Raw genomic sequence first — 57671 nt, forward strand, 5'->3', positions numbered from 1 at the left:
CGGGCCCCCGGCCCGCGCCGCGTCCGGCTCCGGCCGCGCCCGAGTTCACCGCGCCGCCCGCCGCGGCACCGGCCCCGTCCGGGCCGAGGCCCGGCGCGCGTCCCGGCGCCCCCAAGCCCGGCGGCCGGCCGTCCGGCCAGGGCCAGGGCCAGGGTCAGCAGGGCGGCGGTCAGGGCCGTTCCGGCGGTCCGCGTCCCGGTGCCCCGGCGGCGCGTCCCGGCGCCCGTCCGTCCGGCCCGCGCCCGGGCAACAACCCCTTCACCTCCGGCGGCAACGCCGGTATGGCCCGTCCGCAGTCCCCGCGCCCGCAGGGCGGCGGCCCGCGTCCCGGTCCCGGCGGTCCCGCCGGCGGCGGTCCGCGTCCGCAGGCCCCCGGCGGCCAGGGCGGCGGTCCCCGTCCCCAGGCTCCGGGCGGCAACCGTCCGACCCCGGGCTCGATGCCCCGTCCGCAGGGCGGCGCCGCGGGTCCGCGTCCCGGCGGCGGCCCGCGTCCCAACCCCGGCATGATGCCGCAGCGTCCCGCTGCCGGCCCGCGTCCGGGCCCCGGCGGCGGCGGTCGCGGACCCGGCGGTGCCGGTCGTCCCGGCGGTGCCGGTCGTCCGGGTGGCGGCGGTTTCGCCGGCCGTCCCGGTGGCGGCGGCGGCGGTGCCGGTCGTCCCGGTGGCGGCGGCGGCTTCGCCGGCCGTCCCGGCGGTGGCGGCGGCTTCGGCGGCGGCGGTGGCCGTCCCGGCTTCGGCGGCCGTCCCGGCGGCCCCGGTGGCCGTGGTGGCACGCAGGGCGCCTTCGGCCGTCCCGGCGGTCCCGCGCGTCGCGGCCGCAAGTCGAAGCGGCAGAGGCGCCAGGAGTACGAGGCCATGCAGGCCCCGTCGGTCGGCGGCGTGATGCTGCCCCGCGGCAACGGCGAGACCATCCGCCTGTCGCGTGGTGCCTCGCTCACCGACTTCGCGGAGAAGATCAACGCCAACCCGGCGTCGCTCGTCGCGGTCATGATGAACCTCGGCGAGATGGTCACGGCCACGCAGTCCGTCTCCGACGAGACGCTCCAGCTCCTCGCCGACGAGATGAACTACACGGTTCAGATCGTCAGCCCGGAGGAGGAGGACCGCGAGCTGCTCGAGTCCTTCGACCTGGAGTTCGGCGAGGACGAGGGCTCCGAGGAGGACCTGGTCGTCCGTCCGCCGGTGGTGACCGTCATGGGTCACGTCGACCACGGCAAGACCCGACTGCTCGACGCCATCCGCAAGACGAACGTCATCGCGGGCGAGGCCGGCGGCATCACCCAGCACATCGGTGCCTACCAGGTCGCGACCGAGGTCAACGACGAAGAGCGCAAGATCACCTTCATCGACACCCCGGGTCACGAGGCGTTCACCGCCATGCGTGCCCGTGGTGCCCGGTCGACGGACATCGCGATCCTGGTCGTCGCGGCCAACGACGGCGTCATGCCGCAGACGGTCGAGGCGCTCAACCACGCCAAGGCGGCCGACGTCCCGATCGTCGTCGCGGTCAACAAGATCGACGTCGAGGGCGCCGACCCGACCAAGGTGCGCGGTCAGCTGACCGAGTACGGCCTGGTGGCCGAGGAGTACGGCGGCGACACCATGTTCGTCGACATCTCCGCCAAGCAGGGTCTGCACATCGACTCGCTCCTTGAGGCCGTGATCCTCACGGCCGACGCCTCGCTCGACCTGCGGGCCAACCCGCACCAGGACGCGCAGGGCATCTCGATCGAGTCCCGGCTCGACCGCGGCCGCGGTGCCGTGGCGACGGTCCTCGTGCAGCGAGGCACGCTGCGGGTCGGCGACACGATGGTGGTGGGCGACGCCTACGGCCGCGTCCGCGCCATGCTCGACGACAACGGCAACAACGTGCCCGAGGCGGGCCCGTCGACGCCGGTCCAGGTCCTCGGCCTGACCAACGTCCCGGGCGCCGGCGACAACTTCATCGTGGTCGAGGAGGACCGTACGGCCCGCCAGATCGCGGAGAAGCGCGCCGCCCGCGAGCGCAACGCCGCGTTCGCCAAGCGCACCCGCCGCGTCTCCCTGGAGGACCTGGACAAGGTGCTCAAGGCCGGCGAGGTCCAGCAGCTCAACCTGATCATCAAGGGTGACGCTTCCGGTTCCGTCGAGGCCCTGGAGTCCTCCCTGCTCCAGCTGGACGTCGGCGAAGAGGTCGACATCCGCGTCCTGCACCGCGGCGTCGGCGCGGTCACGGAGTCCGACATCGACCTGGCGATGGGCTCCGACGCCATCGTGATCGGCTTCAACGTGCGCGCCGCCGGGCGTGCCGCGCAGATGGCCGAGCGCGAGGGCGTGGACGTCCGGTACTACTCGGTCATCTACCAGGCGATCGAGGAGATCGAGGCGGCCCTCAAGGGCATGCTCAAGCCGGAGTACGAAGAGGTCGAGCTGGGTACGGCGGAGATCCGCGAGGTCTTCCGCTCGTCCAAGCTGGGCAACATCGCGGGTGTCCTCATCCGCTCCGGCGAGGTCAGGCGCAACACCAAGGCACGCCTCATCCGCGACGGCAAGGTCATCGCGGAGAACCTCAACATCGAGGGTCTGCGCCGCTTCAAGGACGACGTCACCGAGATCCGCGAAGGCTTCGAGGGCGGTATCAACCTCGGGAACTTCAACGACATCAAGGTCGACGACGTCATCGCGACGTACGAGATGCGCGAGAAGCCGCGGGTGTGACAGCCCCGTCTTCTCCAGACGGCGCGGTCCGGGGCCGGTCGGCGGAAGCAATATCCGTCGATCGGCCCCGGCCGTTCGTTGTACGGTTCTGATGTCCCCGCCCCACGGACGGCGGGGCCATCGATCCCGGACCGGCGGGTGAACCGGTTGCACATGTATGTGGGGACGCTGTCCTTCGACCTCCTCCTCGGCGACGTACATTCGCTGAAGGAGAAGCGGTCCGTCGTCCGCCCGATCGTCGCCGAACTCCAGCGGAAGTACGCGGTGAGCGCGGCGGAGGTGGATCACATGGACCTCCATCGCCGGGCCGTCATCGGTCTGGCCCTGGTGTCCGGCGACGCCGGGCACCTCAGTGACGTGCTCGACCGGTGCGAACGGCTGGTCGCCGGCCGCCCCGAAGTGGAGCTGCTGTCCGTCCGACGGCGCTTCCACGGCGACGACGACTGACCCCAAGAACGAGATCGACCAGGAAAGAACGGGAGACGGACCAGTGGCCGACAACGCGCGGGCCAAGAGGCTGGCGGACCTCATCCGGGAAGTGGTGGCCCAGAAGCTGCAGCGCGGGATCAAGGACCCGCGGCTCGGCTCCCACGTCACCATCACGGACACCCGGGTCACGGGTGACCTCCGGGAGGCGACCGTCTTCTACACGGTCTACGGCGACGACGAGGAGCGGCAGGCCGCCGCGGCGGGCCTGGAGAGCGCCAAGGGCATCCTGCGCTCCGAGGTCGGCAAGGCGGCCGGGGTGAAGTTCACCCCGACCCTCGCCTTCGTCATGGACGCCCTCCCGGACACCGCCCGGACCATCGAGGACCTCCTCGACAAGGCACGGCAGTCCGACGCCAAGGTGCGCGAGGCGTCCGCGGGCGCCCGCTACGCCGGCGAGGCGGACCCGTACCGCAAGCCGGGCGAGGACGACGACACGGCCGACGAGGCCGACGGGACGGACGACACCGCTAAATGACCGACAAGCACACCACGCCCGACGGCCTTGTCATCGTCGACAAGCCGTCGGGCTTCACTTCGCACGACGTCGTCGCCAAGATGCGCGGCATCGCCCGCACGCGGCGCGTCGGGCACGCCGGCACGCTCGACCCGATGGCGACGGGCGTCCTGGTCCTCGGCGTGGAGCGGGCCACCAAGCTCCTGGGGCACCTCGCCCTGACCGAGAAGGAGTACGTGGGGACCGTCCGGCTCGGCCAGACCACCCTGACCGACGACGCCGAGGGCGAGATCACGGGGTCGGCCGACGCCTCGAAGGTCACCCGCGACGCCATCGACGCGGGGATCGCCGAGCTGACCGGCGCCATCATGCAGGTGCCGTCCAAGGTCAGCGCCATCAAGATCAACGGCGTGCGCTCCTACAAGCGGGCGCGCGAGGGCGAGGAGTTCGACATCCCGGCCCGGCCGGTCACCGTCTCCTCCTTCCAGGTGTACGACGTGAGGGAGGCGGTCGCCGAGGACGGCACCCCGGTCCTGGACCTGGTGGTGTCGGTGGTCTGCTCCTCCGGTACGTACATCCGCGCGCTCGCCCGTGACCTCGGCGCCGGCCTCGGCGTCGGCGGCCACCTGACCGCGCTGCGCCGCACCCGGGTCGGGCCGTACAAGCTGGACGCCGCGCGGACGCTGGACCAGCTCCAGCAGGAGCTGCAGGTCATGCCGGTCGCCGAGGCGGCCGGGGCCGCCTTCCCGCGCTGGGACGTGGACGAGCGGCGGGCCCGCCTGCTCGCCAACGGGGTGCGGCTGGAGATGCCCGAGGTCTACGCGGGCGCCGGCGCGGTGGCCGTCTTCGGCCCCGGGGGCACTCTGCTCGCACTGGTCGAGGAGCAGCGGGGCAAGGCGAAGAGCCTGGCCGTCTTCGGCTGAGGAAGGCGCGAAGGGGACCGGGAGCGATCGTCCGTGGAGCGGCGGACACGGGGTCGTCCTCGCCGCCGCTCCACGGTCCCCCTCGGTTCCCCCACCCCTAGGGTTATCCAAAGGGGCCCCTCTGTTCACCCGTCCGGGCAGGCGCTCGGAGTGAACCGGGGGAGCACAAGGGGGCGCGTTCCCCACGCGATCTGTCCCGCTGATCATCACCCGCCTACCGTCGGACCCGGAGCACGGCGTACGGCGGGGGAGGTTCGACGATGGCGTCGCGGAACCGGAGGACAAGGGCGTCGCGGGACCTGACGGCGGTGACGTCGCGGGACCGGAACGAGGGTGGCGCGGCGTCGCCGGACGGGGCCGCGCCGGGCGGCGGGCCGCCGGCCGCCGGCGGTCCGCCCCCGGCCCCGGCCGGACCCGCCCTGGTCCAGGTCCACGACCTGGCCGGGCGCCCCCGCGGCACGGGATTCGTCGCCGACCGCCACGGCACGGTCGTCACCAGCCACGAGGCCGTCGACGGCCTGCCCCGGCTGGTCCTCCACGGCGCCCGTGACCGGCACTGCACCGTGACCGCGGACGCGGTCATCCCGCTGCCCGGCCTGGACCTCGCCCTGGTCCGCACCGAGGGCCTGGGGCTGGCCCCGCTGCCCCTCACCACGGGGGACGGCCCCACCGCCGGGAGCTACGTGCGGATCGCCGCCGGCGGCTGGCGCGAGGCACGGGTGCTCGGCACCGCCGACGTGACGTACACGTCCACCGAAGGCTTCCACTTCATCGGCGACGCGCTGGAACTGGCCGTCGGCACCCTGGGCCGGGACGCGCTGCGGCTGGGCGGCGGGGCGGCCGGGGGGCCGGTGCTCGACGCCACGACCGGGGCCGTGGTCGGCGTCCTCGGCACCGCGCTGCGGTCCGGCCACAGCGACCTCGGCTTCGCCGTGCCGCTGCGCCCCGGCCACGTCCCCGGCCCGCTCGCCGAGCTGTTCGCCGAGAACGCGGCGACGGTCCCGGCGTACGGCGCCGACCTCAACCTGGCCGGGGTGCTGGAGCTGACGGCAGCCTCGGTCCGCCCCAACCGGCCGGCGGGCGCCCGGGCGCGGGGTGCCGGCACCGTCCGTCCGGCGCCACCGGCCGAACGGGAGCTGCCGGCACGGGAGTTCGCCGCCTTCGCGGAGGGCCCGGCGTACGTCCTCGGCCTCGTCGGCGCCCCCGGCAGCGGCCGTACGACGGAGCTGGCGGCCCTCGCCGACCGCCGCGGCCGGGGCCCGCGGCCCGCCCCGACGCTGTGGCTGCGGGGAGCGGACCTGCGGGACGACGACGCGTCCGTGGCGGACGCGGCGGGGCGGGCGCTGGCCCGGGCGGCGCGGACCGTGGCCGCGGCCGGGGGACCGGGCGGGCTGAACGGGTTCGGCGGGGTGCGGGTCGCTCCTCCGGGGGCGGGGGGCGCCGACGCGGGGACGCCGGGAGAGGCGGAGGAGCCGCGGAGCGCCGGGGGAGCGGAGCGGCTCGGCTCCGGGGACCGCGTGGCGGAGACTCCCGACGGGCGGCGGGGCCTCGGAGATCCGGCGGGGCCGGCAGGTCTGACGGGGCCGGAAGTTCCCGGTGGTCGCGTAGGTTCCGTAGGGCCCGGTGGTCGCGTAGGCCCCGGCGGTCCGGTGAGTCCGGTCGGTCCCGGTGATCCCGTGGGCCCCGGAGACCGTGTAGGTCCCGGAGACCGCGTAGGCCCCGGCGATCCCGGTGATCCCGCAGGCCCCGCAGGCCCCGGTGGCCCCGCAGGCCCCGGCGGCCCCGCAGGCCCCGGCGGTCCGGTGAGTCCGGTCGGTCCCGGTGATACCGGGCTCGGGGATGTCTCCCCGGGGCGGTTGGCCCGGCTGGCCCGGGCGGCCGGCCGTCCTCTGCTCCTGGTCCTGGACGGGCCCGAGGAGATGCCGCCGGGACTGCACCGGCGGCTGGCCGAGTGGAGCGAGGGCACGGCGGCCTGGCTGCGGCGGACGGGCACCCGGCTGATCGTGGCGTGCCGCGCCGAGTACTGGGAGCGGGCGGGTACGGAGTTCCCCCGCGACCTGCTGTACCGGCCCGCGGCCTCCCCCTCCCCCTCCCCGGCCCCGCCCCGCGTCCTGCTGGGCGACCTGACCGACGACGAGGCACGGCGGGTCCGGGCACGGCTCGGCGTGCCGGACGGCGCGCTCGCGGACGCCGACGCCCGCCACCCCCTCACCCTCCGCCTGTACTCCGAGGTCCGCACGGCCCTGGGCGACCCCCCGCCCACCACCGGCGCCGAAGGCCCCGCCCCCCTGAGCCGCGACGACGTGTTCGCGGCCCACCTCGACCTGGTCTGCCTGCGGATCGCGACCCGCCTGGCCGCGGAGAACGGCCTGTCCGGCCGGGACGTGCGGCGCCTCGCGGCGAAGGTGTCCGGGCAGGTCCACGAGGCCGCCCGGCGCAGCCTCGCCCCGGGGGAGGGGGCGCTGGACCGGGAGTCGTTCGAGGCGCTGTTCCCCCGGGGGCCGGGCCCGGCCCACCTCGGCGGCACCTCGGGCTGGGCGTCCGCCGTCCTCGCCGAGGGCCTCCTGGTGCCCGCGGGCAGCGGCTACCGCTTCGGGCACGAGGAACTCGCCGACTGGCTCCAGGGCCTCCACCTCGACCTGGACGAGGCCCTGCGCGCCCTCGTCCACCAGCGCCGCCCCCGCGGCACCGAGTCCTTTGGCCCGCCCGTGCCGCACCACCGCGCCGGCCCCGTCGTCGAGGCCCTGCTCCACCTCGCCCGCCAGCACGGTGCCCCCCGGCTCGCCGCCCGGCTCGAGGAGCTGGCCCACGCCCTGGACGCCGACCCGTACTCCTGGTGGGCCGCCCGGCTGCTGGCCGGGGCGCTGGCCCGGGTACCCGACCCGGTGCCGTACGCGGAGGTGCTGCGCCGGCTCGCCGACGCGGCCGTGGCCCGGCGGGAGGAAGGGCGGCCGGTGCCGCGCGAGTTCGGGCCGGCCTTCTGGACGGCCCTGCCGCTGCCGGACGACCTCCGCCTCGACCTGCTCCGCCGGCTGGTCCGCGCCGACGGACCCCCGCACGAGCCGGGCCCCCGGCACCTCGACGCGGTCGCCGCCCTGCTCGCGGCCGGCCCCGAGACCGTACAGCCGCTCCTGATCCGCTGGTTCGACGACGAACGGCCGCTGCCCGCCGCGCCGCACGCCACCGTGGCCACGGCCGCGCAGGCGCTGCTGCACACCCACCGGCACCGGGCCCCCGACGACCTCGTCGAGGCGCTCGTGGACAGCGCGCACCCCCGGGCCGGCGAACTGCTCGCCGTCCTCGCCGAGGAGGAACCCTCCGCCCTGTGCCGCGCCGCCGACCGGTGGGCCCGCGACGAGCGCCACGCCCGGCGCGCGGCGGCCCTGACGTACGGGCTGCGCGCCGCGCCGCACGCGAGCGACGAGACCGACCGCCGACTGCTGCGCTACGCCGCCCTCGCCCTGCTGGTCCGCTCCGCCGACAGCCCGCTGCACGGCGCCGCCCTGGCCCTGCTCGTGCACGACCCCGACAGCCGCGACCGCCACCTGGAACGGGCGGTGCGCCACTTCGCGGCCGGCGACCCGTACCTGCCGCCGAGCGCGATGGCCGTCGCCCTGCCCACCCATCCGGAGCCGGTCCTGGCCGCCTTCCGGGCCCGGCTGCGCGGCCCGGACGCCGGGGAGGCGCTACGCAGACTCGCCGACGCGGCCACCCCGGGGCTGGCCGGCCGGATCGCGGAGGTGGTGGCGGAAGCCGTCGCGGAGCGCCCCGAGACCGCCGGACACGTCGCCGCGTACGTGGACCGGCGGCTCGGGCAGGACCCGCGTGCCGCCCGCGAGACACTCCTGCCGCTGGCCGGCGGGCTGCTGACCGGCGGCCCCGAGCCGGTGCGCACCGCACTCGCCACCGTGCTGGGCGCCCCCGGCACCAGCGCCTGCGCCTCCCTCCGCGCGGAGCTGCGCGAACTCCTCCTGGAACACGAACGCGACCCCGCCGTGCTGGACGCACTGCTGCGCGCCGCGGTCCTCCCGGGCGACGGACCGGGCGGTGAACCTGCCGACGGACCGGGTGACGGGCCAGGAGACGGTCCGTTCGACGGACCGGCCGGCGGACCGGGCCACGGACCGTCCGACGGACTGCGCACCCTGGTCCGGCGCACCGGCCTCCGGCTGGTCCGCACCCCCGAGGGCGCCGCCCGCTTCGACACCGCCCTGGTCACCTTCGCCCGGCAGGTCCCCGGCTTCGCCGCCCACCTGGCCGGCTGGCTGTCCAGCGCCCCCGAGGAGTGGGCGGGACTGGTCGGCCCCGGCACCCGCCGGACCGTCGAGAGCCTGGCCGGCCTGGGCGTTCCCGCGTGAGGCCGGGGCCGGCCGCGCGCGCCCGGTGACATTCCATGCCGATGCGGGCCGCGGGCGGGCGGCATGGCACCCTTAGACCTGCGGAAGCGGCAAGGTTCTCGACGAGTTTGCGACAAGGAGCAGACACAGTGCAGCGCTGGCGTGGCTTGGAGGACATCCCCGAGGACTGGGGACGCAGCGTCGTCACCATCGGCTCCTACGACGGCGTCCACCGCGGGCACCAGCTGATCATCCGGCACGCGGTGGACCGGGCCCGCGCGCTCGGCGTCCCGGCCGTCGTCGTCACCTTCGACCCGCACCCCAGCGAGGTCGTCCGCCCCGGCAGCCACCCCCCCCTGCTGGCCCCGCACCACCGCCGCGCCGAACTCTGCGCCGAACTGGGCGTGGACGCGGTCCTCATCCTGCCCTTCACCAAGGAGTTCTCGAACCTCTCCCCGGCCGACTTCGTGGTCAAGGTCCTGGTCGACAAGCTGCACGCCAAGGCGGTCGTCGAGGGCCCCAACTTCCGCTTCGGCCACAAGGCCGCCGGGAACGTCGACTTCCTCGCCGAACAGGGCCGCGTCTACGACTTCGAGGTCGAGGTCGTCGACCTGTACGTGACCGGTGACGCGGGCGACGGGCAGCCCTTCTCCTCGACCCTGACCCGGCGCCTGGTCGCCGAGGGCGACGTCCGCGGCGCCGCCGAGATCCTCGGCCGCCCGCACCGCGTGGAGGGCGTCGTCGTCCGCGGCGCCCAGCGCGGCCGCCAACTGGGCTTCCCCACGGCCAACGTCGAGCCCCTCCCGCACACCGCCGTCCCGGCCGACGGCGTCTACGCCGGCTGGCTGCACGCGGCCGGCGAGGCGATGCCGGCCGCGATCTCGGTCGGCACCAACCCGCAGTTCGAGGGCACCGAGCGCACGGTGGAGGCGTACGCCATCGACCGCGTCGGCCTCGACCTGTACGGCCTGCACGTCGCCGTCGACTTCCTGGCCTTCGTACGGGGGCAGGCGAGGTTCGACACGCTGGACGCGCTGCTGGAGCAGATGAGCGAGGACGTCAAGGCGTGCCGGGAACTGGTGGCGGAGGCGGAGAAGCGGTCCTAGCCAGGGACGCGGCGGCGTCCACCGCGGGGCACGGACCACAGGGCCCGTACCGGCTTCACACCGGTACGGGCCCTGTGGTCCGTGTGCGCTACTGCTGCTGCGGCGGCTGCCCCGGCTGCTGATACGGAGGCTGCGGGGCGTACCCGGGCTGCGGACCGGTCTGCCAGGGCTGACCGGGCTGCGTACCGGGAGGCGCCTGGTACGGCTGTCCGCCCGGCGTCGGGTATCCCGGCATCGGCGGAGCCATGGTCGGCGGCGGGTTGCCGTCCGACGTCCACAGGCCCTGCTCCTGCTGGGCCCGCACGAAGTCCTCGGCCACCTTCGTGGCCAGGTCGAAGTAGGCCTCCCGGACCTTGGGCCGCATCATGTCGAGGTCGACCTCGGCGCCCGCCGCCAGGTGCTCGTCGAACGGGACGACGACCACGCCCCGGCAGCGCTGCTCGAAGTGGGTGACGATGTCCTCGACCTTGATCATCTTGCCGGTCTCGCGCACCCCGGAGATCACGGTGAGGGACCGGGAGACCAGGGACGCGTACCCGTGCGCGGACAGCCAGTCCAGCGTCGTGCTGGCGCTGCTCGCGCCGTCCACCGACGGTGTCGAGATGATGATCAGCTGATCGGCGAGGTCGAGCACGCCGCGCATGGCGCTGTAGAGCAGTCCGGTGCCCGAGTCCGTGAGGATGATCGGGTACTGCTTGCCCAGTACGTCGATCGCGCGCCGGTAGTCCTCGTCGTTGAAGGTCGTGGAGACGGCCGGGTCCACGTCGTTGGCGATGATCTCCAGGCCCGACGGCGCCTGCGAGGTGAAGCGGCGGATGTCCATGTACGAGTTGAGGTACGGGATCGCCTGGACCAGGTCGCGGATGGTGGCGCCGGTCTCCCGCCGCACCCGGCGGCCGAGCGTGCCGGCGTCCGGGTTGGCGTCGATGGCCAGGATCTTGTCCTGCCGCTCGCTGGCGAGGGTGGAGCCGAGCGCGGTCGTCGTGGTCGTCTTGCCCACGCCGCCCTTCAGACTGATGACCGCGATCCGGTAGCAGGACAGCACCGGGGTGCGGATGAGGTCGATCTTGCGCTGCCGCTCCAGCTCCTCCTTGCGGCCACCGAGCTTGAACCGCGACCCACCGGGGGTGGGACGGCTGCTCTTGGCCTTCTGCTTCCTGCTGTTGACCAGCCGGTCGGAGGTCAGCTCGACGGCCGCGTTGTAACCGAGCGGTGCTCCCGGGCTGACCTGCTCCCGCTGGTCGTGCTGCATGGCCTGCGGATAGGGGGCGCCGGTACGGGGGTCCACGCCGGGCTGTCCGGCCGGCTGGCCGTAGGGGTACTGGGGCTGCGGCGGCTGCCCCGGCGCACCGGGCGTCCCCGGTGCCTGGGGGTGTCCCTGCTGCGGGGGTACCGGCTGGCCCTGCTGCCCCGGCTGGGCGGGCGGCTGCTGCGGATAGCCGTAGCCCTGCGGGGTCGGCTGCGGGGGCTGCGGCGGGAAGCCGTAACCGGGCTGCGGAGGCTGGTGCGGGTAGCCGTAGCCCGGCGGTGGCGCGGGTGTGTGCTGCGGCGGGAAGCCGTAGCCGCCCTGCGGCGGCTGGGGCGCGGACTGCCGGGGGAAGCCGTAGCCCCCCTGCGGCGACTGGGGGGCGCCGAAGGTGCCTTGAGGGGCCGCCGGCGTAGGCGGTCCCGGCGGCTGGGAGGCGGCCGGCCAGCCGGGCGGCGCGGCTTGCGCAGCACCCGGCTGGGCGGCGGCCGGCTGGCCGGACGCTGACGGGTCGGCGGCCGGTGCGGGGTACGGCTGTGGCTGCGACGGCTGTCCGTCCGCCGTCGGCCACGGCTGGGCGGCGGACGGCGCCGGGGCGGCCGGGGGCATGGGCGCACCGCCGGTGGCGGCCGACGGGAACTGCGGCGGAAGGGGCGGAACGGCACCTTCCGGCGCCGGCGGGGGCCGCCAGCCGGACGCCGGGTCCTGCTGTGAGCCCTGTTCCGGCTCCGGTGCCGGGTGCTGGGCGGCCGGATCGTCGCCGGACGGCTCGGCACTGTCGGCTTCGGCCTCGTCGTCCGCCGCGTCCTCAGCGGTTATGCCCCCGGCGGCAGGCGGCTCCTGCTGTCCGTCCGCGGCCCCGGCGCTGCCCTCGGTCCGGTCGCCCTCGGTCCGGTCGCCTTCGGTCCCGGTGTCCTCGGCCTCGGTGTCCCGGCCGGGCGTGCCGTCCTCTTCGGTCCCGGACGCGGTGTCCGGCGTACCGGGAACGGCCGTCGTTCCGGTGTCCGTCGAGGGCTGCGGGGCGCCGGGGGGCGTGGCCCCGTCGGCGGGGCCGGTGGCGGACGAGGCCGCCTCCGCCGGGGTGTCGGCGGGGGCGGGTCCGCTGTCCGCGGGCTCACCGGACGCCGGGGCGGCGGCCCGGGGGTCGCCGGGGGCCTGGGCACCGTACGGCCCGGGGGCGGCGGGGGGCGTCGGAGCCGCGGGCTCCGCCGAAGGGGCGCCCGGTGCGGGCGGGGTGACGGTCGGATAGGGCCGGCCGACCGGCGGGGGAGGTGCGACGGGGGTCGCGCCCACGGGCGGCGGGGGCGGCATGGGGGTCGCGCCCACGGGCGGCGAAGGGGGCATGGGGGTCGCGTCCGCCGGCCCCGGCGGTGTCGCCGGCACGGGGCCGAAGCCCCCGCCCGGGACCGGGGGCTGACCCGGGCCGGGTCCCGGAACGGCGCCCTGCCCGTGGCCCGCCGGGGAACCGGGGAACGGCCCCTGGCCGGGCGCGGGCGCCTGCCCGGGGTGGGCCCCGTACCCGGGGGCGGTCCCCTGGCCCGGGACCGCCGGCGGTGTGCCTCCCGCCGTCGTGGTCGCGGGCGCGGAACCGGACGTGCCGGCGGGAGGGTTGTGTGCGGGGGCGGGAGCGGATGGCTGCCCGCCGCCCGTCGACGAACTCTGCGTGTACCAGGCAGGCGCGGCGTAGTCGATGGTGAACTCGCCCGTCACCTCGACGGCCGATTCCGCGTCGGACTGGTCATCGCTGGGCGTGGTCCAGCCCACGCGCATCCCGTCCCGATCGCTGTGCACAATTCCTCCTGGTGTGGTCGAGCACCCTCGTGCCGTTCAGGCACTCACGTGCCGGGCTGGGGGCGACCGTTCCTGTCGTCCGATCCGTCTGGCTCTCCCCCGGACGCGAACAACCCACCCGTGGGTTCTGACGCCGCACCCGCCTCAAGCGTAAACGCCCTGGCGTCCGGTGGGGCAGGCCCGTCCGCCGAGCGTCCGCGCCCACGGGACCGCCGTCTCCCTCAGGAGCCGTCCTCCCGGCCGGTGCTGCTCCTGAGGGCCTGGTGCGCCGCGCCATGACGTGGACGGAACCGGACAGTCGGTGTCATTCCGTCGGCGTACCGCCGTTGTGCGGAGCGGGCTCCAGGTCGAACTCGCCGTCCCGGGCCCCGAGGACGAACGCCCGCCACTCCGCCTCCGTGTACCGCAGTACGGTGTCCGGGTCGAGCGACGACCGCATGGCCACCGCGCCCTCGGGGAGGTAGGCGATCTCGACGCGCTCCTCGTGCTCCTCCGTGCCGGGCGCGCTGTGCCACTCGACACCCGAGATGTCCAGGGCGTACAGCTCGTCCCGTTCCCTCTCCTTGCGGGCCCTGACGTCCTCGTCCGGCGTCCCCGCGGTGCTGTCCTGTGCGTCGGCCATGGTCAAAGGGCCCCTTTCGGTGATCGGGCGACATGCACGGTCACCTTACTTGTCCCCCGCCGGCCCGCACGGACGAACAGCCGGGGTCCCAACACGCGTGGGAAACGGCCCTGTTCGCCGTACCAGCGCGGTGACAGGGGCGTCCGGCGCACACCGAGGGGCGCTGCCGTCCACCCGCTGCCGCGGCCGTTCATCCCTGGGAGTGCCGAACGGCGCTCCCGGCACGCGGTGGGGAGCCCGCTCAGTCCATCCGGCGCGGGGCCCCGAGGAGCCCGGTCTCCGCGTCGGTCGGCTGGGTCATGACGTACTGCCGGTGCTTCTGCGTGCACCACAGGGCCACGCTGTCGGACAGGGACGGCAGGGACGTGACGTCGTCCCGGCCCAGCCGCATCACCTTGCCGACGATGTCGGACTCCTGCGGTGAGATCCGCTGCACCCCGACGACGTCGGCGGCGGACAGCAGCCGGGGCGCGGTGGGACCGAGATAGGGGAGCAGCGTCAGCACCGACTGCCAGGGCGCCGTGGTGAGACGGCTGCGCGGCGGACGGATGCCCAGGTCGCGGATGATCAGCACCGGACTGGCCGGAGACGGACCCTGGGGGGCGATCCGCCCCACGGGATGCACCGTCACGCACTGCTGGCCGCCGCCGGCCGCCTGCGCCATCGGCGACCACAGCTGGGGACGTGCCGTCTCCACGGCCACCCGCGCGCCGATCGCCGCCGCGCGCAGGGCGATGACCTGGGCCATCCAGGTGCCGCCCACCAGCACGATGTCCAGCCGGGTGGGCCTGCACAGCCCCAGCACCGCGGGCTGGTTGTCGGGGTCTATGCCCAGGACCATGCCGTCGTCCCCGACGGGGAGGCTCAGCTGCGACAGCGTGCCGGCGTCCACGAGGTGGCGCTCGCGCCGGGGACCGAGCAGACCGAAGGCGGCCCGCAGGCGCCGCTGCGGTCCGTGCCGGGCGGGGTCGGGGTTGCGGGGCAGATGTCCCGCGCGCTGCCCGGGGAAGCCCGACGTCCCCGAGCCGAAGCCGGAACGGCCGGTGGCCGAAGCGGTGGGAGCGGGCATCAGCGGGTACCTCCCAGCGGCAGGGTGGCCAGGACTCCGGGCAGCTGCTCGCGGTCGAGCCGGACCAGGCCGATCCGGAACGCGGCGGCGGAGCGCTCCAGGTGCTGGGCGGCCTCGCCCAGTTCGTTCTCGCCGCGACCGGTCAGGCGCACGTGCCCGGACAGGGCCACGAGCGGGCCCCGGCGCTTGCTGATGGTCAGCGAGAAGGTGCTGGCCAGCGCGGGGGAGGAGGTCAGCGCGCCGACCAGCTGCGGCAGCGGTGACGCCCCGCCGCCGATCTGCGGCCACCGGGAGATCCAGTACGTGGTGTGCCAGCGGTCGTCGCAGCGCCAGGCGCGGGAGGTCTCGGCGGTACGGCGGTTGGAGCGGCTGCCGTCCAGCGCGGCACCGCCGGTGGTGGCCAGCGGGTTGACGCAGCTGGAGGTGGCGACGGCCGCGACGACCTCCGACTCGCTCAGCACCTTGGCCTTCAGCCCGGCCCCCAGCAGCCGGCTGGCCAACTGGTCGGCGACCCGCTGCAGTGCCCGCCTGGCTCCCTGCATACCGCCGCCGCGGGCCGCCACGGCCTCCGGGCACAGCTCGGGGTCGAGCTTGAGCGCGACCCAGGTCAGGCGCAGGCCCGGCGTCATGCTCTGCGCCTGCAACGGCCCGTAGGAACGGACGGCCATGGCCTGCGGCGGCAGGTGCGGGGCGGGCGCGGGCTGGGTGTGCTGGACGACCTGCACGGAGGCGAGCCGGATGTCGTCCACCTCCAGCAGCCCCTGGAGCAGGTCGAGGGGGATGTCCCGGGTGCCGGCGGCGGGACGCAGCGGGATGTCGGCGGCCTCCACCTGCACCAGGGCACTGAGGAAGGTGCCGTCGCCGACCATGCCGATCTCACGCTGCTCACGGTCGTGGAAGGCGTAGGTGCGCAGCGCCGGGTCGCACTCGACGGCCGGGGCGAAGCCGGGGTCCGTACCGGGCGGCACGGGCTCGGAGTTGCGCTTGCGCCGGTCCCGCAGGGCACGGGCGGTGGCGAACCACTCGGGCAGCGGACGTCCGCGCCGGCGCAGCAGCCCGGCCAGGACCAGCGGCACGGCCACGACGATCCCGACGGTGAGACCGATGGGGCGCAGCAGCCAGCCGATCAGGAGCACCGCGGCGGCCAGTTCGAAGCCCACCAGCTGCTGGACCCGGATGGGCCCGATGCTGCCGGGGCGCCGGGCGAGCGAGGGCGTGGCCGGGGCGGTGCGGCCGGCGGGCGCGGACGGGGTCCGCGCCGGTTCCGGCGGCCCTTGCGGACCCTGGCTCTCCCCTGTGCGACGGCCGCCGTTTCGGCGCCGAGACCTGGTCGCAGTGCTCATCCCCCGGAACAACCCCTTTGCATTGTCTGGCCGCGACTTGAGCTGGCGGCGCACCACGGTACCCCGTACCGTACGGTGCGATCGTCACACGGCATAGTAGGGGCCCCTGCGGGAGCAAACGCCACAGAACGGTGGGCGGATCCGGGGGATTCCGTAAACGGCAGCGAAGTGGAAAACGGGGAGTTGACCGATCGATGGCGACACGTAGGGATGAGCTGAACGCCTACTCCTTCGCGCGCAGGCGCACGGTGGCGGCGTTTCTCCAGCCCTCCCCGCACGGTTCAGAGGAAGGCGCGCCGCGCCCCTTCAAGACCGTCCTGCCGAGTCTCGGTGTGGCGACGCTCATCGTCATCGGTTTCGGCGCGTGGGGGATGCTCAGTCCGACGGCGCCGAAGGGCTGGGACGAGGAGGGCAAGAACATCCTCGTCGGCAGCGAGTCGACGACCCGCTACGTCCTCGTGCGCACCAAGGGAGAGGACAAGCCCAGCCTGCACCCGGTGCTCAACCTGGCCTCCGCCAAGCTGCTCCTCAAGGGCGACAACCCGCAGGTCATCAAGATCAAGGAGTCGGTGCTCGACGAGAGCAAGTACGCCATGGGCGCCACCGTCGGCATCCCCTTCGCACCGGACCGCCTCCCCTCCTCCGAGGACGCCGAGACGGTCAAGGTCTGGGCCCTGTGCGAGGCGCCGGGCAAGGGTGAGGAGAACCAGCCGGTCAAGGCCTCCTACGTACTGGACCAGTCCGACTACACCGCCCTGCTGCACAAGGGCGGCAACGAGCTGGAGCAGGACGAGGCCCTGTACGTGGAGGGACCGGCCGACGCCGGCGGGTCCGCCCCGCGGTACATGGTGACCTCCGACGGCCGGGCCTATCTGATGGGCGGCAAGGACTGGAAGCTCCGGACGGAGGCGGGCATCAAGACGCTGGAGCGCGCCGTCTTCGGCGACGGCGTCTCGCCGCAGAAGGTCAGCGCCGAGTTCATCAGCACGCTGAACGTGGTGGGCGCCCTCGACTTCCCGAACCTGGACGGTGTGGGCACGCAGGCGGAGGTCGAGGGCCTCGACCCCAGCCTGTCCAAGGTGGGTCTGGTCGTCGAGGCGCCGTCGGGCCTCGGCAAGCAGAAGTACATCGTGCTCAAGGACCGGGTCCAGCCCGTCTCCGACTTCACGGCCCAGCTGTGGCTGCGCAGCCCGTGGGTGGAGGGCGTCTACGGCGCCGAGAACCCGGAGGCGGTGGAGGTCACCTTCAACGACATCCAGCCGGCCGACGGCGAGTGGATGTCCGAGGCCAACTTCCCCAAGGAGCCGGTCGCCCAGGCCAACACGCACTGGGAGGAGGGCGGCAACAAGGTCTCGTGCAGCGTCTGGCACGGCAAGGACGACCAGTACACCGGCCTGCCCAAGATGACCGTCTGGACCGGCCGGGAGTACCCGAAGGACGTCTCCCAGAGCGGTTCCAGCACCTACGTCTCGCCCGGCAGCGGCCTGCTGTTCAAGCGGCTGACCGGGACCGACGCCGGCGGCGGCAACGTCTACCTGGTCACCGACACCGGCCTGCGGTACTCGGTCCCCGCGACCAACGACAGCCAGGTGACCGGCGGCGAGAAGGCCGAGGGCGAGAAGACCAACACCGCGCAGGTCAGGCTCGGCTACGACAAGATCACCCCGGTGTCGGTCCCGGCGGCCTGGGCGGACCTGCTGGCCGCGGGCCCGGAACTGAGCAGCGGGAACGCGCAGCAGGCGCAGGGATCGTAGCGGGCCCTGCCTGAAAGGTCGGGCGAGGAGGCTGTGCGCATTCGTCCACAGCCGCTTGTCGGCCGCCGGCATCGCGGAGACGCTCGGCCACGGTCAGGACGGCGGTGAGGTCCAGCTCGTCAGCCTTCCCGCCGGCCCGGCCGTCGTTCACATCGCCGGGTCCCGCGCCGTGTGGCAGCTCACCGACGGGGAGCAGGAGAGGTTCTTCGTACGTGTCGAAGTGTGGGTGCCCTTCCCCCGGGACGACCGGATCCTGCTCCTGTGCCTGAGCACCGCCGACGTCCAGGACCTGTTTCACTACCAGGCGGTCCTGGCCGACATCGCCGACACGGTGTCCTTCGGCGACGCGGTGCCGGACGGTGATGCTCCGCGGGCCCGCGCCTTCGGATGACCCCGTCGAGGGAGGACGTACGGCATGGCCGTGTCGAGAGGAACGTACGGATGAGCACGCAGACCTACGACGCGCTCGGATTCGACCCGGCGCCCGGCGCGCCGGGCGCGGTCCAGCAGCTCGTCACCACGCTCAGCAAGGTGGGCAACCAGCTGAACGACGCCCACGGCACGCTCACGCGCGTGGGGAAGGCCGACGGCATCTGGGAGGGCGACGCCGCCCGAGGCTTCGCCGAGAAGGCCGGGGAACTGCCGAGGTACCTCGCCGACGGGTACGGTTCGCTGCTGGAGGCCGCGCGGGCCTTGCACGCCTGGCAGTCACAGCTGACCGACTTCCAGACGCTCGCCGCCCGCTACGAGGAGGAGGCCGAGGAGGCCCGCCGCGTGCTGAAGCGGGCGGAGGCCGACCCCGATCTGTTACTGGCCGGCCGGACCTTCGACACCGAGGCGGCCTTGAACGACGCCCAGCAACGCCTCGACCGCGCCGCCCGACGGGTCGACGAGGCCACCCAGGCACTGAACACCGTCATCAAGAAGGCCCAGACCCTGCTCGGTGACCACGAGGCGGCCGCGCGCACCGCCGCCGAGGCCGTCCGAAGGGCCGCCGAACGAGCCCCGGACCAGCCGGGCCTCTTCGACCGCTTCCTGGATGGCCTCAACGGCCTCGGCGACGCGATCGAGGAGCTCGCCGGGGACATCTGGGAGTGGGTGCAACAGCACGCCGACACGATCTACGAGATCGGTGACTGGCTCGGTTACGCCAGCGCGGCCTGCGACGTCCTGGCGGTCATCTTCTCGGAGACGATCGTCGGCGCCGTCGCCTTCGAGGCCATCGGCATGGTCCTCAACGGCGGCGCGCTCGCCGCGCACGCCATCGGTTGGGCAGCCGGCTCCAAGAAGGGGAACTGGCTGGACATCGGGCTGGACATCGCGGGGTTCGTGCCCTTCGGGGACCTGGCGCGGGTGGGCAAGGTCGGGTTGGGGGCTTTCAAGGGCGTCAAGATCCCGTTGAACGTCCTGGAGGCCGGATCGAGAGCCGCCGACTCCCTCGAACGTGCCGACGACATCGTCGAGGCGGTCGGCGGCAGCGCCGTGCGGACCGTCGAGGAACAGGGCATGCGGGCCTTCGGCGTCGTCGGGCGGAAGATCGACGCGGTCAAGATCACCGCCGATACGTTCGAGGACCGTCTGGGCGTGGCCGTGGCCCGGCACTTCGGAGATGCCAACCTCTACCAGGCCGCGAGCGGACGGCTCGGCGGTGTCCTCGACCGTGTGGTGCCGAGCCTCGTCGAGCACACGCCACTGGGACGAATACCGGCGCTCGCGGACTCGGTCAAGTCGGTCGCGGACGACGCGGGGAATGTTCGGCAGTACGTGGACCCCCGCTCCTGGACTGCCCGCGGGTACGAGGCGGTCACCGGCACGCACAACCTGTACAAGGAAGGCGTGCGCCTTGTGACGGAGGACGTCCAGTACGGCTCCGAGAGGTTCCACGAGAGCGTCGACAGCGCCCGGGAGAGTGTCGACGAGTTCACCGGGCGGGTGGCCGCCGCCAACCCGTTCGGGTGAGCACCGGCCCGGCAAGGGCATCGGGACACGGGGCGGCGACATCAGTCTCGGCCGGCACCCACCGACGTAACTTGGATGAGCATGCACCAGACAGATCCGGCGTGGGGCCCACGCCCTCCCAAGTCCGCAGTCCGGCTGTGGAGCCGGTACGTCTTCCAGTGGCTGTGGGGTGTGCTGTACGCGATCGGCTGGATCCTGACCCCTGTCCTCAGCGCGATCCTGGAGGCCGTCCACACCGCGTCAGGGGGTCCTCGGACCCGTCCGCCCCGGCGTATCTGGCTGAGCCGTGCACGGCTGCGGCGCGAGCGGAGTACGGATCACGGCGCGGTGGAGGCGCGCTTGCGGGAGCGGCTCACCATCCTCCCGGCCGCCGACGGCCGCCCGGCGGACACCCCGCGGACCCTTCAGGTGGACGACAGCTACTACCGGCAGATCGGTGCGACCAGGGCGTTGCAGATCGCGCGGGAGCACGGCTGGCACCTGCCCGAGGACACCGCGCGCTACGCACCGACGTGGCTGGTGCTCCGCCGGCCGGCGGAACCCTCGGAACAGCGGCGGCGGCCACAGCCTCTCCCGCAGGAAACACGGTTGTGGGCGCCCGAACCGGACACCACAGCCGGTCCGTACACGCCGATTCCGGCCGTCAGGCATTCCATCGCGGGCGAGATGGGCGAGTCGATCCGCCTCTGGGCCGCGGGCGGCCAGGCGGCACCCGTCGCACGGATCGGCGTAGAGCGGAGCGACAGGGCCGACAAGACACCCCGCGCGCCGTTCACGCTCTGGGGAGGTCCTGACGGAGGCCCGCTGTGCTCCGTACTGCCCGTCGGCCGGGGGACGTACGACGTGTCCGCCGCTGACGGTACGCCGCTCGCCCGCGTCACGCGCCGCCCGGGCCGCCTCCTATTGGGTCCCCGCAGGGTCCGTTGGACGGTGGAGCCGGCCACTGCCGCGGGGCCGGTCACCGGCAAGGTCGGTACCTGGCACTCATGGTTGACGTACTACTTCACGTTCCCACTCTGGGCGGTCCTCTGGCTCTGCGTGGCGGTGTACTCGCTCATCAACGGAGACGGCGACGACATCCACGTCAGGGGCCCGAGCCGCACCCGCTGGCGTGGTCCGGGCGCGGGTACGGCCATGGAGTACCGGGGACTGAACAAGGTCTACCACCTCGATCCTCAGCACCTGGACGTCCGAGTCGCCTACGCCCAGGCGTACCTCCATTCCCGGGACCGCTGACCGTGCGCTTCCGGAGCGGCGACGATCGGCACCGGCGAGGTGGCCTTGCCAACTAACGCGTGAAGGACCTGCGTTGAGCGCTTCGCGATCTCACTACATGTCCAATCTCCTGTTCGCTCTGTCAGTGGATGCGTTTAGAGTGGACCCAGATCAGACTGGATACGACTGTCGCCGCGAGGCGGCGGTCGTGCCGTGTTTGCGGATCCAACCAGTACTTCTACGTCTCATGGGGGACACAGCATGGCTGGACAGCAGTTCACCATGACCGAGGAGGAGATGGTCGCGTTCAGCGGTCGCATCTCCTCGGTCAACTCCTCGATTCAGTCCGAGATCCGTCGGCTGCAGACCGTGATCGACACCATCACGGGCGGCTGGAAGGGCTCGGCGGCCACGGCCTACAACAACCTGCAGTCGCAGGTGAACCAGGATGCGAACAAGATCAACCAGATCTTGAACGACATCAAGGAAGCCGTCGACCAGAGCACCAAGGCTTACGCGGCTTCGGAAGAGGAGCAGCGCTCGTCCATCCAGAGCATCGCTGCCCAGTCCCCGTTCGGGTGATCGGCCCCGTGCGCCGCGGCGCACGGCCGTGACCGACCACCGACATCACTGAGGAGACACAAGACATGTCCGGGCAGATCCTCGTCAATTTCCAGACGATCTCCCAGGCCGCCCAGGACGTCCGCTCGACGGCGAACAACATCCGCCGTCAGCTGGACGAACTGGAGGCCGGTGTGAAGAAGATCGCCGCCAGCTGGGAAGGCCAGGCGCAGGAGGCCTACCAGGCCAAGCAGACCGAGTGGGACCAGCGCGCCAGCTCCATGCAGCAGACGCTGGAGGCCATCGCCAAGGCCCTCGACGGTGCCGCGCAGAACTACCAGGCCACCGAGCAGAAGAACGCCGCCATCTGGGGCGGCTGACGTGATCGCTCGATGGGGGCGGGTGCGCGACGGCGTGCTCGCCCCCATCGGCGGTTGACGGGACGTAAGGATCTTCCGGCAGGGGGCCGGTCCGTACGTCCCGGGCAGAACTAACGGGAGGACGTAAGACAGTGGGTACCGGGGCATCGCACGCCGCGCGTCGGACGGCCGCGGGCACCGCCGCCCTGGCGGTCCTCGTCTGCGCGCTGCCCTTCGCGGGCACCGTACCGGCATCCGCCGCCGACGGGGTGCGGACCACCTTGGCCGACGACGGCGTACGGTTCCAGGTCGACGACACCAGTTGCTCCTTCCCCTCCGACCCGATCAAGGGAACGCCTTGGTCCCTGCAGCGCGTCGTCCTCGACCAGCTGTGGCAGGACACCAAGGGCGAGGGCGTGAAGGTCGCCGTCATCGACACCGGCGTCGACGCCGTCAACAGCCAGCTCAAGTCCGCGGTCGTGTCCGGTAAGGACTTCCTGTCCAAGGGCGGCGACGGCAGGACCGACGAGGTCGGTCACGGCACCAAGGTCGCGGGCATCATCGCCGCCCGCAGGTCCGCCGAGAGCGGCTTCATCGGCATAGCCCCGGAAGCCACGATCATCCCGATCCGGCAGAACGACGACCAGGGCAGCGGCAACGTCGGCACGATGATCCAGGCCATCAAGTACGCGGCCGACGCCGGCGCCGACGTCATCAACATCTCGCAGGACACCGCTTCCACCATGGACGCGTCGGTCCACGCGGCCTTCCAGGCGGCCGTCGAGTACGCCCAGGAGGAGGACGCGCTGATCGTCGCCGCGGCCGGCAACGACGGCGCGGACGGCAAGACCAAGGAGACCTACCCGGCGGCCTACCCGGGCGTCCTGGCGGTCGCCGCCTCCGACCGCAACAACGCCCGCGCCCCCTTCTCCCAGTCGGGAGACTTCGTGGGCGTCGCGGCACCGGGCATCGACATGGTCTCGACCGTCCCGGCGGGCGGCCACTGCGTCGACCAGGGCACCAGTTTCGCGGCCCCGTACGTCTCGGGCGTCGCGGCCCTGATCCGCGCCAAGCATCCCGACTGGTCGTACCGGCAGGTCATCACCCAGATCGAGCAGACGGCCGACCGCACCAAGGCGGAGCGCGACGACTTCGTCGGCTGGGGCGTCGTCGACCCGGCCGCGGCCCTCAACGAGGACACGACCGAACCCTCCGAGGACGGCCCGACCCCTGACCCGATAGGCCCCGCCGGCGACGCCGCCGACGTCCAGGCCGCGACCCTGGTCCTGGGCGAGTCGGAACAGGAGCGGACGGAACGGTACGCGCTGTACGTACTGGCGGCCGGCTTCGCGGCGGTGCTTCTGTTGGTCGGGGGAGGCCGGGTGCTCAGCGACTGGCGGCGGAAGCAGGGTGCAGGCAACAACGTGGAATTCAACGGGGAGTCACAGCATGGCTGAAGAAGTCAGCGTAGATCTCGACGAGCTGGAGAAGACGGTCACCGCGCTGAACCACCTACTGAGTGGTCTCGGCAAGGCGGACACGGACGTAAAGACCAGGACCTATCTGCCGGCAGGCGCTCTCGGCAGCGGCTTCGAAGAGGCGGACAAGCTCGCCGACGCTCACAACCAGATGAAGACGTACATCGAGGACGTCGTGGGATACCTCAACACCCTCATGGACGAGTTCGGGCAGAAGACGAAGTACTCGCTCGGCGCCTATCAGGACTCCGACTACGAGGCCCAGGCGAGTTTCCCGAACGCCGGGAAGTAGCGAGCCGTGAAGGTACTGGGAGTCGAGACGCGAGGAAACAAGGGGGCACGGGGGCATGGCTGACAGCGACAAGCAGATCGACTACGACTACACCGAGATGAACAAGTGCTTCAACGAGAAGCACTCGACGCCCTTCGCGAGCGACAAGAACATGGACGAGATGCAGGCCATGCTCCAGAACGCGAGGCCGGACCTCGTGGAAGGGGTCGCTGAAGGCTGGAAGGGTCTCTCGGACGCGTTGGTCACCATTCAACGCGACTTCGACGAAGAGGTGTCCCGCATCCAGGCCCACTGGACGGGTTCGGCCGCCGAAAACTTCGCCACGAAGGCGAAGCGGGTCAGCAAGAGCCTCGGTGACTGCGCGACCTACGCCAGGCACACGTCGACCGCCATGAAGAACGCCAGTTCCGCGCTGGGCCCCATCAAGGAAGAAGTCCTGGCGATGGAGAAGCCGAGCGCGGTCTCCAGCGCTCTGAACAGCCTGGGAGACGGCTTCACCCGAAGCGACGACGGCCTGAACAAGGACCTGTCCTCCGGCGCCGGCGCACAACAGGCCCTCGACAACAACCACGACGACCTCTCGGCCGGCCGGGAGGCGCAGCTGAAGATGGCCGCCAAGATGGAGACGCTGGGGGCTGCTTACAACTCGCAGAGCAAGGCCATGGGGTCATGGAATCGCAACCCTCGGCATGATGGCGAGGAAGACTACCCAGGGGATCCCGGCGGCGTCGCGCCTACTCCCGTAGTCATGCCGACGACACGCTCCCCCCGTAGTCCACAAGGCACGACCACGGGAACCGCCCAGCGTGGCACTGTCGGTACGATCAGTTCATCGAAGTCTGTGAACTCGCCATCGGGCATCACAGGTGGTGCGCACAAGTCCACCTCGCCGCGACCGCAGGTGAACACCGCGATCGACGGGATTTCGGCAGGTCGGCAGGGGGTTCCTGGAGCAGGTACTCCGAACCCTGTTGGAGGTGCGTCGACCACCGGCAATGTGCCCGGTGCCGGGACCCAAGTTGGAGGAGTACCTGGCATTGCGCCCGGCGTGGCCGGTGGCCGTGGGAGTACAGGTGGCGCGGTTGGCCGGGCAGGCTCAGCAGCGGGCGGCACGGCTGGTCGGGCAAGCGCGGGCGTGGGGGGGATGACCGGCCGCGGTGCCGCAGGCGCTGCTGGCGCTGGCGCGGCGAAGGGCGGCGCTGCGCGCGCCGGTGGCTTGGCTCGTCAGTCTGGCGGTGTTGTCGGGGGCACACCCAGAGCCGGTACGGGAGCTGGCGCCGGCAAGGGAACTGCCGGTGGCGCGGGTCTCCACCGCAGTCGCGGCGCCGCAGGAGGTGCTGGCGCAGTCCGTAAGGGGGGCATGGCGGGTATCCCCACCGGGCGGACCGGACGTCCGAAGGACGAGGAACGCCATGAGGGGGAGCGTCCGGACTACCTCGTAGAGGACGAAGAGACTTGGATGCCGCAGTCCAACGCGGCACCCCGAGTCATCGAGTAGCGGTCGACATACAGTCCCAGTCGGCACGTGGTAGTAGTGCGTGGGCGTGGCCTTTGGGCCACGCCCACGCGCGGTAACGGGAGAGGAAGATCGAATGGCTTTCGAGCGTGCGGTGCGTTCCCTGAGTGCAGTGGCAGTAACCGGCTCGCTGATCCTTACGACAGCCCACTCTGCTTCTGCCGACCAGACCAGACGCGATCAATGGGCGCTTGAAGCCCTTAACGCAGAATCTGTGTGGAAAATTTCTAAAGGGCGTGGCGTAACTGTCGCAGTTATCGATAGCGGAGTCAACGCTGAGCATGTGGACCTTCAGGACAATGTCCTCAAGGGTAAAGATTTTGAGGATGGCGATGAAGATCCCACGCCGGACGCCTCAGATTCTGCACCTGAGCACGGCACGGGTATGGCTTCACTCATCGCTGGGCACGGGCACGGAGTGGGCGCGACAGACGGAGTCATGGGCCTTGCACCTGAAGCGAAAATTCTCCCTATTCGGGAGGGTGGTGGCGGCTATGCGGATGAGATTCGCTATGCGGTGGACCAGGGTGCTTCTGTGATAAATATGTCTGTCGCCGTTGATCGGGAGTATCCGGAAGACCGTGAAGCCGTTGAGTACGCCCTTGAGCGCGACGTCTTGATCATTACCGCCTCTGGCAATGACGGTAAAGGTGATATTGTCGAATATCCCAAGAATTACCCGGGCGTACTGACCGTGGGCGGCGTGGACAACGGGGGAATGATTTGGGATAAATCTAACTATGGCCCCGAAGTCCTTTTGACAGCCCCAGCCACTCACATCGTAAGTGCCGGGTGGCCTGGCGCTGACAAGCTCCGTTCCGGTACGGGTACCTCCGACGCGGCGGCCTATGTTTCAGCAGCAGCAGCATTGCTGCGATCAAAGTTTCCAGACCTGTCGGCAGGCCAGGTTGCAAATCGTCTTGTGAAGACGGCGGCTCTGCCCGATTCCGAGGAGGGCCTGTCCCTTCCGGACGAACACTACGGCTATGGCATCATTCAGCCACTCGCTGCGCTGGAAGAAGATATTCCGGCCGGCTCGAAGTACGGTCCGCTTACTGTTCCGGATTCTCTGAAGCAGTCTGCGGCGCCCGCTGCCGGCAAATCTGGCGAGGATCAAGAAAAGGCGGACAGGAAAGCTATGCTAATTTGGGCGGTTATCGGCCTTGTGGCCATCGCCTTCATCGCCTTGATCGTGTTTTTGGTCGTCAAGATGTCCAGGCGAAACCGGGGCAACGGCGGTGGGCCCGGCGGTCACCCTCTTGGCGGTCAGCAGTACATCGCCCCGCAGCAGAACCCGTACCAGCAGCCGGTCCAGCCGCAGCAGAATCCGTACTATCAGCAGCCGCCTGCTCCGCCGCAGGGGCAGTGGCCACCTCAGCAGTAGTTACGTGTTCGCCGCAGACGGTGGCTCAGTGAATGGCGGCGTGGGCAGGGTGTGGGCGGCAAAGTGAAATCAACGGGGAGTCAAGGATGGCTGAGCAGTACAAGGTCGATCTGAGTGAGATCGAGGGCACGATCTCGCGGCTGAATCGTGTTCTGGCGGACATGGGTACGTCTTCGTCCAATTGCAAGAACAAGACGTATCTGCCGCAGCGTGCTCTCGGAACCGGCTTCAAAGAGGCCACGGCGCTGTACAGCGCGCACGAAGCGATGAAGGAACGCCTCTACGAGATTGTTGAACACCTGGAGCAGGTGTTGGACGACTTCGGGCAGAAAACGAAGAGGACACACGACGCGTTCGCTGATGCTGAGGCACAGAACAGAGCTGCGTTCAACCGCAAGTGACATCGTTTTCTGCTACGTAGAGATGAGGGGGATATAGCCATGGGCGAGAAGGCCGTCGACAACTTCGAGTACGTCCCGGCGAACCAGTGCTTCGTTGGTGAAAGCACTACGCAGTTCGGTCTGAACTACGACATGGACCAGATGAAGGACATGGTCCGAGACGCAGACCCGGAAACTGTGAGGGATGTGGCCAAGGGGTGGGAAGCGCTTCAGCAGGACTTGGTCGGTGCGGACGGGATCAAGGCTGCCCTTGAGAGCGCTGTCGAGCACGTGCTTGCCCACTGGGAGGGGCAGAGCGCGGACCTGTTCCGGGAGCGGGCGCGGGTTGTGAGCCGGAAGATCACTGACAGCGCCAAATACGCCGAGTACACCTCGAAGTCGCTTGCCGGTGCCGCCGAGACGCTGGCTGACATCCGGCCCAAGGTGCTGGCGATGCAGAAGCCCAGTGGTCTCGCCAGCAAACTCGACTGGGTCGGTGACTTGGGTGACCGAGACGCTTCAGGCGCCGACTCGGACCTGGGAAACGGAGCCAGTTCAGCGGACGTTCTCTCCAAGCACGAGGGAAGTCTGTCCGCTGGACGAGAAGCACAGCTCAAGATGGCTGAGCAGATGGAGATCCTGGGGGCGGCCTATAACAGGCGCGCGCTGGAGATGGGCTCGTGGAAAGGGAACACCGGAAATATCAATGACGGTGAAGACTATCCGGGAGACCCTGGCGGAACTCCGCCTGCGGCCGTAGCTGTCCCTGCAGGAAAAACCTTGCGAAGCCCGCAAGGTGCGACAGGGGTCACTGCCCGCAGTAACCAAGTGAGTGCGATTAGCACGTCGAAGTCCGTCACCCCACCCGCAGGTATCAGCGGTGGTGCGCATAAGACGACTACGTCGCAGCCGCGAGTGAACACCACAATCGACGGTATTTCCGGAGGCCGTCCTGCGGCGCCGACGGCCGGCAGTCCTAGTGTGATCAGTGCTGGGGTAGACGGCAGTTTGCCCACTGTTGGTGGTCCAGTCAGTGGCGTTCCAGGCTCTGTACCTGGCGGTGGTGTTACGCGTGGTGGTGTAACTGGTCGTGCTGTGACGGGTGGCACTGTCGGGCGTGGAGTTTCAGGGGTTGGCGGTGCTGCTGGCCGTGGTACGACGGGCGCGGCTCCCGGCGCTGTGAGGGGAGGGGCAGCCCGTGCAGGTGGCTTGGTCCGTCAGCCAGGCGGAGTGATCGGCGGCGCGTCCAAGGCTGGCACTGGGGCTGGTGCAGGCAGAGGCACTGCTGGCGGTTCGGGTTTGCATCGCAGTCGGGGAGCCGTTGGGGGCGCTAACGCTGTCCGTAAGGGTGGTGTGGCTGGTGTGCCTGGCGGGCGGACCGGACGTCCGAAGGATCAGGAGCGCCGTGAGAGCGAGCGGCCGGACTATCTCGTTGAGGACGAGGAGACCTGGATGCCGGGCACCAATGCGGCTCCTCGAGTCATCGAGTAGCCGTCCGCGTACTGTGCTCAATTCGTGACAGGATGCATGGGCGTGGCTTCCGAGCCACGCCCATGTTCGCTAGAGGTGGGAGAGGAACGAACGGGATGAGCTTTAGGCGAACGATGTGTGTGCTGGGTGCCACGGCATTGACTGGCGCTCTGTCTTTCGCGGCGGCTCCCGTCGCCTCTGCCGATCAGACTAGAAACGACCAGTGGGCGCTGGAGACGCTGCAAGCGGAGTCCGCCTGGAGTATCACGAAAGGCGAAGGTGTCACTGTAGCGGTTATCGATACTGGCGTTAACAGTGATCATATTGACTTGAAAAGCAATGTCCTGCAGGGGAAGGACTTCATCGACGGAGACTCCGACCCTTCGCCTGACAGTTCGGAAGAGGACCCCTCGCATGGCACGGAGATGGCAGGTATAATTGCGGGCCATGGACATGGGGCGGCTGCGGAAGACGGTGTAATGGGAGTTGCGCCGGAAGCTAAGATTCTTCCCATTCGCAAGAATGTTGATGACCGGTCTGGTTATGCAGAAGAGATCCGCTATGCAGTTGACCACGGTGCGTCGATCATCAATATTTCAGGTTATGTAGGAGACGAGAGTGCGGCCGATCGTGAAGCTGTGAAATATGCGATCGAGCGCGATGTGCTCGTAGTGGCCGGTGCTGGAAATCAGGACAAGGCGCCGGAAATTCTTTATCCTGCCAAGTACCCGGGTGTGCTGACGGTGGCGGGTGTGAGCGATGACGGAAGCTTTTGGGAGGGGTCGAACCAGGGTCCTGAGGTACTTCTGACAGCGCCGGCGACCAGAATTGTCAGCACGGGATGGCCCGGTGACAAACTTCGCATCTCCGATGGTACGTCGAATTCGACTGCTTTCGTATCTGCGGCTGCCGCTTTGCTTAGGTCAAAGTTCCCCGACCTTACTGCAGGGCAAATTGCCAACCGTCTTGTGAGGACGGCCTCCTTGCCTGACTCTGTACAGGGCATCTCTCTACCTGATGAGCGGTATGGATACGGTTCTATCCGCCCGCTCGCTGCACTGACGGAGGATGTTCCTGCTGGATCAAAGTATGGTCCACTCAAGGCGCCAGGAGATGAATCGTCCGCTGCCCCGAATGGTGGCCGGTCGGATGCCGACTACGCTGCAGAAAACAAGAAGGCGGATCAAAAGCGAATGATTGTCTTCGTGGCTCTCGTAGTCGTCGTCTTGCTGGTCCTCGGTTTCATCGTGTGGCTCATCGTCAGACTGTCCCGGCGCAACAAGAGCGGTCCGGGCGGGCCTGCGTCGCCCGGTGGCTATCCGGCGTACGGGCGGCAGCCAGCTTCGCAGCAGTATCCGTACCAGCAGTCCGTGCAGCCGCAGCAGAATCCGTACCAGCAGCAGCCCCCGGCTCCGCCGCAGGAGCAGTGGCCGCCGCAGCGCTAGTGGCCGTCGGCATGGCTACCGCCGCCGGCCGTCATACCGAGGTTCGGCCCGATGCGGAGTCAGGGGAGGAACGGCTCCGCTGCGGCGTTGTCCGCGGAGGTGCCGACCGCTCCCACGGACCGGAGGATCCCGGCCTGGTGGCAGGCGTCGGTGAATGTCTTCGACCTGTATCGAGTTCCGTGATCGCTGTGGAAGATGAGGCCGTCCACCTGTCTGTCGCGCGTGCGGACGGCCGTGTTGAGCACGTCGGTGATGGCCTCGGCCCGCGTGTGATCGGCCATCGACCAGCCCGGCAGGCGACGGGAGAACACGTTGATGACGGTGGTCAGGTACAGGAACTTTCCGTCGGCGGCCAGCAGATAGGTGATGTCGCCGGCCCAGGCCCGGTCGGGGGCGGATGCGGTGAAGGTGCGCCGCAGTAGATCGGGCACCGCCTGGGAGGCGGGGCCCGGGACCGTGGTGCGGTGCCGCCGCCTTCAGCCTCCGTCCCTGAATACCGTGTTGGCGCATAAGCCGCTCCACGCGCTTGCGGTTCACCAGCGCGCCGCCCTCGCGGAGCTCAGCGGTGATCCGCTTGGCGTTGTACGTCTTTCCGGACGCTGTGTGGGTCTTGCGTATCCGCCGGGTGAGCGCGGCGTCGGCGGCCTTCTTCGCGGCCCGCGCCGGGGCGGTCTTCACCCACTGGCAGAACCCGGACCGGGACAGGTCCGCACGGTGCAGAATCGCTTCACGCCGAAGGCGTCGCGATGGTCGGCAGCGAACTCGAAAGCTCGCGGGCCTGCTTGCGCAAGGCAGCGATCTCTGTACCTACGTGGACTGCGCGACCGCGTCAAGCAGCTCGGCATGTTCCGCGGTTTTGATCCATTGCCGCAGCGTCTCGTGGTTCACGCCGAGCTCGGCGGCGAGGCATGGGACGGGTCGGCTGGACGAACGGGCCAGTGCCACCGCGTCGGCCCGGAACTCCGCCGAGTGCTTGTAGGTCCCACTCGGGACTTCTCTTCCTGGAGTCAAGATCCATTGTCGGGGCGTCCACGATCAAGGTGGAGAGCCCTGTCGCACTGAACCCCCCCCGACGAGTTCGTCACCCTGGCCTGTACCTCATCTCGCAGACGGCTTGAAGGGGGTGAGGTTCCCCCGTTGCTCGGGAGGAGGTGATCAGCTGGTCAGAGCGGGTCGGGTGGGCGCGGGGACCGGCCCCGGTCGGCGGGGCGGGCTGTCGGGTGACAGGAGCGCGGATCGGGGCCGGTCCGGGGGTCAGCCGGTCGAGGGGCCGGGCGGTGGGAGCACGCCGGCCGTTCCCGTCGGTGGTTCGCGGCGGGACGAGCGGACAAGGAGGGCGCCGCCGGTCAGGAGGACCAGGCCCGTGCCGGCCGCGGCCAGGCCTGTTGTCCACAGGCCCTGTTCCAGGTCGGGGTGGGTGGTCTTCGGGGTGCCGTCCGGAGTCGCCAGGTGCTCCTTGCCCTCGTGGGCGACCGCGGCCGTTCTGTCCTTCGGAGGCGAGGCGGCCTTCTCCACCGCCGCCGCCGCGTCGATCGCGCCGTAGCCGAGCAGGGCACCGCCCCCCTCGGGGGGACGGTTCGTGGTGGCGATCAGTACGTCGTTGACCTGGGCCGGGGTGAGGTCGGGGTTCTTCTCGTACATCAGCGCCACGACGCCGGCCGCCAGCGCGCAGGCCGGGGAGGTGCCGTTCACCGCCTCGTAGCCACCGGTGTTCTTGGCACTCATGATGGCGACGCCGGGCGCGGCCACGTCGTTGTAGGTGTGCACGGTGGAGAAGTCGGCACGCTCGCCGTTCCGCTGCGTGGCGGCCACGGCGATCACACCCGCGTAACCGGCCGGGTACGAGGTGCCGTTGAACTCGTCTCCTGCGTTGCCCGCGGAGGCGAGCACCGGCACACCCTTCTCCAGGGCGTACGCCACGGCGGAAGTCTCTTCGCCGGAGTAGTCGGCGCCCCATGAGTCGGCACTGCCGAGCGACATGGAGATGACGTCGGCCCCGTGGTCCACGGCGTAGCGGATACCCTCGGCGATCGGGCTTTTGCCCAGCTTGCGCAGTTCCTGCAGCTCCTGGTAGGTCGCCTCGTCATCCTCCTCGTCGTTGATCACGCGTACGGAGAGGACTTTCGCCTTCGGTGCCACCTTGAGGACGTCGGAGGCCATGGCGGTGCCGTGGCCTCCCCACTCGGGGTCACCTGGCTGCAGGCCGTCCTCGAGGAAGTCGGGACCGGTGGTCACCCGGCCCTTGAGCGCCGGATGGCCGGCCTCCGCGCCCGAGTCGAGCACGGCGACCGTCACCCCCGCGCCCTGGCTCTGCTGCTGTGCGGCGGACAGGCCAAGCGCCTGTCCCTCCCAGCCGACCGGGGTGTCCGCGTGTGCCGGAACGGTGGCCAGGGCGCAGCAGAGCCCGGTGAGCGCGATGGCGGTGCAGGTCGCGCGTACGGTCTGGAACGTCATGCCCGTCTCACCTCTCCAGGTTCATGATGTGGGTGCGGAACATGCCGCTCAGTGACTCGGCCTCGTCCATCCACGGCTTCCGGTCCTCCGTGTCGATGCCGTACCCGTTGAATTCGTCGGGGAGACGGGACGCGAGACGGCCGTCGACCGCGCCGGTGGTGACGGCGACGACGTAGGGGAGGTTGCCCCCGATTCCGGAGCCGCCCATGCCGTTGCGTCCGTCCGCGTCCCACTTGGCCGCGAGGGTGCCCGGGACCTTGTACGGCATCACCGCGGCGTCGGGGAGGTCCTCGTTCGACTGGTCGTACACGTACTGGCCCAGTTCCTCCGCCGCGTCCGTGCCCGCGGGCATCACGACGATGGCGACCGTGGCGACCATCTCGCCGGTGAGATCGACGTACGTGGCGCGCACCACGGCCTCGCAGCCGAGGCGCTCCGCAGTCTCCTTGGTCTCCCCGCTGAGGCCCGCGGAGCACGACGTGTCCTCGGAGATGCCCATGCGCCGCCAGTGCGCCAGTTCTTCGTCCGACACCTCGTAGTGGTGGTCGGGCGGTTCGCCGACGGTCGCGGGGAAGAGGGTCTCGGCGGTCTCGTTGCGCCACAGCACCGGGCCGTAGGCCTCCGCGTTGGGCACGTCCTGCCGGCTGTTGTCGTACGCGTGCGCCGCCAGCATGCCGCCACCCAGCAGGCCGAGCGCGCCGACGATGCCGAGCAGGGTCCCGGCGACCTTCCGGCCGGTGCGGTCCTTGCCGCTGGACGGCAGGGGTGCTCCGGGGACGGGGACGGTGGGCGGGACGCCGGGGGGAGCGGAGTACGGGCCGGTCTGGGGGTAGGGGCCGGTCTGGGGGTACGGGCCGGCCTGGGAGTACGGGCCGGCCTGGGGGTACGGGGCTTGCTGAGGCGCTCCGTACTGCGGCGGCACCGGCGGCAGTGGGCCCGGGCTCTGGCCCTGCGGTGGCCGGCCTCCCTGAGGTGGTGGCTGCTGGTACGGATTGCCGCCCCCCGGCGGCGTCGGGTACGTCATGGGTGAGCTTCCTTACTGATCATTCAGCGGGCGAGCACGACGGCGCCGGTACAGCTCGACGGCCGTCTCGTTCGGATAGGCGGGGAGGACGACGCATTCGCCGGTGTCCTTGGCGACGACGACCTTGCTGCCGCCCGGCGGCGCGGGCCGGGGCGGGCGCCCGTCCCGCGTACCGGCGGGGAAGTCCGCGTACACCACATAGCCGGTGTCGAACTCGTACACGGCCAGGGGCACGTGCGTGCCGTCCGGCAGTCGTGGCTGCGCATGGCGTTCGCGGACGATGGCCAGGGCCTCTTCGGGGGTCATCGGCGGTGCTGGTCGGTGGTGGGGAGGGCGACCAGGGAGTACGCCTTCTCGTCCCCGAACGTGATGGGCGCGCCCACCGCGGAGACGTAGAGCCGGTCCTCGTGCCAGTAGGGCCTGGCCCAGATGGACATGCCCTTGTCGACGTCCTCCGGGTACTCGACGACGGTCGTGATCGCTCCGTCCCCGGCGCCCAGTTCCACCAGCGCGGGCCCCTGGTCGGAGTCGTTGTTGGTCATGCAGGCGAGGATGCGGCCGTCGCCGGCCTCCGGCAGCGGGTACAACTCCCGGTACTCGACCGCCTCGGTCCTCCACAGCTGCTTGCCGCTGTCGAGGTCGTACGCGGCCATGAGGTGCTTGCCCGTGCTCTCACCCGCGCCGATGACGAAGGTGTCACCGAAGACGGCCGCCTCCGACCAGGGGGCGCCCGCCGAGTCGTCGGTCATGACGTACTCGGCCGGTGTGCGGGGCGAGAACTCGCTGCGCACCTTCCCGGTCTCGTCGTCGAGGCAGAAGAGGGCCTCCCCGTCGGCGCCGTTCTCGAGGAGGACCGGGGGAGAGGTGGAGATGACGTCGCGGGCGTCGAGTTCACCGCCGACGCTGTCCTCGGGGAGCGCGTGGTGGTACGTCCAGCGGGCCTTGCCGGTGGCCGGGTCGATGGACGCGACCTCGTCCCACTCCTTGCCGTACTCCGGGTCGTCGAAGTCCATGATCATGCAGCCGCGGACCCTGATGAGGGCCTCGCCGCCGACGAACGTGCCGCTGCCGCAGTCCTCCGTCGCGTACTTCCCGGGGTCCCAGGCCGACGTGCCGTCCGATGCCTTGAACGCCCGGGTCCTGTTCCCCGCGGTGACGACGACCACGTCCCCGGCACGGGCGGCCGACACGTCACTCGCCGACGTGCTGTCGCCCGGCTTGAGGTCCTGGTGCCAGAGTTCCCCGCCGCCGGTGAGGTCGTACGCCGCCACGTGGTCGCACAGCGTGCCCTCGCCGTACGCGACGATGCCGATGTCGCCGGCGGAGTCCTCCGGGGCGACGCACGCCTGGGTGGCGTCGCCGGGGAGGGCGGTGGCCCACAACTGCTCACCGGTGTCGGGGTCGTAGGCCTTGACGCCGTCCCGCACGGCGTGGACGACCGCCTCGTCGGTGAACCAGGTGCCGCGCGTCTCCGCCCTGTTCTGGGTGGCGGCGGTCTGCCCCAGCTCGGACTCGGGGATCGGCACGCTCCACAGCACGTTGTTGCTCGCCGAGCCCAAGAACAAGTACCAGCCCCCGAATCCGGTGCCGCCCAGCACGAGCACGGCCAGGACGAGCAGCACGATCAGTCCCGTCCGCTTCTTGCGCGACGGCCCCCGGGGGAACGTTCCGACAGGACCGCCCGGGCCGGCGGGACCGCCGAGCGCGTACTGCTGCGCGGGGTACTGGGGGTAGGCGTACTGCTGGGGGTGGCCGGGGCCGGGCCGCGGGGGCTGCGGCGGAGGGCCGTACGCCGGTGGCCGGCCGTATCCGTGCGGCTGCCCGTGCCCTTGCGGTGGTATGTGCTGCGGGGTCTGCTGCGGCACGCCGTATCCGTACGGCTGGGGTGGCCTCTGGGGCGGCGGTGGCGGGCCTTGCGGCGGCGCCGGGGGCGCGGGGGACGCCGGTGGCGGCGGTGACTGTCGGGGGCCTCCGTATCCCGGCACCGGCTGCTGCGGGTAGCCATATCCCGGTCCCGTCGGTCCCGGCGGGCTCTGCGGGCCGGGCGTTCCGCCCGCTCCCCGCGCACCGTTCGTCGGCATCAGCTGTGACTCCTCACGTACGTGGCCCAGGCGGCCTCGAACTCGCTCGTCCCCATGCCCACGGCCTCCCGCAACTGCCCGCCGAGCCGGTCGGGGTGGCGGTAATGGCCGGTGACGAAGCGCGGCGCGGCGGCGTCGCCGCTCTCCTCCGGGACGAAACGGAACGCCAGATAGCTGGTCGTGCAGCCCATGGACGCGCTGGTGCCGTCCGAGCCCCGGTCGGGGAGCCTCCCGTCGAACCCCTGGCCGGAGACGTTGTCGCGGATCCGCCACGACGCCGGCTCGGTGTCGAAGCGCAGCGCCACCCACTCGGCGAAGCCCTCCACGACCCACTGGCGCACACTCCCGGTGCCCGCGCCGAACTCGGCCTCCAACGGCTGCACGAGGGCGTGCGCGAACTCGTGGTGAAAGATGTCCTCCACGCCCTGCCGCCACCGCGTCGCCGCGGTGAAGCGGGAGTGCGAGCTGTCCATCTTGATGCGGGCACTGCCGTACTCCGAGTCCCTTTCGGCACCGCCGAAGCCGGAGTCGAAGGTCGGCATCGGCACGCTTCGGCCCGCCTGCCGCTCCACGGAGGGGGAGCCGTACAGCTCGCGGTCGGGTTCGAGGGCGGTCAGGAACCCCGCCGGTGTCCCGGTCCCCTCCGGCCCGTTCGACCTCCACAGTTCGATGCCGTCCTCCGGGTAGTACAGGTAGCTCTCGGAGCCGTGAGCGTCGGGTGAGGGGCCGACCTTGGTGACGGTGGGCTCGGTGTCGGACGACTCCCGCTTGACGACGCACCGGTACCACTCGGACACCGGGCGGACGTCCACGTCCTTGATCTTGTGGACGAAGGCGACGTCGACGGCGACCGTCGCCCCGTCGCCGTAGTCGGCCCGAGTGCCGTCGTCGGCGGTGGGCAGCGAGCCGCCGTCGACGGCCCGTACGGCGGCGATCCCGCCGATTGCCAGGACGGCCGGCACGGCGAGGACGATCATGGCGATGACGGCCTTCCTCAGGTCGTTGCCCCGGTCGTCACCGCCGTCGGCGCCGGGGAGCGGCTGCCGCGTGTACGGCGGGGGATACGGTCCTGGCGGGAGGCCCTGTACCGGGCCGGGCGGGGGAGGCAGCGGGCCGGCGGGGCCCGGCGGCCTCTGCGGCGGGTACGGCGCACCAGGGTGCTGCGGTGTCCAACCCCCTTGCCCCTGTGGATACCGCTCCGGAGGGTAGGGATCCTGCGGATACGCGCTGCCCGGCTCCCCGGGCGGCGGCGGGTATGCCATGAGTTCCCCCTCCCTCGAAGTCTCGGTGGCACGCGGTGGCGCGCGGCGCCCGCGCAGGCATCGGAGAAGTGGTGGCCGCGAGGCGCGAGGAGACGGAGCGCGCTGCGCACGCTCGCTTTCCTCGGCCGGGACCGGTCGGATGCCGCTGACGCAGTCGGGCCCCGACTGCGGCTGCTTTGGTGAACCGACGTTCACCCGCGGCGTGTTCGCGCGGGCGGCGATGCGCCGCCGGCCGAACCTCAGCCTCCCCGTTATGCCCATGACACCCTACAGCCCGCTGATCACACACCGGTGTCAGGGCGTGCCTCTGGGTGTCAGAGCATGCCTCTCGGCGTGCGGGGTGACCCTCGGTGTGTGGGGAAGATCCTCGGCGTGCAAGGAGAGCTTTCGACGTGGAGAAGGGCCCTCGGAGTGGAGAAGGGGCGGAGGTGGGCTCCGGACGTGCGGGGACGCGTGGCCGGGAACGGGTCACGTCCCGTCGGGCGCCTGCCCGGTTCCCTCCCCCACCGCGTCCAGACGCAGACGGGCGACGGTCAGCCCCCTCGGACCACCGATGAGCAGCAGCCCGCCGGGGGTGAGGGCGAGCGCGTGGCAGGAGTACGGCAGCGGAAGGACGCGTACCCGTCCCGACAGGACGTGCCAGAGGTGGACCTCGCCGTCGCTCCAGGCGACGGCGAGCACCGGACCGGCGGCGGTGTCGGCCGCGGCGAGGGCGGTGGCAGGCCACGGACGTTGTTGCACCGGCGTCGGCGCGGACGGACCCCTCGGCACCGGACTCGGCCGTCTCCCCGTAGGGGAAGTTGTGCGTCAATCGGGCGTCGGGGAAGACCTGCCCGAGCCACAAGGAGCAGTAGTGCCCGGGCATGAAGCAGGTCTCCAGCTCGGTGTGGACGCGCAGCACCTGCCCTGGCTCGACGCCCGCCGCGTGGAGCGGGGACCACAGCCGTTCCTCCGGGTGGACGCCGATCCCGCCGGCCTGCGTGATGATCTGCTTCTCACCCCGGCCGTCGACGATCTCGAAGGCGGTGAACCAGTCCGCGCCCGCGGTGTCCCTGATGTCGTCGAGGACGAAGGGCCACCAGTTCTCGCGCCCCGCGAACACCTCGGGGTCGACGGCCCTCAGGCGCTGTTCCAACTCCGCGTACGCGGCCGCGGCCTTCTGCGGCAGATCGGCGCCGAGCGCCTCGTCGAGTATGTCGAGTATGTCGAGCGACCGGGCGAAGGCTGCCGGAATCGAGTTTACGAACCTCCACTCCTCGTTCCAGCCGAGCAGTACGGCGCGTACGACACCGTCCTGGTCGGCGCAGAACTCGAACCCCTGGTCCGAGCCGAGGCGTGCCCAGTCCCGGCACGGCTCCAGCGTCACCTGCCGACCCGTGGCCTCGGCGTACTCCCACAGCCGTACGGGGCCGTCCCGGGCGGTGACGAAGTACGGCCCTACCTGGACGGGCACCGCGACCTCCGCCAGCCGCCGCACGCTCGCAGACGTACCGTCCGCGTCATCGGCGGCATGCTGCCGGAAATGCCGGACGCCGCTTCCGCGGGCTGGCATGGGGAATTCCGCCTGACCGCCGGGGGACACGTGCACAGGACCGGGGGACTCGTACGCATACGGAAGCACAGCACCATCCCGTATCAGTGCGGCGAGGAAGGTTCCGGGGCTCCGACCCGCGCATTCAGGCATGTCCCGCTACCGGGTCTCGGGGTAGGCGACATACTCCAGGACGTCGTGCCAGCGAGAATTGCTCACTTCCAGGGCCGCCGAGTCGATTTCTCTCATCTGCTCGGCCAGGCGGCGTGCCGCGCCTTCCGGGTCGAGTGTCTCCTGCTCCGATTCGAAGTCATAGTTCGGCCGCTCCCTCTCCAATAGACAGAGGAAGTGGGCGAAGGAACCGATGTCCTTGTTCAGCGGATAGACGTCCGATTCATCACCCGGCAGGCAGTAGACGATTCCCGTGGCCCCGTCCAGAGCGATGTCGTCGTAAGGAACCATGCCGAGAAGAATCCAGCTCTCGGCCGTCTCGGGCAGGTTCGTCCATCGCTGGCGAAGGTCGCCGTAGCAGTCACCGAGCGGCCTGACCTGCTCCGGGGTTCCGTCCACGAGGTCGAACCAGGGATTGGGGCGAGAGGGAATACCGACGGTGCGCAAGAAGTGCGCACTCGGCTGGTTCCGGATGTTCGCCACCGCCGCTTCGGAGAACGTGGTGAGCTCTTCCGGGGAAAACTCGGTCTCCAGGGTTTCCCGGTCGATGGGGGGTGTCATTTCGTGACCTGTCTGCTGTGCGGATGATGGAGGCGTTTGATGTCAGCACCGAAGGGCATCTGTGCTGTTTGTGCGAGATTGATCAGATTCGCGACGTGATCTATCCGTCGCGATTCGCTTTCAAACGATCCAGGTAATTCATCATCTCCGTGTTTCCCTGTGCTCTGGATCCACGGTGTCTCCGTGGTCGATACTGTGGGTGACGTCGACGTGCGATGGCCGTTCCGCCACCCACGCACTGCAGTTGGGCGGGACCGGGCAAGGGGCCCTTTCCGTGCACAGCTCGGTCATATGTTCCTGGTCCCGTCTCCGACGACCGGGAAGCCGAGCGGGCGTTCGGGGTGGCGGAATCCCGAACTCCGACGACGATGATGAAACCGCCGCCGCCTTTGGCGTCGAACCGTGCGGCCGCGTAGTCGTCGCCCGCGGACTTCTCCTTGCCGCCCGGCAGCTTCTCGTGCGTGCCGTAGCCGCTGTCCGCGTGCCGGGCCAGTTGCACGGCTCGGGACAGCGGTGTGCCGGCGCCTTCGATGAGCAAGGCGACCCCGTCCAGCGCGGTCGCCGCGAGCCGGCCCGCTTCACCGAGGTCGGCGAGGCGGGTGTCCTTGACCTTGCTCCAGTGCCGTTCCGGGGCCTGGACCGCGAGGCCCTCATTGGTGCCGATCAGGTCCGCGATCGCGGCGTGGGCGTCGGCGGCACCGTCGTCGATGTCGTCCGCGAACTCGCGCATGACCTGTGCCACTTCGCGGTAGTCGTCCTCGTCCACGTCCGGCCAGCTGACCCCGGTCAGGTCGAGAGCCTCGTCGAGACAGCCCGGCAGTGTGACGCTCACGGGAACCCCCTCTCGACGGCGACGTGGGAAAACGCGACGTCGACGCTTCAGGGGAACAAGTGGCCGAAGTGCCGCCGGTGCCGCGAGTGCGGGAGGCCGGCGCCGCGGCGGCGACGGTGCCCGGGGCGTGCGACGAGAGCGCGTGAACAGGATCGCCCGAGTGTGACTTGCTTGATAAGGTCACGCCAATCGGCGAGTGGGCAAGCACTCGAACACATGACGCACGGGGGCCATGTGTCGACCTATTCGGTTGACTCCAGCGGATATCAGGAGAACGTCCGGCATCTCGACGCCGCCGCCGAGGACATCGGCACGGCCGCGTCGCAGATGCCCGGCGAGCAGTGCTCGCTCCACGACGTCTACGGGGGTACGGACTCCGGTCCCGCCTTCGAACGGTGCGTCACCGCGTGGCACGACGAGGCGGACGTACTGCGCTCCGCCCTGGAGGAGATCGCCGGCAAGCTCCGGATCACCGGCAACAACTACGGCGCGGCGGAGGACTCCGCCCTCCAGCGCGTGCACGGCGCCGCGCGCACCGGCGGGCAGACCCCGGCCCCGGCGCCGTCCGAGCCCTCTCCGTTCGGCTGACACACGAGGCCCATGTCGCATGAGCACCGAAGAACAGATCCTCCGGCTCGACCTGCCCGCCCTCCTGCGGTACGGCATCGGCCCGGGCGCCGCTCAGCGCCGCGTCCTGTTCGGTGAGGGCGCCGTGGCCGCGGCCGTCACGCTGGACCGGCTGGGCGTCCAGCCGCGCGCCGTGGTGTTCCTGGCCAAGATCGTGCGCAGCGGCGGTACGCGGTACGCGGCCGGCCTGGCGGAACCCTTCCCCGGCGCCGACGCCTCACGGACCGCCGCCGACTGGCTGACGAGCGCCGCCGCGGTGGCCCGCGGCACGGACGACGACGAAACGGTGGCGCGCTGGTTCGAGGCCGTCGCCGAGATCCTCGCGCTGCGGCACCGCACGGCCGCCGCGGGACGGTAGGCGTCCGCCGGGCCGCACCGGTGCCGCCGACGGCACCGGCACTGTCGTACGTATCCGCACACGAGCAGGAAAGAGAACCGGGACATGGCGGGGGAGTCCACGACGTCACGGCGTTCCGAGCTGGCCGGTCTGAAGGGCAGCGTCGAGGGAGCCGGTGACAAGAACGATCTCATCGAGGCCATCGACAAGGCGCTCGCGGTCGAGGCGCCGGTGGGCGACCCCGGCGCGATCGAGACGGCCTCCAGGCAGTTCAAGCAGGCCATCAGCACGGTCGACCAGGCCTCGGGGCGGATCGGCAAGGCCGCCTCCGGGCTGCCCGAGGTGTGGACCGGTACGACGCAGGTGGCCGCAACGGACGTGGCGGCCGCCGCGCAGCGCGCCGCGGACCAGATGCGGGAGGCGTTCGAGGGCAGCGCCAAGGCGCTCTTCGCGCTCGCGGACGGCGTGGAGGAAGCACAGCGCCGGGACCGCACGGGCCGCGAGATCCTCACCGAGGCGCGCGCCTGCCTCGGCGGCGAGGACGGCTTCTTCGACGGCATGTGGGACAGCGACGAGGAGGACGCCGCCGTACAGAAGGCCAAGACGAAGGCGCTCGACGGCGTCGAGCGGCGCCACCAGGCCGCGGTCGTGGCCGACGACGCGGCGCGCACGGCCGCCGGAGAACTCAACCGCTGGGCGTCGCAGGCCCGTTCGGGCAAGCTGGACGCCCAGGGCCTGACGGCCGCGGACAAGCTGATGCTGGCCGACACCAGCAGCGTGGACGAGAACAGCGCGGACCGCGAGTACAACGAGATCCTCAGCGCGGGCGACCTGGAGCGCTCCGCCCAGTTCATGAACGACATGAGCTCCGAGGACCGCGCGGAGCTGGAGCGGATGCTCAAGGACGCCAAGTCGCCGGAGGAGCGGGCCTACCTGATGAAGGCCGTCGCGGCGGGCTACGACATCGACGCCGTACGGGAGTTCCGCGGGAAGATCCACGCGCACGGCGACGACGAGGCGTGGCTCCAGCGGCACCTGTCACCTGCGGTCACCGAGGCCGGCAGCGTGGACCAGCCCGGCATGAGCGACTCGCTCACCTTCGACGGCGAGAACTGGTCCCAGAAGGGCAACACCTGCGTACCGGGCTCCACCATCGGCGCGCGGGCCATGGTCGACCCCGTCTACGCCCTGGAACTCACCGGAGGTCCCTCCGGGCAGGAGGACGACGGCGCGGCCTTCCGCGCGCGGCTCGACGACGAGCTGACGCGGGTGCACGAGGAGGGCGACGGCGACTACGAGCACTTCTGGGGCGGAGCCCCCAACGGCATGGACGCCGACGGACAGAACGAGGTCGCCAACGCCGAGATCAGCCCCCACACCGGCGCGGAGTACGAGTACCGGGAACTGCGCGACGGCGCGGACGCCCGGCGCGAGGTGCTGCCGGACATCGAGCGGGCCGTCGCGGACGGCAAGCCCGTACCCGTCGAGGTCGAGGGCAAGGACGCCGACGGCAACCGGGTCGGCCACCAGATGATGATCATCGGCCAGGAGGGTGACATGCTCCAGATCTACAATCCCTGGGGCCACACCACCTGGGTCAGCGAGGACGACTTCGTCAACGGCCACATGGACAAGGCGTCCGACGAGCGCATGCCCGACGCGTTCGCCGTCCACGTACCGCAGTGACCGAAGGAGTGAACCGGATGACCGGCAGGACGACCACGCCCCGGGGCCGCACGCGCCTCGCCCCGACCGCGCTCCTGCTCGGGGCGGTGTGCGCCCTGACCGCCTGCGGCTCGTTTGCCGACCCGCGGGAGTACGGGACCGACCAGCGGTCCATCGAGGCCGAGGTCGGTGACGAGTTCACCCTCTCCTTCCCGATGGAGCCGACCCAGGGGGAGTGGTGGTACCGCGTCGGCCCGGAACCCGACGAGAAGGTCGTCCGCAGCACGGGCGACCGCGAGGACTACGAGGGCTCGAGCGGATCGGGCGGCGGCGACGGCACCCAGTTCTTCGACTTCGAGGCGACCGGCGCGGGCACCACCGAGATCCGCGTCCTGCACTGCCCGGTCGGCACCTGCGTGGGCAAGGGCGCGACGGCGTCCCCCAAGCCGGAGGCGGACTCCACCAACTCCGACCAGGCGGACAAGGCGCGGTACTACACCTTCGAGGTGACGGTACGGAGCTGAGCGGCGGCCGGTCGGTCGTCGGAGGACCTTCACAGACCAACGGGTAGCCTGACACCTCACAAACGCTACGGGGTGGCAGCTCGTTGCGCCTTCCCGTGCGCCCGCCGGACCGCGTCGCGGCGACCAGGCAAAGAGGGGGCCTCGTTGAGTGGGGAGTTCAAGGTCGATCTGGATCACCTGAAGTCCTTCGGTGACACCTTGAAAAGATCTGTCGAGGAGTTGGAGGAAGCGCGCAGAGCGCTCGCGCACGTCCGTGCCGATCAGATCGGCACGGCACGGCTGGACGAGGCCTGCGACACGTTCCAGGACCGGTGGGAGCACGGCACCGAGCAGTTGAAAGAACTCATCAAGACGGTCGGTGAGGGTGTCGAGACCACCATGCTGAGCTACAAGAAGTTCGAGGAGGAACTGTCCAAGGCCCTCCAGCAGATGGGGGACACGGCGGCGGCGAACGCGGGGAGCACACGCTGATGGCTCCTGACCCGTACCCGAACCTCGGCTGGAACCCGGTGCCCGGAGCGCCGGACGAGGTGTCCGCGCTGCGGCAGAAGGTGAAGTCCGCGGCAAAGGCCCTGGACGACTGCCACCGTCAGATCGAGACGTTGCTCTCGGCCAGCTCCAGCTGGGAGGGCGACGCGGCGAGCGCCTTCCGGGACTCCCTCGACGGAGACCTGAAGGAGTACATGAGGAATGCCGGACGGTCCCTCGGAAAGGCCGCCGACTGGCTGGGCACCTGGGACGGTGACCTGGCATCGCACCGTGACCTGGCCAAGAAGTACGACGAGGCCGCCCGGGAGAAGAAGTCCGACATCGACAAGGCGCGGCAACGCCATGACGAGGCCGGCAAGCACCCCGACCTGCGACTGGCGGGGAAGGAATACCCCAGCCAGGCGGAGGCCGACGCCGCGACGGCCCGTCTGCGCGCTGCCGAGAGCGCGCTGAACGAGACCACGGCCCAGCTCGACAACGCCACCACCGCGTACAACGACGTCATCGCGAAGGCGCGCGCACTGGAGGAGGAGCACACCCAGCGGGCCGCGTTCATCGCAGGGAAGCTCGACGAGGCCGACGACAGACTGGCTCCGAAGGAGCCCGGCTGGCTGAGCAAGACCGTGCAGGCCATCGGTGACGCACTGGTGTGGCTCGGCGAGAAGATCATGGAGCACGCCGGGACCATCGGCGCGATCGCCGGCCTCCTGGCCCTCCTGCCGACACCGGCGGCGCCCGTGTTCCTGGCGATCGCGGTGGGCGCGAGCGCATTGGCGATGACCAAGAACCTGGCCAGTGAGGACTTCAGGGACGCGCTGTTCGGTGAGTACGGGTGGAAGGAAGGCCTGTTCGCAGGAGCTTCACTCGCCGGTGACAGCCTTGGCATGCTCCCCGGTGTCGGTGCCCTTGCCAAGGCGGGAAGCGAAGTGGGACTTGCCGCGGCAATTGCCCGAGAAGGCGGCGAAGCCATGTCGCTGGGTGCGCAGTTCAGCAAGTTCGGAAGCGAGGTCGTGCCGGCCTTCAATTTCAAGGCCATCGAAGCGGCGACCGATCCCGATGTGGGAAGGCTCGCCTACTCGATTCAAGGCGTCAATATCGCGGGGAACATGGCGTCGTCCCTGGAGAGCGCCGGTGTTTTGCCGAAGGACGGCCTTGGGCATGATGCCGCTGAGGTGACGAAGATCGGCGCTGCTTCGACGGGATTCAAGAGCGGGGTCACCGGAATCGTCTCGGATCTCAGCGAAATGATGTCGGGAGTCCGGCTGTGAAGAGCCTTTTCGACGCCACGCCCGCCGAGTCGAAACCTGATTTCTGGTACGTCCTGCCCCACGGCTACACCAGAGTGGACCTCCATCCCTCCGGTGAAAGACTGCAGGAGGTCACGCGGCACATCAGCACTCTGCCTGACGCAGCTCGTGACCGTGCCGAACAGGTGCTTCGCCTTTACGTCGTCATCGTGGCCATGCTGCAGGAACAACGGGTCCAGGGATGCGCGCTGGGAGTACATCCTGGCGACGACGGAGCCCCGCTGATGTCCGTCCTGACCGTCTCCACCCTTCCGACGGCGGAGGGCGATCCTAAAGCCGCCCTCACCCGGATGCTGGAGAACACCGCCGGTGTGGGGCCGGACCGCGGTGTCGTTCCCGTGAAACTGCCCGTGGGAACGGGATTCCTGATGGTGACAGAACGGCGTACGGTGTCTCCAAGTGCACCGCCCGGACATCAAACGGATCCCCTGCAGGAGAAGGTGTGGCAAGGGACCGTCGCCGTCCCGGACCCGCGTTCTTCATCGGTCATCACTGTGCAACTGGTGACACCGGCGTTGCAGCTCGCCGACGACTACCGCGAAGTGCTGCTCGGCGTCGCCCGCAGTGTGCGGTTCACTGATCCGACCGAAGCACTCAGCGGACCGGAACCGCGGCCAGCCACCGGCGCAGGTCCGGTGCCGGCAGAAGGGAGTCCTTTCGGATGACAGCGGGTGAAGCCAGGGGGCAAGCTGCCCGACGGCCCGTTCAGGCGCGTTACGCGACTGACGGGACGGATTTCAGGGGTGCATTGAAGCACTATTACGCCATCGCAATGAAACGCTTCCTGGCGTGGTTCCTGCCCTTCGCCGCGCTGTGGCCGTTGGTCATTCTCACAAAACTCGATTTCCTGCTTCCTCTGCTGGTCATCAGTGTTCTCGGCGCTGTCATCACTGCGGGCACCTTCTGCGCGAGAGTACGCCTCGTGCGGAGATGTTCACGTGTTTTTCACACCTACCCTCTGCGGTACCGCGGGCCTGTGGAGAAAGTGAAGCTCGAAAGACCTTCAAAACTTCACTTGCGTTTTACCGCATGTGACGGAGGGGCGTCGGCCATGCTGGCGAAGCACGTGCTGGCCGACAACAAGTGGCCCGAGGGCATCGCGAACGGCGTCTGGTTCGCCGGTGACGACCCGTTCGGCGGTGCGGCCATTGTCCCGGGTGGTGGTGAACTCCTCTTCATGCAGCCCAGTGAGTGGCTGTCGGCGGCGAAAGAACGCCAGAGCGCCGGCGAGGAACGTGTCCAGCAGGCCAGACGCGCGGGCATCGGGAAGCGCGTGTCCTAGTGCCGCATCAGGCAACGTTCGCCCCCGTTCTTTCCGGTCGAGTGCGGATCGCCTGGGGCGCGTACTCTCGCGGGGTGCGTTCTCACCTGAGCTTCGAGAACCCTCCCGCGCTGCCTCATGAGGTTGTGGCCGAGACATTGGAGCGGGCTCTGTGTGACCGCTCGCACGAGGGCGAAGCGGCGGACGTTCTGGTCGGAATCGCTTCGAGCGGCGACGACCGGGAGTTCGTCGAGCGCTGGTACATGGAGGTCGGGACGCGCGCCGTGCCGGCCAGTCCCCTTCTGGGCTGGCCGGCCTGTGCCTGGGCCATACCGCTCGGCGTTTCGGTCAGCTCGGCGACGCCGCCACCGCGCTGGCGAAGTCGCTGGCGGTGCGCGCCGAATCGGACCCGGCGGACGTGGACGGCCGGGCTCTGGACGGTCACGACGACGTCACAGGGCCGTTCGCGGGCCCCGGGACCGGCATAAGAGAAAGGAACCCCTTCGGATGACCGCGGGCGAGCGCAGGTCTCCACAGGGTGAGAATTCGGCACCCTATGCGACGGACGGCACCGATTTTCACGGTGCGTTGAGACACTATTATCGCGTCTCTGTCATAAGATTCGCCAAGTTCGGCGTTCCTTTCCTGGTGGTGTGGAGTCTCATGTTCACGCTGCCGATGGATTATCGCGGATATGCCCTGCCGTTCTCCCTCGCGGCAATGCTGGGATTCGTGTTCACCCTCTTCCTCTTCTACGGCCGGATCTCTCTGACGCGGAAATGCTCACGGGTTTTTCGTACTTACCCCCTCACCTATCGCGGGCCCGTCGAGAAGGTGAGGCTGGAACGGCCTGTGAGGTTCCACCTTCACTTCGGGAAGAGGGGTGACAAAGCAGTGACGTTGCTGGCGAAAGACCCTCTGGGTGTCAACCGCTGGCCGGAAGGCATTCAAAATGGCGTATGGTTCGCCGGCGATGACCCGTTCGGCGGTGCGGCCATCGTGCCCGGTACCGGCGAACTGCTCTTCATGCAGCCCACCGAGTGGGCGTTGTCGGCGAAGGAGCGGGACACCGCCGGGGTGGCCCGCGCCGAGCAGGCCAAGCGCGTCGGCATCAAACGGCCCGTGCGGTACAGATGACCCCAGGAGTGCCACCCGGATCAGATGCGCAGCCTTCTCCATAAGACGCGCCTCGCCCGGAAGGGCGAGCACCCCGCCGCTCCCGCCATCTCCCGCCCACCACGCTCCGCGCTTCGCGCCCTCCGGCCACCGGTGCCGACGGACAGTACCGCGAGCGGACACGAAGCCGCCCGGCTCCTTGTCGGCGCGGAGTCGTAGCTGTACGGGCACGCCGCTCGCGTCTTGAGCAGGGGGTGCCGGTGAACCCCGGCGAGCGGCTGCCACGGGTGCGCTTCGAGGATGCGCCGGATCTGTTTCAGGCAGCGCAGAGCGCTGACGCAGAGACAGGGGTAGACGGCGTAGACGAAGAGCAACAAGGTCAGGACCGAGCCGAGCAGACCGCCGTCCCTCCGCTCCCCGTCCGGCAGCGAGACGACACCGAGCCCCTGAAGCGCGCTGAGCGCGATGAATGATGTCACCTAGAAGAACGTCGCGATCCACAGGCGGATGACGACCGCCCACCGGGCCGGTGTCCAGGCTGCCTGCGTCTCCGCGTGGTCGAAGGCGGGCCGGCCGAGGGGGACCTGGGGCCCCCGCTCCCCAACCGCTCCGGTTCCTGCACCGTACGCCTCCCGATAGACGTACCGGTAAGACCCTGCCGACGTCTCCAGCCCGCTGACGTCCCGTGGACCGGGCCGGCCAGGAAAGGAGCGTGGGGGTCCTGTGGGCGTTCAGTCGTCGCACCTACCCCTGTGCCCCCGCACCGCGATGCACCTCATCGGCATCTGAGATTCTGGCGCCCGTCATCATCAACATCAGGGACGGTGGGGCGGCCATGAACCACGGCAGTCAGGGGCGGTCTTCGCAGGGACAGCAGACGGGGCACGGGCAATCGTGGCCGTCACAGCGGCACCGGCCCCAGGATCCCGGACAGCACGGGCACATCCCGGCTCCGTCGGCGGCGGCACAGCCCACGGCGGAACTGTCGATCGAGATCCACAACTGGAGACTGCGCAGGTTCGACCGGATCAAGGCGGGGGAGCAGACCATGACCATCCGGCGGGCCGGTCCGGAGGCGAAGGGGGAGCCCCTCGCGTACGTCCATGTCCCCCAGGACGCGCCGAAGGGCGGGCGCCGGGCGAGGCCGCCGTTCACCCTGAGGGGCACGAGTGGTGAGCCACTGTGCTCGGTCCGGTCCGCAGGCAGCGGTGTGTACGACGTACACGCGGCCGACGGCTCGGCAGTCGGCCGGATCACACGACGCGGCGGACGGGCTGCTGTGGCCGCGCCGCGTGTGCTGGACCGTGCAGCCCGCTTCCGGTGGGCAGCCACTGTCCGGCGAAGTGGGAACCGTCAAAGGGTGGACCTTCATGGTGCTGGTCTCGCCCCTCTACTTCGTCTGCTGGGCGATCATGGCCGCCTACGGATCGCTCTCGCTGCTCATCGGTGACAAGGCGGACGCCAAGAAGCAAGCGGCCTGGGAACTGGGGCCCCCGTGCCGGACACGGTGGCGCGCGGCAGGCGAACCGGAGGCCGCGATGGAGTACCGGTTCGACCACGTCTACCGGTTCGTGTCGCCTCGGCTGGACGAGCGCCTGGCATACGCGCAGGCTGTGCTGCACGTCTGGGAGCGCGTCTGAACGTCTGCGCTTGCGGTGACTTGGTGATGGATTCTCCGCGCGCGTGAGCCGGAAGTTGTCGCTCCTATAGCCTGAACGGCGGTGACTCGATCACTCTCACGGGGAGGCGCACAAGATGTCGGACTTCAAGATAGACGTCGACCGCATGCAGAGCCTGATCAACAGGTTGGACCAGGTCGACGACCGCATGCGCGGTGCGCAGCAGCGGTTGAACAAGGTGGGCCCGAAGGGACTGGGCACGGACGGTCTGGACAACGCCTGCGACGGCTTCCAGGACGCATGGGGTGACGGCATCAAGCGCATCGCCGACGGGGCCAAGCAACTGCACGAGGGCCTGAAGAAGACGGTCGAGTCCTACCGGACGACCGACCAGGACCTGCAGAAGGGCTTCAGCCAGAAGTAACGAGCAGACCCGACCCGAATACATCCGACCGACACCAGCCACCACTCACACACAACGGGGAGAAGACGATGGGGATGTTCGACGATCCAGACTGGCCCGGACTGACGTTCAACCCGGCCAAAGGCGACCTGCACACCATCGAGTCGCTGGCTTATGACGTCAAGACGGTCGGCGACGAACTCGACGAACTGCGCGAGATGCTGGTGACCATCGGCAAGACCGACGGTGCGTGGGAGGGCGAGGCCGCCCAGAAGTTCCAGGACAAGGTCGGCGAGCTGCCCAAGTACCTGAAGCAGGGCCACGAGTCGATGAACGCCTGCTCCCAGGCGCTCAAGAGCTGGCACAGCGAGCTGGAGACCATGCAGCGACAGGCCAAGTCGCTGGAGGCCGAGGCGGTCGAGGTCCGCAAGCAGCTGGAGCAGAAGAACAACGCGGTCGACCAGGTCAACAACAAGATCTTGCAGTCGAGGTTCCGCCAGCTCACCCAGCAGGAGGCCGACGCGCTCACGGAAGAGGCCGAATCCGCGTCGAAGGCGGCCCAGGACGCCGCCTCCCACCTGGAGCGGGTCATCGAGAACGGCGAGGCGCTCCGCAGGTACTGGGAGGAACAGGCCGGAAAGGCGGAGAAGGCCATCCGGGAGGCCGCGGAGAACCGCCCGCCGGACATCAGCATCTGGGACAAGGTCACGGACGGCCTGAAAGGGGCCTGGGACGGCTTCACGGACTTCCTGGCCGACAACGCGGACCTCTTCTCCAAGATCGGTTCAGTCCTCTCCATCCTGTCCTTGGCGACCATGGCCATCCCACCGGTGGGAGCGATCCTCGGCGGGCTGGCGATCGGCGCCAGCGCCCTCGCCCTGGCCGGTTACGGGGTGAAGACGGCCCGGGGCGAAAAGGTCGGAGCGATGGACTGGGTCGGTGCCGGCCTCGGCGTGCTGCCGGGCATCGGAGCGGTCAGGGGAATGACGGCGGCCGGAAAGGCGGCCAAGGCGGCGGCGACCGGCAACCGGCTCAAGGGGGTCTTCGCCAACGCCGACCAGTTGCCGACGTCGCTCAACATCGCCAGAGGCATGGGCGACGGTGTCATGTACAAGGGCCTGGTGCTGGCCGGCAAGGGACTGAAGCTCAGTGACGAGACGCTGGACGTCGGCAGCTGGACCATGCGCGGCACGTCGATGGGGGTCAAGGGCGCGGCCCTGGCGTACGGCCTGGTGTCGGACGCGGTGAGCACCAAGCCGGCCCCCGCACCGTCCAGCAACGCGTTCATGTCGGCGGCGGGAGCGGTGTAGACCCATGGACACGATGACTCCCGGCGACGCGTCCGTCGGTCCCGTGGCCGCCACCGCTCCGCGCCTGACGTTCCGCGTGCCGCCCGCCTTCTTCGAACTCCCCGTCCACGAGACCGAGGAGCAGGTCGGCCAGGCATTGATCGAGCTGGCCCAGGACGTCTACCCGCAGGGCACTCCCGAGCTCTGGTTCCAGTACGCGGCGACCCAACTGCCCGTGGTCGCGCAGATGATGGAGGCCGGAGTCAGTTACGCCGGTTTCTGTCTGCTCGACCTCGACGGGCGGCGCAGCACGGCGACGGTGACGGCCACTCTGCTGGAGTCCGTGCCGGACGGCCAGAAGATGACCGCCTCCAGCGTCGCCGCGGAACTCGCGGGCCTCGGGGAGCGGAGTCAGGTCGAGACGGTCTGGCTCACGGCGGGTGAGGCGGCGGTCCGGTTCACCGCGGACGTCACCACGCTGCCGGCGGAACTCACCGACTCCGGCCGCCCGGAGGAGGTGGAGGTCGGGAAGATCGCCGTCTTCCTGCCGCTGCGCAGGGAGTCGGAGATGGCCCTGTTCGAACTGAGTACCCCGTGCATGCAGGACTGGGACCTGTACTCCGGTCTCTTCTTCAATCTCGTGAACACCGTCGAACTGAACGAGGGCGAGGAGCCGGCTCAGGAGCCGCTCCCGCGGCAGCCGGAGCATCTGCCGCAGACCGGGCCGGCGGCCCCGGCGGACCCGGCGGGCGGCGCCGAGGCTCTGCTGCGGACGAGGTCCGTGCGGGACGTGTTCGGATGAGCGGCGACGACGGCACCGTCCCCGCGGAGGCACTGGGCCTGTTGCCGGTGCGCGCCGCGCGGTTGTCGGCGGTGCCGGGCGCGGCCGAGGCGGCGCGGACGATCGGTGCCGGCCGTGGCATCGACTATCTGGCCGACGCGGAGGTCGCGGTGATGCTCCACCGCCACCGGCAGGCGCTGAGCGGGATGACCTCGCGCGGCCTCTGGGGCGGCCTGCTGCTGGGACCCGCGGCGGCCGCGGCCTGGTTCCTGATCGACACCACCGACTGGGAGACGTCCGACACCGCGGTCGACCTGATCCTGTTCACCCCGGTGGTACTCCTGCTCTCGCTCAGCGTGCACCTGCTGGCCCGGTCGCTCCGGTACCGCCGCGTCTGGCGGCGGGACGGGACCCGCGACCAGGTCAACGGGTACCTTCAGGTCCTGTCGGCAGCGGGAGTTCCACACCACGGACTGCCCGCGTGGCTGAAGCCGGTCACCGGAAAGAGATGGCGATGACGACTGCGTTCGGCGTGCACCCGCAGGCTCCCCGGGAGGACGCTGCTCTCCACATCCAGAGTGTCATCAAGGTGAGAGGCGGGAATCCCCTCTACGTCGCGCGCGGGTCGTCAAACGGCGGAACACCGGAAGACCTGGCCGGCCACTTCACCCTGTACGAGGACCCGGACGGCCACAGGCCCCTGTGTACCGTGGCCCCCCGGACCGGGGGAGCGGGCCGCGACGGTGACCTGGCCGTGACGGCACCGGACGGGGCCCTGCTCGCCGTGCTCCGCCCGCCCGTCCGAGGCGGCGGACGGCCCCGGTACGAGACCGAACTGCCGGACGGCACCCGACTGGTCGGCCGGCGCGGGACCACCGGCGCGTGGGCCTTGTACGTCGTACTCTCCCCGCTGGTACTCGTGTACGGCGTGGTGAGCCTCGTCGGCGGGTACGGCATCGACTGGCACCTGCCCTCGCGCACCGCCTGGCGGGCGAGCGGCGGTCCCGGACTGGGGAGGGTGCCCTTGAAGTTCTACGGCATCACCGACACGTACAAGATCCGCTCACCGCGCCTGGACGCGCGGGTGGCCTACGCGCAGGCGGTACTGCACTTCTGGACCGGCTGAGCGAACCCTGCCGCGCCGCGTGCCCCTGGCGCCGCCGGGACCGGGCCCTCGCTTCCTGCTCCCGGCGCAGCTCAGCCCCTCACCCCACCCGAGCCCCCGCTGCCCTGGCCCGCTCCCGCGCCTCCGCGCTCACGCCGCGCTTGCGCGCCGCCATCCGGTCGTCCGTCGCCTCGCGCTGGGCCACGCCGTACAGCCGTCGCGGCCCCGGTACGGCCACGACGCCCAGGAAGCGCGGATCACCCGCGAACCACACCTCGTCGACGGCCCCGGACCTGACCTTCCTGACCCAGAAGGTGTGACCGCTGCCCAGGAAATCGCCGTAACCGAGCGACACGGTCCTGTCCGGACGCTCAGGGTCGGCGAAGGCGAACCGGGTGGTGCCGTTCTTCGCGGTCGAGGCGGCTCCGGGAACCGACTGCCACGGATATACCCGCAGAACGCGGCGCAGGGACAGGATGCCCAGGGCCCGCAGGGTGTTCAACATGGCGACGTAGATCAGTACGAACAGGACAGGGAAGAGAACCCAGAGAGTCCATACCGGTGTCATGACCACCGCATACAGCCAGACCGCGAAGGAGCCGAGGGACAGCAGGAAGGCGGACAGCCGGAACGCGGCCGTGCGGCGCCAGGCCCAGCGGGTGGCGGCGTCCTCGTACGCCGTCTTCGTCAAAGGGACGTCCATTGGTTTCACCCCATCGAGGTCAGCCGAAGACCGCGCGTACGGACGCCTCGACCTCGGACTCGGGAATCTGGTCTTTGAACTCCTCCGGGAGAGGGTTGTCGAAGCTCACCATCTCCGCCATACCGCGGTGGATGTCACGGTAGTGCTCGCGGGCGGCCACTGCCGTGGTCGTCAGGGAGAGGACCGCAAGGTTCCGCCCGTCCGGAAAGGGAAGGTACGCGGTCGCCTCGTAGAGGGCACGCTGCTGGGCGTCGGCCTCCGCCGGCAGTTCCACCAGCGCCTCGGTGAAGGCACCGGGCCCGCAGGGCAGGTCCACCACGGCGACGGGCAGCGCGCGCTCGCGCGCCGTCGCGGCCTGGACGGCCGCCAGCTTCGGCGGAGTCCAGGGGATCTCGCGACGGGCGAGGGTGACGACCGACTCCAGCATGGTGCCGTCGTCCGCTTCGTGCGCGCCGATGGCGAGGTGCACGATGCCTTCCCGCCGCATCTCCGCAGTCAGTCCCCTGGCCTGGGAGAGCTGGTCCAGGAACCCCGTCCGCTGGTCCTCCGGCACCAGTTCGAGGAGAGAGCCGATCGCCTCGGCCAGCCGTACGCCTTCGGGAGACTCCGGTTCGGCGAACAGGTCGCGGAAGGGCAGCTCCACGTAGCCGGGCGGGAGCGCGAACCACAGATCGCAGCCGCGTTCCAGGGCCGACCCGTCGATGGCGTACTCGTACTCGTACGCGTCGTCGGTCATGAGTGCGTCTCCTTCAGTGCGCCGCGCCGAACAGGATCTTCATGGTCTTCAGCGCGGTGGCACCATGGCCGGCCCCGTCGAACGTGCCGGCCCGGACACCGTCCGCGCCGGTCGAGGCGCTCTCCGCGACGGGGTTCTTGATGTCTTCCCAGAGGTTCTTGGCCACGCCGTACATGCCGGTGAGCGCACCGGCCCCGGAGACCGACACGTCGATGGCCCTCGCCGTGGTGGACGGGTCGGCGGCGCCCTTCACCAGCCAGGTGGTCAGCGGATTGTCGGCGGCGTGGATCCGCTGCGCGGCCAGCCACGTCTTGCCGCCCGCGCTGCTGAGCCGCTGCCCGAGGGTGAGGGCCTCCGCGCCGGCGCTCGCCGACCGCACGGCGCCGTTGACGCCGCGCGCCACGGCACCGACGCCCGGGACCACGCCGAGGGAGTCACCGACCACCCCGACCGCGTTGCTCCAGAAGTCCGCGTCGAACTCCCCCTTGGCGAACCCGTCCTTGAGCGAAGCCCGCACCACCGGATCCGACAACCGGCTGATCAGCGTTGCCGCACTGGCCGCCGCCGCCACCAACAGCAGGATCGGTCCGACCGGCACGGCGAAGAACAAGGCCGCCAGGCCCGCGATGGCCGCCACCGCGCCCAGCACGTCGGTGAGATTGTCCCCGACCCACTCCATGGACGACTCGAACCAGTTCGGCTCCTCCGGTGCCAGCTTGTCCGTGGAGTCCCGCAGGATCCGGGCCTTCCCCCGGGCGTCCGAGGCGTGCTCCTCCTCCAGCTCCCTCGCCCGCTTGATGACGTCGTCGTACTCGCTCCTCGCGTCGGTCACCGCCTGGCGTGCCTTGGTCAGCTCCTCGGTCGCCTTGTCCAGCCGCGCCTGCGCGCTCTTCAGCTCCGCGTCGTCGGTGAAGGACCGGCCCGCCAGCTCCAGGTCGGGGTTGGCGGAAGCCGACTTCTCGCGGGCCTCGGCCGCGCCGACCTTCCCCCGCGCGTCCTTCGCCTGGCCGTCCAGCGTCCGCGCCCGGTCCTGGTAGCCGTCGAGCGCCCGCTGCCAGTCGGCCAGCGCGGTGGCGGCCCGGGTGATGGAGGTGTGCGCGTTCTTCAGGTTCGTCGGCAGGGCCCCCTCGAGCTGCTCACGGAAGGCGACCGCGGCGTCGCCCTCCCAGGAGCTGCCCGACCGCAGGTTCTCGATCATCTGGTGCGCGTCGGCGATGGTCTGTGCCGACTTCCTGAGCTTCTCCGTCAGGCCCGAGACGACCGAGATCCGGCCCGGTGCCGGGTCGAAGCCCAGGTTCGAGTACGGGGCGGCGCTCACTTGCCGCCTCCCTGCGCCGCGGCCTTGCGGAAGCCTTCTTCCAGCGCCCGGTCGACCTCTTCGTAGTTGGCCTTGCTCTGGTTCACACTCTGCGCGAACTTCCCCGTCAACTGCGCGATCTGCTCGGAGCCGTACGCCCAGTGCTCGTGGAACTCCGCGCAGGCGGCGTCCAGTTCCTTGGTGCCGATGCCCTCCGCGGACACGTCCCGCATCCACTCGCGTACGTTGTCCAGCTCGGCCTTGGCGTCCTCCAGGGTCTTCCTGAAGCGGCCCAGCTCGGCGGTGTCGGTCTTGAAGTAGTCGGTCACGCCCGCCCCCCTTTCGTCAGCTCTCCGGCAGGTAGCCGGTCTGGACGAGCGTTCCGCTGGACCGCCGCGAGATGAACTGCCCGCGGCCCTGCGGCATCGGCGCCGCCTTGACGTTGTTGAAGACCGGACCCTCGGACGGGTCGCCGGACAGCACGATGCCCTGGGCGCCCAGTTCCTTGATCCGGGTGAGGACCGGTTCGAAGGACGACCGGGAGGCGCCCGAGGTGGTGCGGGCCAGCACGATGCGCAGACCCAGGTCGCGGGCGAACGGCAGGTACTCCATGAGCACCGACATCGGGTTGCCCATCGACGTGGCGACCAGGTCGTAGTCGTCGATGAAGATGAACGCGTCCGGCTCGCTGTACCAGCTGCGGTTGCGCAACTGCTCCGGGGTCACGTCCGGACCGGGCATACGACGGCTCATCGAGCCGGCCAGCGACTCCATGACCTCCTGGAGCTGCGGGCCGGAGGCGCAGTACTTGTACACGTGGCTCTCGGGCACCTGGCCGAGCAGCGCGCGCCGGAAGTCCGACACCACGAACAGCGCCTTGTCGGGCGCGTACCGCTCCGAGACCTGCTTGGCCATGAACCGCAGCAGCGAGGACTTGCCGGACTCGCTCTCGCCGTAGATGACGAACAGCGGGTCGGTCTCGAAGTCCACGAAGACCGGGGAGAGGGTGAGTTCGTCGACGCCGATGGCGATGCCGCGGCCGGCGAAGTCGCCGCCCGAGGGCAGCTCGGAGGCGGGCAGCATGGTCGGCAGCATCCGGACCCTGGGGGCCGTCGGGCCCTGCCAGGCGTTGTTGACGCCGCTGACCAGGTTCGCCATGCCGTCGGCCAGGTCCTCCACCGCCGTCGATCCGTCGATGCGGGGCGTGGCGGCGAGGAAGTCCAGCTTGTCGGGGGAGAGGCCGCGGCCGGGCTTGCCCACCGGCACGTTCTCGGCGCGCTTGCGGTCGAACTCCGACTCCATCGCGTCACCGAGCCGCAGTTCGAGCCGGCTGAGGATCTGGTCGCGCAGCGCCGGCCGCATCTCGGTGTACCGGGTCGCCGTGATGATCAGGTGGATGCCGAAACCGAGACCCCGGGTCGCGATGTCCGCGATGACCGGGTCGAGCATCTCGTAGTCGGTCTTGAACGTCCCCCAGCCGTCGATGATCAGGAAGACGTCGCCCCACTGCTGGTCGGGGTAGTGACCCTGGGCCCGGCGGTTGCGGAACGTCGCCATGGAGTCGATGCCCTTGGAGCGGAAGAACTCCTCACGGGCGTTGAGGATGCCGTGCACCTCGGCCACCGTACGGCGGATCTTCTCCTGGTCGAGGCGGGAGGCCGCCCCGCCGACGTGCGCCAGGCCGTCCAGCGCGAGCATGCCGCCACCGCCGAAGTCGAGGGCGTAGAACTGCACCTCGGCGGGCGTGTGGGTGAGCGCGAACGCCGCGATCATGGTGCGTACGAGTGTCGATTTTCCGGACTGCGGGCCGCCCACGATCAGCGCGTGACCGGCGGAGCCGGACAGGTCCGCGTACATCACGTCGCGCCGCTGCTCGAAGGGCTTGTCGACCAGGCCGACCGGGATGGTGAGCTTGCTCTGCGCGTGGTAGCCCTCGGCGTGCAGACCGCGCTCCGCGCTGATGTTCAGGACCGGCAGCACCTGGTCGAGGCTGAACGGCTCGTCCAGCGGCGGCAGCCACACCTGGTGGGCGGGCGGGCCCTGACCGTCCAGACGGCCGACGATGACGTCCAGCACCGTGTCGGCGAGCGCGTCGTCGACCCGGTCCGGGCGGGCCTCCGGCTCCGGATCGGTGAGGATGCGCACCGGCACCGGCGCGGCGGTGAACAGCACCGGCGAGCGGTCGATCCGCCCGCCGCCCTCGGCCACCGGCCCGTTGGGCCGGTAGGTGCCCGACACGTACGCGGCCTTGAACTGCACCATCGTGTCCGTGCCGTACTTCAGGATGCCCGCGCCGGGGACGTTCGGCAGGTGGTAGGCGTCCGGCACACCGATCGCCGTACGGGACTCCGCCGCGGAGAAGGTCCGCAGACCGATGCGGTAGGAGAGGAAGGTGTCGAGACCGCGCAGCTTGCCCTCTTCCAGGCGCTGCGAGGCCAGCAGCATGTGCACACCCAGGGAACGGCCGATGCGGCCGATCTGGATGAACATCTCGATGAAGTCCGGCTTGGCGGCCAGCAGCTCGCTGAACTCGTCGATGATCAGGACCAGCGACGGCAGCGGGTCGAGCGCGGCACCGGCCGCGCGGGCCTTCTCGTAGTCGGTGAT

The 57671-nt window shown here is 70.4% G+C and carries 54 protein-coding genes and 2 pseudogenes (1 of these 56 running past the window's edge); 34 read left to right on the forward strand and 22 right to left on the reverse strand.

The features are described from left to right. The 6 genes from infB to ACY1JF_RS27085 form a co-directional block, all read left to right on the forward strand. Positions 1–2696 (forward strand): translation initiation factor IF-2 (infB, locus tag ACY1JF_RS27060; RefSeq protein ID WP_462707879.1); only part of this gene is annotated, 2696 nt, incomplete at its 5' end. A 153-nt stretch (positions 2697–2849) separates the two neighbouring features. Next, positions 2850–3143, forward strand: coding sequence for a DUF503 domain-containing protein (locus ACY1JF_RS27065; protein ID WP_462707941.1), 294 nt, complete (start codon positions 2850–2852; stop codon positions 3141–3143). Between the two features lie 43 nt (positions 3144–3186). Further along, positions 3187–3660 carry a 30S ribosome-binding factor RbfA gene (rbfA, locus tag ACY1JF_RS27070; RefSeq protein WP_462707880.1) on the forward strand — a complete coding sequence of 158 codons (474 nt, stop codon included), beginning with the start codon at positions 3187–3189 and terminating at the stop codon, positions 3658–3660. Beyond that, complete coding sequence (gene truB / locus ACY1JF_RS27075) at positions 3657–4562, forward strand: tRNA pseudouridine(55) synthase TruB (RefSeq protein WP_462707881.1); 906 nt, start codon at positions 3657–3659, stop codon at positions 4560–4562. The genes rbfA and truB overlap by 4 nt, the downstream gene beginning before the upstream one ends. 260 nt (positions 4563–4822) lie before the next feature. Further along, positions 4823–8920, forward strand: a complete 4098-nt coding sequence (locus ACY1JF_RS27080) for a hypothetical protein (RefSeq protein WP_462707882.1) — start codon at positions 4823–4825, stop codon at positions 8918–8920. A gap of 128 nt (positions 8921–9048) precedes the next feature. Beyond that, positions 9049–10005: a bifunctional riboflavin kinase/FAD synthetase gene (locus ACY1JF_RS27085; RefSeq protein WP_462707883.1), complete on the forward strand. Its 957-nt coding sequence runs from the start codon at positions 9049–9051 to the stop codon at positions 10003–10005. Positions 10006–10093: 88 nt separating this feature from the next. On the opposite strand, the gene ACY1JF_RS27090 is transcribed toward ACY1JF_RS27085, so the two are convergent. From ACY1JF_RS27090 to eccE, 4 genes are all read right to left on the reverse strand, one after another. Continuing rightward, positions 10094–13042: an SCO5717 family growth-regulating ATPase gene (locus tag ACY1JF_RS27090; RefSeq protein WP_462707884.1), complete on the reverse strand. Its 2949-nt coding sequence runs from the start codon at positions 13040–13042 to the stop codon at positions 10094–10096. Positions 13043–13346: 304 nt separating this feature from the next. Next, positions 13347–13664, reverse strand: coding sequence for a DUF397 domain-containing protein (locus ACY1JF_RS27095; protein WP_462707885.1), 318 nt, complete (start codon positions 13662–13664; stop codon positions 13347–13349). Between the two features lie 241 nt (positions 13665–13905). Further along, a complete protein-coding gene (locus ACY1JF_RS27100; RefSeq protein WP_462707886.1) occupies positions 13906–14733 on the reverse strand; it encodes a hypothetical protein in 828 nt (275 codons plus the stop codon). Further along, complete coding sequence (gene eccE / locus ACY1JF_RS27105) at positions 14733–16076, reverse strand: type VII secretion protein EccE (protein WP_462707887.1); 1344 nt, start codon at positions 16074–16076, stop codon at positions 14733–14735. The genes ACY1JF_RS27100 and eccE overlap by 1 nt, the downstream gene beginning before the upstream one ends. Positions 16077–16270: 194 nt before the next feature. Between eccE and eccB the strand changes: the two genes are divergently transcribed. The 13 genes from eccB to mycP (ACY1JF_RS27170) all read left to right on the forward strand — a co-directional run bounded on the left by eccB (position 16271) and on the right by mycP (ACY1JF_RS27170) (position 29889). Further along, entirely contained in the window at positions 16271–17830 is a 1560-nt protein-coding gene (eccB, locus tag ACY1JF_RS27110; RefSeq protein ID WP_462707888.1) for a type VII secretion protein EccB, read from the forward strand. A gap of 55 nt (positions 17831–17885) precedes the next feature. Next, positions 17886–18221, forward strand: coding sequence for a hypothetical protein (locus ACY1JF_RS27115; RefSeq protein WP_462707889.1), 336 nt, complete (start codon positions 17886–17888; stop codon positions 18219–18221). A 50-nt stretch (positions 18222–18271) separates the two neighbouring features. Next, entirely contained in the window at positions 18272–19789 is a 1518-nt protein-coding gene (locus ACY1JF_RS27120) for a putative T7SS-secreted protein (RefSeq protein WP_462707890.1), read from the forward strand. An 81-nt stretch (positions 19790–19870) separates the two neighbouring features. Further along, complete coding sequence (locus ACY1JF_RS27125; RefSeq protein WP_462707891.1) at positions 19871–21025, forward strand: hypothetical protein; 1155 nt, start codon at positions 19871–19873, stop codon at positions 21023–21025. A gap of 240 nt (positions 21026–21265) precedes the next feature. After that, a complete protein-coding gene (locus ACY1JF_RS27130; RefSeq protein WP_189424222.1) occupies positions 21266–21586 on the forward strand; it encodes a WXG100 family type VII secretion target in 321 nt (106 codons plus the stop codon). A gap of 65 nt (positions 21587–21651) precedes the next feature. Further along, positions 21652–21945, forward strand: a complete 294-nt coding sequence (locus ACY1JF_RS27135; protein ID WP_462707892.1) for a WXG100 family type VII secretion target — start codon at positions 21652–21654, stop codon at positions 21943–21945. 131 nt (positions 21946–22076) lie between these two features. After that, on the forward strand, positions 22077–23381 hold the full coding sequence (mycP, locus tag ACY1JF_RS27140; protein WP_462707893.1) for a type VII secretion-associated serine protease mycosin: 1305 nt from the start codon (positions 22077–22079) through the stop codon (positions 23379–23381). Further along, positions 23374–23694, forward strand: a complete 321-nt coding sequence (locus ACY1JF_RS27145) for a hypothetical protein (RefSeq protein WP_462707894.1) — start codon at positions 23374–23376, stop codon at positions 23692–23694. Before mycP (ACY1JF_RS27140) ends, ACY1JF_RS27145 begins: the two co-directional genes overlap by 8 nt. 55 nt (positions 23695–23749) lie before the next feature. Next, positions 23750–25192 (forward strand): WXG100 family type VII secretion target, encoded by a 1443-nt coding sequence (locus tag ACY1JF_RS27150; RefSeq protein WP_462707895.1) that lies wholly within the window; start codon positions 23750–23752, stop codon positions 25190–25192. Between the two features lie 94 nt (positions 25193–25286). Next, complete coding sequence (locus ACY1JF_RS27155) at positions 25287–26594, forward strand: S8 family serine peptidase (protein ID WP_462707896.1); 1308 nt, start codon at positions 25287–25289, stop codon at positions 26592–26594. Between the two features lie 86 nt (positions 26595–26680). Further along, on the forward strand, positions 26681–26995 hold the full coding sequence (locus ACY1JF_RS27160; protein ID WP_462707897.1) for a WXG100 family type VII secretion target: 315 nt from the start codon (positions 26681–26683) through the stop codon (positions 26993–26995). A gap of 39 nt (positions 26996–27034) precedes the next feature. After that, complete coding sequence (locus ACY1JF_RS27165) at positions 27035–28465, forward strand: WXG100 family type VII secretion target (RefSeq protein ID WP_462707898.1); 1431 nt, start codon at positions 27035–27037, stop codon at positions 28463–28465. A gap of 95 nt (positions 28466–28560) precedes the next feature. Next, entirely contained in the window at positions 28561–29889 is a 1329-nt protein-coding gene (gene mycP / locus ACY1JF_RS27170; protein ID WP_462707899.1) for a type VII secretion-associated serine protease mycosin, read from the forward strand. Between the two features lie 59 nt (positions 29890–29948). Here the strand turns inward: mycP (ACY1JF_RS27170) and ACY1JF_RS27175 are convergent, their stop codons facing one another. The 12 genes and pseudogenes from ACY1JF_RS27175 to ACY1JF_RS27230 all read right to left on the reverse strand — a co-directional run bounded on the left by ACY1JF_RS27175 (position 29949) and on the right by ACY1JF_RS27230 (position 39805). Next, entirely contained in the window at positions 29949–30320 is a 372-nt protein-coding gene (locus tag ACY1JF_RS27175) for a DDE-type integrase/transposase/recombinase (RefSeq protein WP_462707900.1), read from the reverse strand. Positions 30321–30378: 58 nt separating this feature from the next. Beyond that, positions 30379–30567 (reverse strand): annotated as a pseudogene (locus tag ACY1JF_RS27180) (IS3 family transposase); the annotation flags it as partial. 129 nt (positions 30568–30696) lie between these two features. Beyond that, positions 30697–30900, reverse strand: a complete 204-nt coding sequence (locus ACY1JF_RS27185) for a transposase (protein ID WP_462707901.1) — start codon at positions 30898–30900, stop codon at positions 30697–30699. Between the two features lie 243 nt (positions 30901–31143). Then, complete coding sequence (locus ACY1JF_RS27190; protein ID WP_462707902.1) at positions 31144–32343, reverse strand: S8 family peptidase; 1200 nt, start codon at positions 32341–32343, stop codon at positions 31144–31146. A 7-nt stretch (positions 32344–32350) separates the two neighbouring features. Further along, positions 32351–33367, reverse strand: coding sequence for a hypothetical protein (locus ACY1JF_RS27195; RefSeq protein WP_462707903.1), 1017 nt, complete (start codon positions 33365–33367; stop codon positions 32351–32353). A 12-nt stretch (positions 33368–33379) separates the two neighbouring features. After that, positions 33380–33673 (reverse strand): hypothetical protein, encoded by a 294-nt coding sequence (locus ACY1JF_RS27200; RefSeq protein ID WP_462707904.1) that lies wholly within the window; start codon positions 33671–33673, stop codon positions 33380–33382. After that, on the reverse strand, positions 33670–35232 hold the full coding sequence (locus ACY1JF_RS27205; RefSeq protein ID WP_462707905.1) for an outer membrane protein assembly factor BamB family protein: 1563 nt from the start codon (positions 35230–35232) through the stop codon (positions 33670–33672). The genes ACY1JF_RS27200 and ACY1JF_RS27205 overlap by 4 nt, the downstream gene beginning before the upstream one ends. Before the next feature lie 215 nt (positions 35233–35447). Continuing rightward, complete coding sequence (locus ACY1JF_RS27210) at positions 35448–36425, reverse strand: hypothetical protein (protein ID WP_462707906.1); 978 nt, start codon at positions 36423–36425, stop codon at positions 35448–35450. Positions 36426–37178: 753 nt separating this feature from the next. Beyond that, the gene (locus tag ACY1JF_RS27215; RefSeq protein ID WP_462707943.1) at positions 37179–37451 is read right to left on the reverse strand and encodes a hypothetical protein; all 273 of its coding nucleotides are present in this window, start codon (positions 37449–37451) and stop codon (positions 37179–37181) included. Between the two features lie 43 nt (positions 37452–37494). Continuing rightward, positions 37495–38394 (reverse strand): annotated as a pseudogene (locus tag ACY1JF_RS27220) (nucleic acid/nucleotide deaminase domain-containing protein); the annotation flags it as partial. A 6-nt stretch (positions 38395–38400) separates the two neighbouring features. Next, on the reverse strand, positions 38401–38973 hold the full coding sequence (locus ACY1JF_RS27225; protein ID WP_462707907.1) for an SUKH-4 family immunity protein: 573 nt from the start codon (positions 38971–38973) through the stop codon (positions 38401–38403). A 100-nt stretch (positions 38974–39073) separates the two neighbouring features. Further along, complete coding sequence (locus tag ACY1JF_RS27230) at positions 39074–39805, reverse strand: hypothetical protein (protein ID WP_462707908.1); 732 nt, start codon at positions 39803–39805, stop codon at positions 39074–39076. A 234-nt stretch (positions 39806–40039) separates the two neighbouring features. Here ACY1JF_RS27230 and ACY1JF_RS27235 point away from each other — a divergent pair, with 234 nt between their 5' ends. The 9 genes from ACY1JF_RS27235 (at position 40040) to ACY1JF_RS27275 (ending at position 47152) form a co-directional block, all read left to right on the forward strand. Continuing rightward, a complete protein-coding gene (locus ACY1JF_RS27235) occupies positions 40040–40393 on the forward strand; it encodes a WXG100 family type VII secretion target (protein WP_462707909.1) in 354 nt (117 codons plus the stop codon). A gap of 19 nt (positions 40394–40412) precedes the next feature. Beyond that, positions 40413–40790 carry a hypothetical protein gene (locus ACY1JF_RS27240; RefSeq protein WP_462707910.1) on the forward strand — a complete coding sequence of 126 codons (378 nt, stop codon included), beginning with the start codon at positions 40413–40415 and terminating at the stop codon, positions 40788–40790. Positions 40791–40874: 84 nt separating this feature from the next. Further along, positions 40875–42455, forward strand: coding sequence for a peptidoglycan-binding protein (locus ACY1JF_RS27245; RefSeq protein ID WP_462707911.1), 1581 nt, complete (start codon positions 40875–40877; stop codon positions 42453–42455). Between the two features lie 17 nt (positions 42456–42472). Next, the gene (locus ACY1JF_RS27250; protein WP_462707912.1) at positions 42473–42958 is read left to right on the forward strand and encodes a protease inhibitor I42 family protein; all 486 of its coding nucleotides are present in this window, start codon (positions 42473–42475) and stop codon (positions 42956–42958) included. A 144-nt stretch (positions 42959–43102) separates the two neighbouring features. Next, positions 43103–43429, forward strand: a complete 327-nt coding sequence (locus tag ACY1JF_RS27255; RefSeq protein ID WP_462707913.1) for a DUF6317 family protein — start codon at positions 43103–43105, stop codon at positions 43427–43429. Then, positions 43429–44715 carry a WXG100 family type VII secretion target gene (locus ACY1JF_RS27260; protein ID WP_462707914.1) on the forward strand — a complete coding sequence of 429 codons (1287 nt, stop codon included), beginning with the start codon at positions 43429–43431 and terminating at the stop codon, positions 44713–44715. The genes ACY1JF_RS27255 and ACY1JF_RS27260 overlap by 1 nt, the downstream gene beginning before the upstream one ends. Continuing rightward, the gene (locus ACY1JF_RS27265) at positions 44712–45419 is read left to right on the forward strand and encodes a hypothetical protein (protein WP_462707915.1); all 708 of its coding nucleotides are present in this window, start codon (positions 44712–44714) and stop codon (positions 45417–45419) included. Before ACY1JF_RS27260 ends, ACY1JF_RS27265 begins: the two co-directional genes overlap by 4 nt. A 107-nt stretch (positions 45420–45526) precedes the next feature. Continuing rightward, positions 45527–46036: a hypothetical protein gene (locus tag ACY1JF_RS27270; RefSeq protein WP_462707916.1), complete on the forward strand. Its 510-nt coding sequence runs from the start codon at positions 45527–45529 to the stop codon at positions 46034–46036. A gap of 486 nt (positions 46037–46522) precedes the next feature. Further along, positions 46523–47152, forward strand: coding sequence for a hypothetical protein (locus tag ACY1JF_RS27275; protein ID WP_462707917.1), 630 nt, complete (start codon positions 46523–46525; stop codon positions 47150–47152). A 20-nt stretch (positions 47153–47172) separates the two neighbouring features. On the opposite strand, the gene ACY1JF_RS27280 is transcribed toward ACY1JF_RS27275, so the two are convergent. Further along, complete coding sequence (locus tag ACY1JF_RS27280) at positions 47173–47610, reverse strand: hypothetical protein (RefSeq protein WP_462707918.1); 438 nt, start codon at positions 47608–47610, stop codon at positions 47173–47175. Between the two features lie 864 nt (positions 47611–48474). Between ACY1JF_RS27280 and ACY1JF_RS27285 the strand changes: the two genes are divergently transcribed. The 6 genes from ACY1JF_RS27285 (at position 48475) to ACY1JF_RS27310 (ending at position 52349) form a co-directional block, all read left to right on the forward strand. Continuing rightward, on the forward strand, positions 48475–48771 hold the full coding sequence (locus ACY1JF_RS27285; RefSeq protein ID WP_462707919.1) for a hypothetical protein: 297 nt from the start codon (positions 48475–48477) through the stop codon (positions 48769–48771). 115 nt (positions 48772–48886) lie between these two features. After that, the gene (locus ACY1JF_RS27290) at positions 48887–49174 is read left to right on the forward strand and encodes a WXG100 family type VII secretion target (RefSeq protein ID WP_462707920.1); all 288 of its coding nucleotides are present in this window, start codon (positions 48887–48889) and stop codon (positions 49172–49174) included. Between the two features lie 74 nt (positions 49175–49248). Then, the gene (locus ACY1JF_RS27295) at positions 49249–50463 is read left to right on the forward strand and encodes a putative T7SS-secreted protein (RefSeq protein WP_462707921.1); all 1215 of its coding nucleotides are present in this window, start codon (positions 49249–49251) and stop codon (positions 50461–50463) included. A 4-nt stretch (positions 50464–50467) separates the two neighbouring features. Beyond that, complete coding sequence (locus tag ACY1JF_RS27300; protein WP_462707922.1) at positions 50468–51244, forward strand: hypothetical protein; 777 nt, start codon at positions 50468–50470, stop codon at positions 51242–51244. Further along, a complete protein-coding gene (locus tag ACY1JF_RS27305) occupies positions 51241–51741 on the forward strand; it encodes a hypothetical protein (RefSeq protein ID WP_462707923.1) in 501 nt (166 codons plus the stop codon). Before ACY1JF_RS27300 ends, ACY1JF_RS27305 begins: the two co-directional genes overlap by 4 nt. Then, positions 51738–52349, forward strand: a complete 612-nt coding sequence (locus ACY1JF_RS27310; protein WP_462707924.1) for a hypothetical protein — start codon at positions 51738–51740, stop codon at positions 52347–52349. Before ACY1JF_RS27305 ends, ACY1JF_RS27310 begins: the two co-directional genes overlap by 4 nt. Positions 52350–52428: 79 nt before the next feature. Here ACY1JF_RS27310 and ACY1JF_RS27315 read toward each other — a convergent pair whose 3' ends face one another. The 5 genes in view from ACY1JF_RS27315 to eccCa are tightly spaced (at most 19 nt apart) and all read right to left on the reverse strand, a layout consistent with a single transcriptional unit that may run on beyond the window. Then, on the reverse strand, positions 52429–53031 hold the full coding sequence (locus ACY1JF_RS27315) for a hypothetical protein (RefSeq protein WP_462707925.1): 603 nt from the start codon (positions 53029–53031) through the stop codon (positions 52429–52431). A 19-nt stretch (positions 53032–53050) separates the two neighbouring features. Then, entirely contained in the window at positions 53051–53767 is a 717-nt protein-coding gene (locus ACY1JF_RS27320) for a hypothetical protein (protein WP_462707926.1), read from the reverse strand. Between the two features lie 13 nt (positions 53768–53780). Then, positions 53781–55085 carry a hypothetical protein gene (locus ACY1JF_RS27325; protein ID WP_462707927.1) on the reverse strand — a complete coding sequence of 435 codons (1305 nt, stop codon included), beginning with the start codon at positions 55083–55085 and terminating at the stop codon, positions 53781–53783. After that, positions 55082–55393: a hypothetical protein gene (locus ACY1JF_RS27330; protein ID WP_462707928.1), complete on the reverse strand. Its 312-nt coding sequence runs from the start codon at positions 55391–55393 to the stop codon at positions 55082–55084. Before ACY1JF_RS27330 ends, ACY1JF_RS27325 begins: the two co-directional genes overlap by 4 nt. A gap of 16 nt (positions 55394–55409) precedes the next feature. After that, a protein-coding gene (gene eccCa, locus ACY1JF_RS27335; RefSeq protein WP_462707929.1) for a type VII secretion protein EccCa crosses the window boundary here: on the reverse strand, positions 55410–57671 show its 3' portion. 1677 nt of this gene lie beyond the right edge of the window; 2262 of the gene's 3939 nt are visible here — the last part of the coding sequence; its start codon lies off the right edge, out of view — the gene reads right to left on this strand; it ends in the stop codon at positions 55410–55412.

This window comes from Streptomyces sp. SYSU D01066-1, from assembly GCF_054956795.1.

Excerpts from the sequence above, each read along its gene's own strand:
- ACY1JF_RS27125 (WP_462707891.1), top strand. The coding sequence starts at position 19,871 with ATGCACCAGACAGATCCGGCGTGGGGCCCACGCCCTCCCAAGTCCGCA.
- ACY1JF_RS27165 (WP_462707898.1), top strand. The coding sequence starts at position 27,035 with ATGGGCGAGAAGGCCGTCGACAACTTCGAGTACGTCCCGGCGAACCAG.
- ACY1JF_RS27310 (WP_462707924.1), top strand. The coding sequence starts at position 51,738 with ATGACGACTGCGTTCGGCGTGCACCCGCAGGCTCCCCGGGAGGACGCT.
- ACY1JF_RS27135 (WP_462707892.1), top strand. The coding sequence starts at position 21,652 with ATGTCCGGGCAGATCCTCGTCAATTTCCAGACGATCTCCCAGGCCGCC.
- ACY1JF_RS27290 (WP_462707920.1), top strand. The coding sequence starts at position 48,887 with ATGTCGGACTTCAAGATAGACGTCGACCGCATGCAGAGCCTGATCAAC.
- ACY1JF_RS27245 (WP_462707911.1), top strand. The coding sequence starts at position 40,875 with ATGGCGGGGGAGTCCACGACGTCACGGCGTTCCGAGCTGGCCGGTCTG.
- ACY1JF_RS27145 (WP_462707894.1), top strand. The coding sequence starts at position 23,374 with ATGGCTGAAGAAGTCAGCGTAGATCTCGACGAGCTGGAGAAGACGGTC.
- ACY1JF_RS27240 (WP_462707910.1), top strand. The coding sequence starts at position 40,413 with ATGAGCACCGAAGAACAGATCCTCCGGCTCGACCTGCCCGCCCTCCTG.
- eccB (WP_462707888.1), top strand. The coding sequence starts at position 16,271 with ATGGCGACACGTAGGGATGAGCTGAACGCCTACTCCTTCGCGCGCAGG.
- ACY1JF_RS27260 (WP_462707914.1), top strand. The coding sequence starts at position 43,429 with ATGGCTCCTGACCCGTACCCGAACCTCGGCTGGAACCCGGTGCCCGGA.
- ACY1JF_RS27305 (WP_462707923.1), top strand. The coding sequence starts at position 51,241 with ATGAGCGGCGACGACGGCACCGTCCCCGCGGAGGCACTGGGCCTGTTG.
- ACY1JF_RS27315 (WP_462707925.1), bottom strand. The coding sequence starts at position 53,031 with ATGGACGTCCCTTTGACGAAGACGGCGTACGAGGACGCCGCCACCCGC.
- eccE (WP_462707887.1), bottom strand. The coding sequence starts at position 16,076 with ATGAGCACTGCGACCAGGTCTCGGCGCCGAAACGGCGGCCGTCGCACA.
- ACY1JF_RS27295 (WP_462707921.1), top strand. The coding sequence starts at position 49,249 with ATGTTCGACGATCCAGACTGGCCCGGACTGACGTTCAACCCGGCCAAA.
- ACY1JF_RS27300 (WP_462707922.1), top strand. The coding sequence starts at position 50,468 with ATGGACACGATGACTCCCGGCGACGCGTCCGTCGGTCCCGTGGCCGCC.
- ACY1JF_RS27275 (WP_462707917.1), top strand. The coding sequence starts at position 46,523 with ATGACCGCGGGCGAGCGCAGGTCTCCACAGGGTGAGAATTCGGCACCC.
- ACY1JF_RS27080 (WP_462707882.1), top strand. The coding sequence starts at position 4,823 with ATGGCGTCGCGGAACCGGAGGACAAGGGCGTCGCGGGACCTGACGGCG.
- ACY1JF_RS27200 (WP_462707904.1), bottom strand. The coding sequence starts at position 33,673 with ATGACCCCCGAAGAGGCCCTGGCCATCGTCCGCGAACGCCATGCGCAG.
- ACY1JF_RS27150 (WP_462707895.1), top strand. The coding sequence starts at position 23,750 with ATGGCTGACAGCGACAAGCAGATCGACTACGACTACACCGAGATGAAC.
- ACY1JF_RS27160 (WP_462707897.1), top strand. The coding sequence starts at position 26,681 with ATGGCTGAGCAGTACAAGGTCGATCTGAGTGAGATCGAGGGCACGATC.
- ACY1JF_RS27320 (WP_462707926.1), bottom strand. The coding sequence starts at position 53,767 with ATGACCGACGACGCGTACGAGTACGAGTACGCCATCGACGGGTCGGCC.
- ACY1JF_RS27095 (WP_462707885.1), bottom strand. The coding sequence starts at position 13,664 with ATGGCCGACGCACAGGACAGCACCGCGGGGACGCCGGACGAGGACGTC.
- ACY1JF_RS27100 (WP_462707886.1), bottom strand. The coding sequence starts at position 14,733 with ATGCCCGCTCCCACCGCTTCGGCCACCGGCCGTTCCGGCTTCGGCTCG.
- ACY1JF_RS27120 (WP_462707890.1), top strand. The coding sequence starts at position 18,272 with ATGAGCACGCAGACCTACGACGCGCTCGGATTCGACCCGGCGCCCGGC.
- truB (WP_462707881.1), top strand. The coding sequence starts at position 3,657 with ATGACCGACAAGCACACCACGCCCGACGGCCTTGTCATCGTCGACAAG.
- ACY1JF_RS27250 (WP_462707912.1), top strand. The coding sequence starts at position 42,473 with ATGACCGGCAGGACGACCACGCCCCGGGGCCGCACGCGCCTCGCCCCG.
- ACY1JF_RS27130 (WP_189424222.1), top strand. The coding sequence starts at position 21,266 with ATGGCTGGACAGCAGTTCACCATGACCGAGGAGGAGATGGTCGCGTTC.
- ACY1JF_RS27195 (WP_462707903.1), bottom strand. The coding sequence starts at position 33,367 with ATGACGTACCCGACGCCGCCGGGGGGCGGCAATCCGTACCAGCAGCCA.
- mycP (WP_462707899.1), top strand. The coding sequence starts at position 28,561 with ATGAGCTTTAGGCGAACGATGTGTGTGCTGGGTGCCACGGCATTGACT.
- ACY1JF_RS27065 (WP_462707941.1), top strand. The coding sequence starts at position 2,850 with ATGTATGTGGGGACGCTGTCCTTCGACCTCCTCCTCGGCGACGTACAT.
- ACY1JF_RS27225 (WP_462707907.1), bottom strand. The coding sequence starts at position 38,973 with ATGACACCCCCCATCGACCGGGAAACCCTGGAGACCGAGTTTTCCCCG.
- ACY1JF_RS27270 (WP_462707916.1), top strand. The coding sequence starts at position 45,527 with ATGAAACGCTTCCTGGCGTGGTTCCTGCCCTTCGCCGCGCTGTGGCCG.
- ACY1JF_RS27210 (WP_462707906.1), bottom strand. The coding sequence starts at position 36,425 with ATGATCGTCCTCGCCGTGCCGGCCGTCCTGGCAATCGGCGGGATCGCC.
- ACY1JF_RS27155 (WP_462707896.1), top strand. The coding sequence starts at position 25,287 with ATGGCTTTCGAGCGTGCGGTGCGTTCCCTGAGTGCAGTGGCAGTAACC.
- ACY1JF_RS27190 (WP_462707902.1), bottom strand. The coding sequence starts at position 32,343 with ATGACGTTCCAGACCGTACGCGCGACCTGCACCGCCATCGCGCTCACC.